Origin of the sequence: Dethiosulfatibacter aminovorans DSM 17477 (genome assembly GCF_900142005.1) — a bacterium.
Lineage (GTDB): Bacteria > Bacillota > Clostridia > Tissierellales > Dethiosulfatibacteraceae > Dethiosulfatibacter > Dethiosulfatibacter aminovorans.
Map to the genome: position 1 here is coordinate 1 of NZ_FQZL01000021.1, position 57671 is coordinate 57671.

Annotated in this window: 51 protein-coding genes, 1 pseudogene and 4 other annotated features (1 of these 56 running past the window's edge); of the genes and pseudogenes, 38 read left to right on the top strand and 14 right to left on the bottom strand. The window is 41.2% G+C overall.

Annotation, left to right across the window (positions count from 1 at the left end):
- Positions 1-262: 262 nt before the first annotated feature.
- Positions 263-1619 (bottom strand): annotated as a pseudogene (locus BUB05_RS12625) (transposase).
- Between the two features lie 168 nt (positions 1620-1787).
- Here BUB05_RS12625 and gatB point away from each other — a divergent pair.
- Positions 1788-3215 (top strand): Asp-tRNA(Asn)/Glu-tRNA(Gln) amidotransferase subunit GatB, encoded by a 1428-nt coding sequence (gatB, locus tag BUB05_RS12630; RefSeq protein WP_073049981.1) that lies wholly within the window; start codon positions 1788-1790, stop codon positions 3213-3215.
- 61 nt (positions 3216-3276) lie between these two features.
- On the opposite strand, the gene BUB05_RS12635 is transcribed toward gatB, so the two are convergent.
- Both BUB05_RS12635 and BUB05_RS12640 read right to left on the bottom strand, forming a co-directional pair.
- Complete coding sequence (locus BUB05_RS12635) at positions 3277-4167, bottom strand: selenium metabolism-associated LysR family transcriptional regulator (RefSeq protein WP_073049982.1); 891 nt, start codon at positions 4165-4167, stop codon at positions 3277-3279.
- Between the two features lie 12 nt (positions 4168-4179).
- Positions 4180-5346 (bottom strand): aminotransferase class V-fold PLP-dependent enzyme, encoded by a 1167-nt coding sequence (locus tag BUB05_RS12640; protein ID WP_073049983.1) that lies wholly within the window; start codon positions 5344-5346, stop codon positions 4180-4182.
- A 215-nt stretch (positions 5347-5561) separates the two neighbouring features.
- Between BUB05_RS12640 and yedE the strand changes: the two genes are divergently transcribed.
- The 3 genes from yedE to BUB05_RS12655 are packed head-to-tail and all read left to right on the top strand — an operon-like array spanning position 5562 to position 7093.
- Positions 5562-6656, top strand: coding sequence for a YedE family putative selenium transporter (gene yedE, locus BUB05_RS12645; RefSeq protein ID WP_073049984.1), 1095 nt, complete (start codon positions 5562-5564; stop codon positions 6654-6656).
- Complete coding sequence (locus BUB05_RS12650) at positions 6649-6855, top strand: sulfurtransferase TusA family protein (RefSeq protein WP_073049985.1); 207 nt, start codon at positions 6649-6651, stop codon at positions 6853-6855. The genes yedE and BUB05_RS12650 overlap by 8 nt, the downstream gene beginning before the upstream one ends.
- 1 nt (position 6856) lies before the next feature.
- Entirely contained in the window at positions 6857-7093 is a 237-nt protein-coding gene (locus BUB05_RS12655) for a putative Se/S carrier protein (protein WP_073049986.1), read from the top strand.
- Between the two features lie 136 nt (positions 7094-7229).
- On the opposite strand, the gene BUB05_RS12660 is transcribed toward BUB05_RS12655, so the two are convergent.
- From BUB05_RS12660 to BUB05_RS12670, 3 genes are all read right to left on the bottom strand, one after another.
- The gene (locus BUB05_RS12660) at positions 7230-8879 is read right to left on the bottom strand and encodes a Na+/H+ antiporter NhaC family protein (RefSeq protein WP_073049987.1); all 1650 of its coding nucleotides are present in this window, start codon (positions 8877-8879) and stop codon (positions 7230-7232) included.
- A gap of 172 nt (positions 8880-9051) precedes the next feature.
- On the bottom strand, positions 9052-9894 hold the full coding sequence (locus BUB05_RS12665; RefSeq protein ID WP_073049988.1) for a DNA-binding domain-containing protein: 843 nt from the start codon (positions 9892-9894) through the stop codon (positions 9052-9054).
- Positions 9891-11138 carry a sensor histidine kinase gene (locus tag BUB05_RS12670; RefSeq protein WP_073049989.1) on the bottom strand — a complete coding sequence of 416 codons (1248 nt, stop codon included), beginning with the start codon at positions 11136-11138 and terminating at the stop codon, positions 9891-9893. Before BUB05_RS12670 ends, BUB05_RS12665 begins: the two co-directional genes overlap by 4 nt.
- Before the next feature lie 164 nt (positions 11139-11302).
- Here BUB05_RS12670 and BUB05_RS12675 point away from each other — a divergent pair, with 164 nt between their 5' ends.
- From BUB05_RS12675 to BUB05_RS12695, 5 genes are all read left to right on the top strand, one after another.
- Positions 11303-12667 carry a sigma-54 interaction domain-containing protein gene (locus BUB05_RS12675; RefSeq protein ID WP_073049990.1) on the top strand — a complete coding sequence of 455 codons (1365 nt, stop codon included), beginning with the start codon at positions 11303-11305 and terminating at the stop codon, positions 12665-12667.
- A gap of 226 nt (positions 12668-12893) precedes the next feature.
- Positions 12894-14012, top strand: a complete 1119-nt coding sequence (locus BUB05_RS12680; RefSeq protein ID WP_073049991.1) for a mandelate racemase/muconate lactonizing enzyme family protein — start codon at positions 12894-12896, stop codon at positions 14010-14012.
- A gap of 18 nt (positions 14013-14030) precedes the next feature.
- Complete coding sequence (locus BUB05_RS12685; protein ID WP_073050038.1) at positions 14031-15554, top strand: BCCT family transporter; 1524 nt, start codon at positions 14031-14033, stop codon at positions 15552-15554.
- Positions 15551-15916, top strand: a complete 366-nt coding sequence (locus BUB05_RS12690; RefSeq protein ID WP_073049992.1) for a UxaA family hydrolase — start codon at positions 15551-15553, stop codon at positions 15914-15916. The genes BUB05_RS12685 and BUB05_RS12690 overlap by 4 nt, the downstream gene beginning before the upstream one ends.
- On the top strand, positions 15897-17078 hold the full coding sequence (locus BUB05_RS12695; RefSeq protein ID WP_073049993.1) for a UxaA family hydrolase: 1182 nt from the start codon (positions 15897-15899) through the stop codon (positions 17076-17078). Before BUB05_RS12690 ends, BUB05_RS12695 begins: the two co-directional genes overlap by 20 nt.
- A gap of 103 nt (positions 17079-17181) precedes the next feature.
- Here BUB05_RS12695 and BUB05_RS12700 read toward each other — a convergent pair whose 3' ends face one another.
- Both BUB05_RS12700 and BUB05_RS12705 read right to left on the bottom strand, forming a co-directional pair.
- A complete protein-coding gene (locus tag BUB05_RS12700) occupies positions 17182-18072 on the bottom strand; it encodes a M23 family metallopeptidase (protein ID WP_073049994.1) in 891 nt (296 codons plus the stop codon).
- Between the two features lie 144 nt (positions 18073-18216).
- Positions 18217-18723, bottom strand: a complete 507-nt coding sequence (locus BUB05_RS12705; RefSeq protein ID WP_073049995.1) for a VanZ family protein — start codon at positions 18721-18723, stop codon at positions 18217-18219.
- 148 nt (positions 18724-18871) lie between these two features.
- Between BUB05_RS12705 and BUB05_RS12710 the strand changes: the two genes are divergently transcribed.
- Positions 18872-20005 (top strand): protein disulfide isomerase family protein, encoded by a 1134-nt coding sequence (locus BUB05_RS12710; protein WP_073049996.1) that lies wholly within the window; start codon positions 18872-18874, stop codon positions 20003-20005.
- Positions 20006-20212: 207 nt separating this feature from the next.
- Here the strand turns inward: BUB05_RS12710 and BUB05_RS12715 are convergent, their stop codons facing one another.
- Positions 20213-21052 (bottom strand): hypothetical protein, encoded by an 840-nt coding sequence (locus BUB05_RS12715; RefSeq protein WP_073049997.1) that lies wholly within the window; start codon positions 21050-21052, stop codon positions 20213-20215.
- A gap of 211 nt (positions 21053-21263) precedes the next feature.
- A complete protein-coding gene (locus tag BUB05_RS12720; RefSeq protein WP_073049998.1) occupies positions 21264-22430 on the bottom strand; it encodes a phosphoglycerate dehydrogenase in 1167 nt (388 codons plus the stop codon).
- A 297-nt stretch (positions 22431-22727) separates the two neighbouring features.
- Here BUB05_RS12720 and BUB05_RS12725 point away from each other — a divergent pair, with 297 nt between their 5' ends.
- From BUB05_RS12725 to BUB05_RS12740, 4 genes are all read left to right on the top strand, one after another.
- Positions 22728-23408, top strand: coding sequence for a TraX family protein (locus tag BUB05_RS12725; RefSeq protein WP_073049999.1), 681 nt, complete (start codon positions 22728-22730; stop codon positions 23406-23408).
- A 9-nt stretch (positions 23409-23417) separates the two neighbouring features.
- Positions 23418-23741 (top strand): LysO family transporter, encoded by a 324-nt coding sequence (locus tag BUB05_RS12730; protein ID WP_073050000.1) that lies wholly within the window; start codon positions 23418-23420, stop codon positions 23739-23741.
- The gene (locus tag BUB05_RS12735; RefSeq protein WP_073050001.1) at positions 23731-24339 is read left to right on the top strand and encodes a LysO family transporter; all 609 of its coding nucleotides are present in this window, start codon (positions 23731-23733) and stop codon (positions 24337-24339) included. Before BUB05_RS12730 ends, BUB05_RS12735 begins: the two co-directional genes overlap by 11 nt.
- 106 nt (positions 24340-24445) lie before the next feature.
- Positions 24446-24656, top strand: a binding site (T-box leader).
- Between the two features lie 184 nt (positions 24657-24840).
- Positions 24841-26079, top strand: a complete 1239-nt coding sequence (locus tag BUB05_RS12740; RefSeq protein WP_073050002.1) for an argininosuccinate synthase — start codon at positions 24841-24843, stop codon at positions 26077-26079.
- A 466-nt stretch (positions 26080-26545) separates the two neighbouring features.
- Here BUB05_RS12740 and BUB05_RS12745 read toward each other — a convergent pair whose 3' ends face one another.
- Positions 26546-27037, bottom strand: a complete 492-nt coding sequence (locus tag BUB05_RS12745; RefSeq protein WP_073050003.1) for a hypothetical protein — start codon at positions 27035-27037, stop codon at positions 26546-26548.
- A 378-nt stretch (positions 27038-27415) separates the two neighbouring features.
- On the opposite strand from BUB05_RS12745, the gene BUB05_RS12750 reads away from it, so the two are divergent.
- The 15 genes from BUB05_RS12750 to BUB05_RS12815 all read left to right on the top strand — a co-directional run bounded on the left by BUB05_RS12750 (position 27416) and on the right by BUB05_RS12815 (position 45264).
- The gene (locus tag BUB05_RS12750) at positions 27416-28207 is read left to right on the top strand and encodes a ribonuclease H family protein (RefSeq protein WP_073050004.1); all 792 of its coding nucleotides are present in this window, start codon (positions 27416-27418) and stop codon (positions 28205-28207) included.
- Positions 28208-28212: 5 nt separating this feature from the next.
- Complete coding sequence (locus BUB05_RS12755) at positions 28213-29454, top strand: competence/damage-inducible protein A (RefSeq protein WP_073050005.1); 1242 nt, start codon at positions 28213-28215, stop codon at positions 29452-29454.
- Positions 29455-29468: 14 nt separating this feature from the next.
- The gene (locus BUB05_RS12760; protein WP_073050006.1) at positions 29469-30194 is read left to right on the top strand and encodes a LytR/AlgR family response regulator transcription factor; all 726 of its coding nucleotides are present in this window, start codon (positions 29469-29471) and stop codon (positions 30192-30194) included.
- Between the two features lie 215 nt (positions 30195-30409).
- A complete protein-coding gene (locus BUB05_RS12765; RefSeq protein ID WP_073050007.1) occupies positions 30410-31021 on the top strand; it encodes an accessory gene regulator ArgB-like protein in 612 nt (203 codons plus the stop codon).
- A gap of 99 nt (positions 31022-31120) precedes the next feature.
- Positions 31121-32419, top strand: coding sequence for a sensor histidine kinase (locus tag BUB05_RS12770; RefSeq protein WP_073050008.1), 1299 nt, complete (start codon positions 31121-31123; stop codon positions 32417-32419).
- Positions 32420-32457: 38 nt separating this feature from the next.
- The gene (locus tag BUB05_RS18570; protein WP_139258015.1) at positions 32458-32586 is read left to right on the top strand and encodes an AgrD family cyclic lactone autoinducer peptide; all 129 of its coding nucleotides are present in this window, start codon (positions 32458-32460) and stop codon (positions 32584-32586) included.
- Between the two features lie 228 nt (positions 32587-32814).
- Positions 32815-34188 (top strand): hypothetical protein, encoded by a 1374-nt coding sequence (locus BUB05_RS12775; protein ID WP_073050009.1) that lies wholly within the window; start codon positions 32815-32817, stop codon positions 34186-34188.
- 6 nt (positions 34189-34194) lie between these two features.
- A complete protein-coding gene (locus BUB05_RS12780) occupies positions 34195-35409 on the top strand; it encodes an ABC transporter permease (protein ID WP_073050010.1) in 1215 nt (404 codons plus the stop codon).
- Positions 35406-36611 (top strand): ABC transporter permease, encoded by a 1206-nt coding sequence (locus tag BUB05_RS12785; RefSeq protein ID WP_073050011.1) that lies wholly within the window; start codon positions 35406-35408, stop codon positions 36609-36611. The genes BUB05_RS12780 and BUB05_RS12785 overlap by 4 nt, the downstream gene beginning before the upstream one ends.
- Positions 36595-37305 carry an ABC transporter ATP-binding protein gene (locus tag BUB05_RS12790; protein ID WP_094762920.1) on the top strand — a complete coding sequence of 237 codons (711 nt, stop codon included), beginning with the start codon at positions 36595-36597 and terminating at the stop codon, positions 37303-37305. Before BUB05_RS12785 ends, BUB05_RS12790 begins: the two co-directional genes overlap by 17 nt.
- Before the next feature lie 107 nt (positions 37306-37412).
- Positions 37413-37654 (top strand) — a binding site (T-box leader).
- Positions 37655-37740: 86 nt separating this feature from the next.
- A complete protein-coding gene (locus tag BUB05_RS12795; RefSeq protein WP_073050012.1) occupies positions 37741-39270 on the top strand; it encodes a 2-isopropylmalate synthase in 1530 nt (509 codons plus the stop codon).
- Positions 39271-39483: 213 nt separating this feature from the next.
- Entirely contained in the window at positions 39484-40539 is a 1056-nt protein-coding gene (leuB, locus tag BUB05_RS12800; protein ID WP_073050013.1) for a 3-isopropylmalate dehydrogenase, read from the top strand.
- A gap of 528 nt (positions 40540-41067) precedes the next feature.
- Positions 41068-41285 (bottom strand) — a binding site (T-box leader).
- 230 nt (positions 41286-41515) lie between these two features.
- Positions 41516-42991 (top strand): sigma-54 interaction domain-containing protein, encoded by a 1476-nt coding sequence (locus tag BUB05_RS12805; protein ID WP_073050014.1) that lies wholly within the window; start codon positions 41516-41518, stop codon positions 42989-42991.
- Positions 42992-43288: 297 nt separating this feature from the next.
- Positions 43289-44944 (top strand): L-glutamate gamma-semialdehyde dehydrogenase, encoded by a 1656-nt coding sequence (gene pruA / locus BUB05_RS12810; RefSeq protein WP_073050015.1) that lies wholly within the window; start codon positions 43289-43291, stop codon positions 44942-44944.
- A gap of 68 nt (positions 44945-45012) precedes the next feature.
- Entirely contained in the window at positions 45013-45264 is a 252-nt protein-coding gene (locus tag BUB05_RS12815) for a CPF_0552 family protein (protein WP_073050016.1), read from the top strand.
- A 48-nt stretch (positions 45265-45312) separates the two neighbouring features.
- Here BUB05_RS12815 and BUB05_RS12820 read toward each other — a convergent pair whose 3' ends face one another.
- From BUB05_RS12820 to BUB05_RS12830, 3 genes are all read right to left on the bottom strand, one after another.
- Positions 45313-46215 carry an SPFH domain-containing protein gene (locus BUB05_RS12820; protein WP_073050017.1) on the bottom strand — a complete coding sequence of 301 codons (903 nt, stop codon included), beginning with the start codon at positions 46213-46215 and terminating at the stop codon, positions 45313-45315.
- Entirely contained in the window at positions 46216-46656 is a 441-nt protein-coding gene (locus tag BUB05_RS12825) for an NfeD family protein (protein WP_073050018.1), read from the bottom strand.
- Between the two features lie 95 nt (positions 46657-46751).
- Complete coding sequence (locus tag BUB05_RS12830) at positions 46752-47570, bottom strand: acyl-[acyl-carrier-protein] thioesterase (RefSeq protein WP_073050019.1); 819 nt, start codon at positions 47568-47570, stop codon at positions 46752-46754.
- A 203-nt stretch (positions 47571-47773) separates the two neighbouring features.
- On the opposite strand from BUB05_RS12830, the gene recD2 reads away from it, so the two are divergent.
- From recD2 to metG, 9 genes are all read left to right on the top strand, one after another.
- Positions 47774-49993, top strand: a complete 2220-nt coding sequence (gene recD2, locus BUB05_RS12835) for an SF1B family DNA helicase RecD2 (protein WP_073050020.1) — start codon at positions 47774-47776, stop codon at positions 49991-49993.
- Between the two features lie 108 nt (positions 49994-50101).
- Entirely contained in the window at positions 50102-50848 is a 747-nt protein-coding gene (locus BUB05_RS12840; protein WP_094762922.1) for a ComFC family protein, read from the top strand.
- A 224-nt stretch (positions 50849-51072) separates the two neighbouring features.
- Positions 51073-51597: a ribosome hibernation-promoting factor, HPF/YfiA family gene (hpf, locus tag BUB05_RS12845; protein ID WP_073050021.1), complete on the top strand. Its 525-nt coding sequence runs from the start codon at positions 51073-51075 to the stop codon at positions 51595-51597.
- A gap of 197 nt (positions 51598-51794) precedes the next feature.
- Positions 51795-52382, top strand: a complete 588-nt coding sequence (locus BUB05_RS12850; protein WP_073050022.1) for a DUF5317 family protein — start codon at positions 51795-51797, stop codon at positions 52380-52382.
- A gap of 21 nt (positions 52383-52403) precedes the next feature.
- Complete coding sequence (locus BUB05_RS12855; protein ID WP_073050023.1) at positions 52404-54011, top strand: putative polysaccharide biosynthesis protein; 1608 nt, start codon at positions 52404-52406, stop codon at positions 54009-54011.
- Positions 54012-54018: 7 nt separating this feature from the next.
- Complete coding sequence (gene mazG / locus BUB05_RS12860) at positions 54019-55434, top strand: nucleoside triphosphate pyrophosphohydrolase (RefSeq protein ID WP_073050024.1); 1416 nt, start codon at positions 54019-54021, stop codon at positions 55432-55434.
- A gap of 47 nt (positions 55435-55481) precedes the next feature.
- Positions 55482-55775: an HU family DNA-binding protein gene (locus BUB05_RS12865; RefSeq protein WP_073050025.1), complete on the top strand. Its 294-nt coding sequence runs from the start codon at positions 55482-55484 to the stop codon at positions 55773-55775.
- A gap of 58 nt (positions 55776-55833) precedes the next feature.
- Positions 55834-56076: an RNA-binding S4 domain-containing protein gene (locus tag BUB05_RS12870; RefSeq protein WP_073050026.1), complete on the top strand. Its 243-nt coding sequence runs from the start codon at positions 55834-55836 to the stop codon at positions 56074-56076.
- A 53-nt stretch (positions 56077-56129) separates the two neighbouring features.
- Positions 56130-56354, top strand: a binding site (T-box leader).
- 372 nt (positions 56355-56726) lie between these two features.
- A protein-coding gene (gene metG / locus BUB05_RS12875; protein ID WP_073050027.1) for a methionine--tRNA ligase crosses the window boundary here: on the top strand, positions 56727-57671 show its 5' portion. It continues 1005 nt past the right edge of the window; the window shows 945 of its 1950 coding nt (coding positions 1-945); its start codon is at positions 56727-56729; its stop codon lies off the right edge, out of view.

Here is a 57671-nt window from a genome sequence, read left to right on the forward strand (position 1 = left end):
TAGGTAATTGCAAAACTATCACCAAAAACTAGAAAAAACGACATAAATCTAGACATACACATAAAACAAGTGACTACAAGTAAAAAAACGCGGAAATATGACAACTTTAATTGAAATAAGACAAAAAAGAGCACACAAAATAATGGTATGACAAAAATGAGAAATACCTAAGCAATCAAAGGTTTCAAGCTCCTGATCAGTTTATGCTGATTGATTTTATCAGCAAGGACCACAGTGATTAGCTGTGTAATACCAGAAAGTATCAGGTCAGCATGAAGGGTTTTAGCATTTTGACTCTTTCGTTTGGCGATGCAGAAGCTGTCCTTGAAATGGTTTATGGATTTTTCTACAGCACCTCTGATCTTGTAGGTGTCAATCCATTCATCAGTTCCACGTATTGTCCCTGGGTAGGCACGAAGATTCTTTTCGGGATAGATGTAGAACATTCTTCCGCTTTTAGAATCGGTACATGGATTTTCGCAGTAGCATTGACGTCGGTACTTTCCATCATCGTGTTTGACGAATTTAACTTTTGGACAAGAGAACTTGAACCTGACTAAGCCGTTAGTTCGTTTAGCAGTACCTTCTGGTTTCATAGGAAGCGATTTGTCTTTTGGACAACAAGGTATGCCATTTGAATTGACAGGACAATCAGGATAGGTAATGCCAGACCTTGAATTCAATGGAATATAGGCTTTTGAAAATTTCAGATCCTGAAGCAGTGATTTGTATATAAGTCCACTGTCAAAAGCGGCATCACCAAGGAATACATCAGGACAAATGCCGGGATGCTTTTCGAAAAAGTCTTCAAGTACTGGAATAAGAGCTTTGGCATCATGAAGGGACTTGTCTTCATTTGGAGAATTTGTTTTCTTCTCAACTTCAATATCAGGATGAGAATCAAGGAAATCCTTGTTGAAGAAGGATATGTCTCTGACAATGCCCAAACCATTGGTAATCATGCCGAACTTGTAGACATAGCAGAAATGTCCATTGATATAAAGTTGTTTGATTTCATCGTTTGAAGCAGCATGTGTAGGCATTAAGGTATAAGCAGCCTTGTAAGGATCGTAGGAATCACTGAACCCCATGACTTTCTTGTATGTTTTAAGTCTACTTACGATTCTGTTTAAGAATTTGGGATTGTTTTCAGTTACGTAAGCCTCAATACCTGAAGTGTCAAAGATTGTCATGGAAGCCTTGGCTTCATCAATTTGATGGCAAATGGGTTCTGTAACATCAACCAGGTTATCGAACAAGGATTTCAGTTCAGGTAAGAAATCCTGCTTGAAGCGGGTGAATTTGGAAGCATCCGGAACCTTTTGAAAACCGCAAAATTCTCTTAGTTCCTTGGAAAAGGTAAGGAATGTAATTAAGAGTGAGTCTTCAGAAATGGAAAAGATGCGTTGTAGGATAAGAGCCCACAGCATAGCCTTAAGTTTGTAAGTACGAGGTCTACCAGTGGGAGCGTAAAACTTGTTCCGGAAATTAATCGGAATGAGCTCATCGAGATTTAGATTGGATTCTAGCAGTTGCAGGAAGTATGGTTTGTCATTTTCATAAATATTACTGCAATCAGAATAAATATCTGCCAAAGAAAGCTGAGTTTGTGTTATCATAGTTGTAATATAACTCCTTTTGGATTTTGGTGATTTTATTTCTCGCAATCTAATTTTACCACAATTCGGTGAGGGGTTATATTTTTTATTGCAAAAAAAGTCCCGCATTTCTGCGGGTTGTGGCGTTTCGCAAACGCCTATTATACCTGAACTTAAGGAGGTGGAGTAATGGCATCATTTGAAACTGTAATTGGACTGGAGATACACGTTGAACTTGCTACAAAATCGAAGATATTCTGCTCATGCTCCACAGAATTCGGAGCGGAGCCGAACAAGAACACATGTCCCGTATGTACGGGAATGCCGGGAGTAATGCCGGTTCTCAACGAAGAGGTAATCAATCTTGCAGTGAAGGCTGGAACGGCCCTTAACTGCGACATAAACCTCATAAACAAGACCGACAGGAAGAACTATTTCTATCCGGACCTTCCAAAGGCCTATCAGATATCACAGTACGATCTGCCTATATGTTCAAACGGCTATGTTGAAATAGAGGTGGATGGAAAGAAATCTCAAAGAGCATTGACCAGAATACATATTGAAGAGGATGCAGGAAAGCTTATCCACCTTGAAGACGAGGAGAACACGCTGATTGACTACAACAGGGGAGGGGTGCCGCTTATAGAGATAGTTTCCGAGCCTGACATGAGGTCTGCGGAAGAGGCGGTTTCATTCCTCAAGAACCTAAGGGCAATACTGGTTTATTCAGGAATATCAGACTGCCGTATGGAGCAGGGTTCCATGAGATGCGACGTCAACATTTCCGTCAGGGAAACAGGTTCCGACGTATTGAACACCAAGGTTGAGATAAAGAACATGAACTCAATAAAGGAAGTGTTCAAGGCCATCAAGAAGGAAGAAAAACGTCAGATAGAGCTTTACAGCTATGGCGAGGGACACAAGATCAAGCAGGAAACAAGAAGATGGGATGCAGCCAAGGGAAGGACGATAACAATGAGGACCAAGGAAGATGCCCACGATTACAGGTACTTTCCCGAGCCTGACCTACCACCGGTTATCATACCTGCAGAGAAGGTGGAAAGCATCCGCAATACCCTTCCGGAGCTGCCCAAGCAGAAGAAGGAAAGAATGGTGTCAGAGTATGGAATATCTGAAAAGGATACTGAAATACTCATAGAGGAAAAGGAGATTGCAGACTTCTACGAGAAGACTGTGGAGCTTTCAAAGGAGCCGAAGGAGGCTGCAAACTGGATAATCACTGAAGTGTTGAGGGTTTTAAAGACTCAGGATGAGATACCGGTGACGGAAGTTCAGCTTTCGGATCTCATTGCAGAGGTTAAGAAAGGGACTGTAAGCAGAACTGCAGCAAAGGAAGTTTTTGATGAGATTTGCAACAGCAGCAAGTCCGTAGGCGAAGTGATAGAAGAAAAAGGTCTTAGGCAGATAAGCTCAAGCGACGAGCTTGAAAGTATAGTGAAGAAGATACTTGAAGAGAATCCTCAGGCAATTGCTGATTTCAAGGAAGGAAAGCAAAAGTCCTTCGGATTCCTCATGGGCCAGTGCATGAAGGCCACAAAAGGAAAGGGTAACCCAGGTACGATCAAAGGAATACTTGAAGAAGCCCTTAACAGCTGATGAAACAATAATACAAAAAAAGGAAGCACTCTCCATGTGATGATCAGGAGGGTGCTTTTTTTCAGGATATGAGGAATTTCTTGAATTTTTCTGCAAGGGGAGACAGGTATCTGTTCTTGCTGTATACGAAATAGAATTGTCTTCTTATATCAAGTCCCTTCACCAGGAGGGGTTTGATAAGGTTGAGTTTTATTTCGTTTTTTATTGCTATTTCAGACATGAAGGTAATTCCCATGTCCAGTTCCACCATTTTCTTTATTGTTTCATTGCTTTCCACTGATGACACTATATCCATTGAGGATATGCTCAAGCCTGAATCTGCAAAGGCTTTTTCAAGAATCTTTCTTGTCCCTGAGCCTTCTTCTCTCATTATGAGTTTTTCAGTACTTAATAGCTTGAAATCAATTTCTTCATAATCATCAAATTGGAACCTGTGGCAGTGTGGCACGGCAAGTACTATTCTGTCTTCATAAAAAGGGATGTATTCAAGCTGTTTTGACTCGTAGACTGCTCCAGTTATTCCATAGTTGGTATACCCCTTTATGACATCGTCAACTACGTTTTTCGAATCCTTTTGGTTGATTGTAAAGGTCATGTCAGGATACATTACAGAGAATTCCTTCAGATATCTGGGCAATATATATTCTTGGGGAATGGTGCTGGAGCTCAATTCAAGATTGCCGCAGATCCTTCCCTTCAGTTTTCCGATTTCACTAGAGGCTCGGTCCCTCATGTTGAGCATGTTTACCGCATAGCTGTAGAGCAGTTCGCCTTCTGCGGTAACTGTGATTCTTTTGTTGTTCCTGTTTATAAGCACCGTTCCAAGTTCTTTTTCAAGACTTTGAACATTGTTTGAAACGGTCGGTTGTGTGAGAAAAAGCTTTTCTGCAGCCTTGGAGAAGCTTTTCAAATTTACTACATTTATGAAACTTTCCAGTTGATTGAATTCCAAATTTTACCGCCTTTATTTTTGATACTGTACTTCCTTGAGAATCCTGTTGATGCTGTCTACGACGTATTTCACCTCGTCCATGGTGTTGAAATGACTGAAACCGAACCTTACGGTACCCTGGGGAAAGGTTCCGAGGGTTTTATGTGCAGACGGAGCGCAGTGAAGACCGCATCTTGTCATGATGCCGTAATCCTCATTGAGACTGTGGGCAACCAGAGCATTGTCGTTTTCAAGGAAATCTATTGATACGATGGCTGTCCTTCCTTCTGTTGATGGAAGACCAACGGGTCGTATTCCATCTATATTATATATGTCTTTTAGGAAACCATCAAGAAGATAGAGCTCTTTTTCTCTGATTTCTTTTATTTTCCCATTGGAAAGATACTTGAGGGCTGCGTTCAGACCGTATATGCCAGGTATGTTCATGGTTCCGGCCTCGAATTTGTCGGGCATGTAGCTTGGATGTATTTCCATGTCAGAGGTGCTTCCGGTACCTCCTTCAATGAAGGTGGACATGTGTTGAAGTATTCCGTCATCCACTATGAATCCTCCCGTTCCCTGTGGTCCAAGGAGGCTTTTGTGACCGGTGAAGGCTATGATGTCGGCATTTGACTTTTGGAAGTCTATGTCTGCAAAACCGGCGGTCTGAGCCGTATCCACAATGAAATAGAGGTTCTTTTCTTTGCAGATTTTTCCCACTTTTTCAATATCCATCATTGTTCCGCTTACATTGGACCCGTGGGTAAGTACTACGGCCCTGGTGTTCGGTTTTATGAAATCCCTTATGTCATCGGGATTCAGCTCTCCTGTTATGCTGCAGGGTACCCTTGAAAATTCGACACCTCTTTCAGCAAGGGCGTTGAGTGGCCTCATTACAGCATTGTGTTCCATTGAAGATACTATTACATGATCCCCTCTCTTAAGGAGACTTTTAAGTATTACATTCATGCTTTCCGTGATGTTTTTGGTGAAGACTGCATTTTCCGGCTTATGAAAGTTGAATAGTTCGCATAGAAGCTCCCTTGTTTCGTATACTGTGTTTTCAGCTTCGAGAGAGGAGTCGTATGCGCCTCGGTTAACGTTGCAGCCTATGTCCAATAGATAGTGGGACATGCTTTCTGCGACGCCTGGTGCCTTTGGAAATGAGGTTGCTCCGTTGTCCAAGTATATGTTTTTCATTGTTTATCCACCTTTATAGTATAGTATCTGATAGTTAAAAATATTATGCTTATTATTCTAAACACGATTATATTCTTTTATGGGTAAAAATTCAAATGATATAAGTATTCTGAATACTGTGAAAATCACTATATATTATTCCTATTTCACATGGAGGAAAAGTGCTGTTAAACTGAAAACTGCAATTGAACTTTTATAAAATTTGGAGGTTTTATATGAATAACAAGAAAGGAATTATAATTACCGGTGGTATCATCGGTCTGGTGTCTGTGGCACTAGTGTATTTTGGGAATCCTGCAAACATGGGTTTCTGTATTGCATGCTTCATAAGGGATATAGCTGGAGGAATCGGCCTGCACAGAGCTGGTGTAGTGCAGTATATAAGACCTGAAATCATAGGCCTTGTACTGGGAGCCTTTATTCTGTCAGTCAAAAATGGCGAATTTGAATCACGAGGAGGCTCTGCTCCATTTACAAGGTTTGTTCTTGGAATGATGGTAATGATAGGAGCGCTTATGTTCCTTGGTTGTCCAATGAGGATGGTTCTCAGAATCGGCGGAGGAGATATTAATGCAGTATTCGGCCTTGTAGGATTCATAGTGGGAATATTTGCAGGTGTGTTTTTCCTCAACAGGGGATTCAATCTTAAGAGAAACTACAAGATGACAAATGCGGAAGGATATATGTTCCCTATAGTTAATATTGGATTATTTATTCTTTTGGCTGCTGCACCTTCTTTTGTATTTTTCAGCGAAAGCGGACCGGGAGCAATGTATGCACCAATGGCAATTTCACTGGCTGCAGGACTTTTGGTTGGAGCGCTGTCACAAAAGACAAGGCTTTGCATGGTTGGTGGAACAAGGGACATGATTCTTTTCAGGGACAGCTATCTTCTTGCCGGATTCATATCCATAATTGTATTTGCAGCAATTGGAAACATTGCCCTTGGTTATTTCAACCTGGGACTTGAAGGTCAGCCTGTTGCACATACGGACGGATTGTGGAACATGCTTGGAATGGTACTTGTGGGATGGGCTTCCGTGCTTCTTGGAGGATGTCCGCTGAGACAGTTGATTCTTGCAGGAGAGGGTAATACAGACTCTGCAGTGACTGTAATGGGTCTTTTGTTTGGAGCGGCACTTTGCCACAACTTCGGTTTGGCGGCAAGTCCAAAGGGACCAAGTGTAAATGGGCAGATCGCAGTAGTTTTATGTCTTGTAGTTGTTGCGGCAGTATCATATGTCAATTCGGAACTGGCTGCAAAATCCAGCAGTAAAGAAAATGTGAAGGGAGATGTAAATCATGGTTAGAATAGATACATGTGGAATGAGTTGTCCTCAGCCTGTACTGATGACAAAGAAGGCTCTGGACAAAAACCCTGAGGGTGCGGAAATAGTAGTGGACAACAATACGGCAAAAATCAATGTAAAAAGATATCTTGAGAAATTCAAATACAGTGTTGAAATATCTGAAGAAGGGGAACTGTACATATTGAGTGCGAGGAAATAGCATGGAGTACAATGTACTGTTTTTTACCCATTCAGGGGCTATGAAGTTCAGCAGGAAGGTAAAATCCATGGATATTCCATGTAAGCTCATGCCCGTACCAAGGGCACTAAGCTCAAACTGCAGCATAAGCGCCAGAATCAGATACGATGGAGAAATTGAGAATCTTATTGATGACGAAATAGAAAAGATTTTCCTTTCGGAAAACTCCGAAAACCGACTTCTCTATGAAGCGGAATAGGCATAAAAAAACTTTTTGTTTTTTATATATGCTGAAAGGGGATTAAATAAAAACGGACTGTAGATAATCTACGGTCCGTTTTTCTGTTGCTGCTGCCATGCCTCTTAAGTATTTTTGATATAGTATGAATATTACCTTAAGCTTGTTTGTGCATTTTTTCAGGAAGTACATAATCTTCCGGACGTTGTCCCTTGACTCTGAGTATGGCGTAACATACAGCCCATCCAAGTATTACTGATATGAATGGATTGATGCCGAGAACTGCTGCCGGAAGATATCCTACTACAACGGCTACTACCGCTGCTGTCACTGAATAAGGCATTTGGGTTTTAACGTGGTCAATATGGTCTGATGCTGCAGCCATTGAACTCATGATTGTAGTATCAGATATTGGAGAACAGTGGTCTCCGAAAACCGCACCTGTGAATACCGCACCTATTGTAGCGTAAAGCAATACTCCTGTGTCTCCTCCGCTTAGCTCGTATACAAGAGGTACTGCTATAGGCATCATAAGAGCTGTAGTTCCCCATGAAGTTCCTGTAGAGAATGCTATGAGACATCCTAGAAGGAATACCGCCATAGGTATTACATTTGGAGAAATCTTTCCTGCCAGTAGCTGTATAAGGAATTTTGCTGTTCCAAGATCCTTTGCAACGCCGCCTATTCCCCATGCAAGTACAAGTACGAAAACTGCGATTACCAGGGATTTTGCACCGTCAACCCAAGCGTCCATTGTTTCCCTGAAAGTAAGGATCTTTTGTGATAGTACCAATGCGAAAGCCACTATTGTTCCTGCAAATGAAGCCCACATCATCGCTACAGATGCGTTTGAATATCCAAGGGCATCTCTTACTACTGTGAATGCAAACGGGGTATCCTTTATCTGCTGGATGAGAGCAGCATTGTCGCTTGCAAGTATTGCGTTTCTTCCGTTTACGTAGAGTCCGATTATTACAAAAGCGATAACTGTAACGATAGGAATTATAGCGTTTCTCATTCTCAGAGGTATCTCGTCGCTAATTTCCATTTCAGTAAGCTCTTTTGAGGCCAGTGGAATGGCGCCGTCAGCCAATAGTTTGCCGGTCTGCCTTGCTCTTGCCTCTGCCTTAAGCATTGGTCCGAAGTCCTTGCCTGTGAAGCAGATCATAAGTACGAATCCAACCATAATCAAGCTGTAGAACCTGAAAGGAATGGATTGAAGGAATGCTCCATAGATATTAGTTTCAACCCCTATTGATGCGAAAGCGTCTCTCAGAAGACCCATTTCATAAGCGGTCCAGGTTGCTATGAAAGCCATACTGGCTACAGGAGCTGCAGTTGCATCGGTTATGAATGAAAGTTTTTCCCTTGATATCTTGAGCTTGTCCGTAAGAGGTCTCATGGTTGTTCCAACAAGAAGTGTGTTCGAGTAGTCGTCGAAGAAGATCAGAAGACCCATGGCCCATGTTGCCACCATACCGCTCTTTGCACTTTTTGCCTTGTTTGCAAGCCAGTTGGCTATTGCTTTTGCACCGCCGGATTTGGCTACGATTCCGATGGTTCCGCCCAGAGCCATGTCGAATACGATGATTCCTGCATTCCATGAGCTTGCCACTGAACCTGCAATGTATTTTTCGATAGTCATTGCAAATCCTGCAAGGGGATTACCGCCTGACAGTATTATTGCTCCGCCCCAGATTGCTGCGAACAATGCAGGTATAACCTGCTTGGTAGTAAATGCCAATACGATTGCGATAAGCGGCGGCAGTAAAGATAAAATACCATAATGCTCAACTACATTTTCCATAAAAATCCTCCTAAAAATCATTTATTTATTAATACATATAAATAATATCGGAAGGTTTCATCAGACTTCAAAATATTTCATAAAACTTCAACAAAAGAATAAAACGTTTTCACAAACCGAGAAAGCAACTTTCCCAAACAGAAAGAAAGCAGCCTTGCTGTGAGCAAAGCTGCTAATAATCCTTGGACAGGTCAACAAGGTTTGTAAGAAAGTTTTTCACGTTGATCTTTCCGCCGTCACTCCTCAGACCTCTTATATGATCCATCTCATATTTGACGGTTTCAAAGCCAAAGAGGGAGTTTGAATATTTCTGGAAATATTCGCTTAAATTGTCTTCCAGCCCCAGGTTTGCTATGTTTCGCAGTGCGTGGGAAGCACAACGCCGGATACGCTGAACGGAAGACTTGTAGTCAAGATCCGTTTTTTTGAAGATATCCTTGAGATCCGAGTCGTATATGTCTATATTCTCTTTGAGCACATAAGTGCAAATTTTTACTATGTCGCTGTATCCCGATTTTCCAGATACTCCAAGTATCCTCAGTATGGCCCTTGCATTTTCAGTATAGTCTTCCTGGGCTGAATCTGTCTGCGAGTTGTCCATGTTGAATATCTGATGGATCTGTTTCAGCTTTTCCTGAAGCTGTACCTTTTCATACAGATTTTTCAGGATGTGTGAAACCTCAACTATGTTTATGGGTTTGTTTATATAGTATTCGATTCCTTTGGAATATGCTTCAGCAATCATTCCCTTGTCGCTTACTTTTGAAAGCATTATGAAGTTGGCATCGGTCAGGACTTTCTCAAGCTTTTCTATAAGGGAAGGTCCGTCGATGCAGGGCATCATGTAGTCGACTATTACAACCTGCGGCTTCAGGATTTCAATGTCCTTGATTGACTCAAGGGGCTTGGTGGTATACCCGACGACCGTTCCGAGGTCGTTTTCTTCAATGAGGAATTTCAGGCTTTTAAGAACGGCCTGGTCGTCGTCTATAAGATAAATTTTCTGGTTTCTCATATGTCACCTCTCAAGTTTGCTATTGGGATTTCTATTTTCATTTCAGTGCCTGTGCCGACTTTCGAGTCTATGGCCAGCCTTCCGTTGAAATGGGTTTCTATAAGGTCCTTGACTATGGATAGTCCAAGACCCCTGAATATATCACCAGTCTCCATATTGAACTTGGTTGAGAAGCCGGGGAAGAATACATCGTCAATATATTCGGGCTTTATGCCGCAGCCGTTGTCCCTGATGGTGAAAATGCAGGCATCGTCCTGCCTTTCCGTTTCGATGTCTATTCTAGGATACTTTGTCTTGCCAAAGGCTTCCAGGGAGTTGTTGATCATATTCCTCAATATGGAGGTCAGATAATAGTGTTCCTTTATCTTTTCGTTGAAGTTGATGGCTATTCGCAGATTCACTTCGCTCTTGTCTATTGAGGCTGTTATTATCTTTACTATGTCGGCTATGTCCATTGGAACGGATTCCATCTTGTCGTCCTCGAGTATATCGAGTCCCTTTACAACCTGCTGGTAGTCCTTTTTGACCTCGTGAATGTCCTTTGCAAATTCAAGGGTCATTTTTTCAAGCCCTTCGTTGTTTTCGCCTTCCGCTACTGCCTTGTGTATTTCAAAGCCTTTTTTCATAAGTGATTCGATCTGGTCCATGTTCTTCTTTATATAGTAGCTTTCGCTCTTGAAAAATGAAGTGAGCATATAGAGTTTCTCATATCTTTTGAGGTGGTCTCTCTTGTCCATTATTGACTTGTAGGTTTCCAGAAGGAGGATAAGTGCAAACACTATTATGGCTCTTACTACAGCTACTCCAATTATGAGAAGAATCATGGAGTCTTCCATTTCCGTGACTCTTGTCCTTACGCCAAGCTCAACAAGGTTGGACAGGAAATCGCACATGAGGATTGCCAGGATGAAGTCCGAAAGCTGGTGCCGTTTCTTTCTTGTATACAGCAGGTAGAAAAAGAAGGCATAGGCTACATAGAAGAATATGTCGGGATAGACCATGACGGCTGCTTCAGACAATGTGTATCCTCTGAATATCTCGATTAGGTATCTGAAGCAGGGTGACATTACGGCCACAATCAATACGGTCTTGAAGGCGGAAAGATAGTCGTAGATGTACAACAAGATTGGAAGAATTATTATGGATGATGTAATAAGAAATCCTTCCGAGAAGAATTTCAGATGAAACTGTGATCCGACCGATACGAAGAGGCCTATGAGAATCATTTGCTTTAAGTCTTTCATATATACTCCATGCCAGTATTATGCATTATGATTCAACAGTGAATCCTTGCACATATAGACCATTATACTACTCTTCCATGCAATAAGTCCATATGGTAAAATTGACTGAGGTGTATTCATTTCATGTGATATGGTATAATGAATACCAATGAGGGAGGATTGTCATGAAGATGAATCAGATGGAATACAGTGAATTCGTCAAGTTGGTTGATGAGCTTTTTGACGAGATAATCATTTACGACAACAACTATAATATCGTTTATGTCAATAAAGCCTGCGAAAGACATTATGGAATGACCAAGGACGAGATGATGAACAGGTCCTTTTATGATTTTGCCGGAAAGTACTGGGATGCATCCATACTTCCATATGTATACGAAACGAAAAAGGCAGCGAGACAGCACCAGGGCACAAAGCTTGGTGCCAGCATACTGACTATAGCGGTTCCCGTATTCAGTGATGACGGTGAACTCACCCATGTAGTCATGAATGTGAGGGATTGCATAGAAGACGACAAAAGCCAGAATATTTTCAATCTTGAAGCTGTCAATGTGGATATAGAGATGCAGGGGACATCTGAAATCGTATATTCAAGCAAGTCAATGGATGAAGTTCTAAACCTATCAAGAACTATTGCGCAGATTGACTCACCCTGCCTCATAACAGGAGAATCTGGAGTGGGAAAGAGCCTCATAGGTAAATACATATATGAAAACGGCAGCAGGAAGGATGGTCCATTCGTACACATCAACTGCGCCGCCATCAACAAGGAACTTCTTGAATCCGAGCTTTACGGTTATGTCAAGGGTTCCTTCACCGGAGCCAGAAAGGAAGGAAAGATCGGACTGGTGAAGGAGGCCGACGGAGGAGTTCTTTTCCTTGACGAGATAACGGAGATTCCCTACAAGATACAGGCCAAGCTTCTTCAATTTATTCAGGAAAAGAAGTTTTATCCGGTGGGGGGAACCAAGCCGGAATTTGTTGATGTCAAGATAATAGCGGCCACCAACAAGGATATCAAGAAAATTGTGGATACGGGAGGATTCAGGGAGGACCTGTACTACAGGATAAACGTATTTGAGATATTCATACCGCCTCTCAGAGAGAGAAGGGAGGACATACTTCTGCTGTGCAATTTCTATCTGAACAAATATAATGAAAAATACAAAAAAATGCACAGGTTTTCCAAGGAGGTCAAGGATATCTTCGTGAACTACTCATGGAGAGGAAATACAAGGGAGCTGTCTCATATAATAGAGAGACTTGTTGTTGTCAGCAAGGATGTTGAAATCATGCCATGGCATCTTCCGAAGCATTTTTATGAAATATCCGGTGATTATAGTGATTTCAATCTATCCGTTGACGGGAATTTTGATGACATGATGATGAAATATGAAGGAGATATAGTAAGAAGAGCTTATGAAGAGGCGAATTCAACCAGAAAACTGGCTAAAAAACTTGGAATAACTCAGACGAGGGCTGCCAAGCTGTGCAGGAAATACATATGTGAATCGAAAGCGACACAGTGAATTGCTTTCGATTCGCTTGAGATAAAGACTTTGAAAACAGTAATGTTCAAATAATATGACGAAAAATCGAGGCGAAAACGACTCGGTTTTTCGTTTTTTTGGAAGTTTTTTCATCAGAAAAAATGATTCATATCTGGAAGCGTTGAAATTCCAACGTTGAAAAAAGTTGGCACGGATATTGCTTTATAGATAGGCAGTTGTCGACAATAAATTTAGGAGGAATCATATGTATATTACAGATGTGGAAGTTATTTGCCTGAGGGTTCCGCCCAGGGGAAAGATATGCGTCTGGGGAGAAGATGCGGTTGTAGTAAGGATACATACTGACGAAGGTATAACTGGAGTAGGAGAATCCGATACATCGCCACTAGTGGTGAAGAGCATCATAGAGACACCCAATTCCAATCTTGCATGCTTCGGCTTAAAGGAAGTGCTGCTGGGGAAGAATCCACTGGAGATAGAAAAACTGTGGAAGGAAATGTATGAAAAATCAAATTATCTTGGAAGAAGGGGAGCGGGAATTCATGCCATCAGTGCTGTTGACATAGCGTTATGGGACATCGCAGGGAAGTATAACAACAAACCCGTATATGAGCTTCTTGGAGGAAAGCACAGGGATGAAATAAGGGCCTATGGAACCTTCATACCTGCAGACACGCCTGAAGAGAACAGGGCGATTGTAAGAAAGCTTAAGGACAAGGGATTCACAAGCCTCAAGTTCGGAGGAGGAATACTTGGAGACGATCCTGATACCGACTATGATATAATAAAGGCAGTAAGAGAAGAGGCGGGAGAGGGATTTGAACTTCAGATTGATCTGGCTGCAAAGTGGAAGACTCCGGAGCATACGCTCATGATGGCAAGAAGACTGGAGGAGTTCAACCTTAACTGGATAGAGGAACCTGTCGGGTCGGACGATTTGAGAGGCTACAGGGACCTGGGCGATTCAATAAAGCCCATGATAGCGGGAGGAGAGACACTTACTACTGCATACGAGTTTGAATCTTTTCTTTCAATAGGAAAGCCTGACCTCATACAGCCTGACATCACAAGGTGCGGAGGGATCACTGAAGCCAGAAAGATATATGACCTGTCAAGGGAATACAATGTCAAACTGGTGCCTCATGGATTCAGTACCGGAATACTCATAGCAGCAACGGCACATTTCCTTGCATCATGCGAGACTACTGATCTGATCGAGTATTCTCAGAGCACAAGTCCTCTCTTTAAACATCTGGTGAAAAACCAGATACCATTTGAAAACGGTGTCATAAAGGTTCCTGAGGCGCCCGGTCTTGGGGTAGAGTTGGATGAGGATATAATTGAAAAATATAGGATGATATAAAGGAAAGGAATGATAATAATGGATAAAAGAATTGATAAACTTTTAATTTCTGTGAGCGTTTCTGTCGTACTTCTTGTAGTAGGGCTGCTGTACAGTTTTCCTGAAAGGTCCCAGGCGGTGGCCAACAGGATTTTTGGAGCCATGACAAATATATTCGGCTCGGTGACTTTACTGTTCACATTTTTAGGATTTTTGCTGCTGGTGGGAGTTGCTGTCAGCAAGTATGGAAAGATAAGGCTTGGGGACGAGGATCCTCAGTATTCAACCTTCAAGTGGGTTGCAATGATGATCAGCTGCGGTTTGGGATCGGCAACTGTTTACTGGGCATTTATTGAATGGGCATATTATATCGGAACACCGGGTCTTGGAATCGAGGCGGGTACACAGAGAGCCTTCGAGATGGCGCTTCCGTACAACATGTTCCATTGGGGCTTTTCAGCATGGACACTCTATGCACTGGTTGGACTGCCAATGTGCTACCACTTCTATGTGAGGAAAAACCAAGGCCTTAGCCTTAGCGCAATGATAAGCGCATCAACAGGAATCAAGCAGAACGGATTCATAGGAAGACTTGTAGATGTAATGTTCATTTTCATTTGCTTCGGTGGTCTGAGCATCACTTTGGGTGTATCAGTGCCTTTGGTTTCAAGGGTTTTGTCAAGTGTAATAGGAATTGAACCTTCATTTGCCATGAATGTAGTACTGATACTTGTCATATCGGTTGTATATTCACTGAGTTCATACATAGGCATACAGAAGGGAATGTCCAGAATATCGAATTGGAATACAAAGCTTGCCATAGTTTTTTGTATCTTCATAATAATCCTTGGACCCGGAATGTTCATAATCAACAATATTGTCAATTCACTTGGTCTTATGCTTCAGAACTTCGTACAGATGAGCCTTTATACGGATTCAATAGGCCAGTCCGGATTCCCTCAGTCATGGACAATATTCTACTGGCTGTATTGGATTACATATGCTCCATTCACAGGCATATTCATTGCCAAGGTTTCCAAGGGAAGGACACTGAGGTCTGTAATAGTAAATACCATAGTAAGTGGAAGTATAGGATGTTTCTTCTTCTTCGGCGTAATTTCAAGCCTTTCGATGGAAAGACAGCTGAGTGGTGCTGTTGACATGGTTGGTATGCTGGCCAACGGACAGGACACCCTGGCAATAATTGAAGTCATGAACACATTGCCTTTCAGTGAAATATTCATGATCGTGTTCTGCATAGTATCAGTGTTGTTCCTTTCAACGACCCTTGACGGAGCGGCGTTCACAATGGCGTCTACAGCTACGCCTGGACTCAAGGAAAACGAGGAGCCACATCCCATGCACAGGCTGTTCTGGTGTATAGCGCTGGCGCTGGTACCTTTGACTATGATATTCATTGGAGCCAATCTCAATACGATCAAGACAGCTGCAATACTTACAGGAGTTCCAATCATCTTCATCATGATCGTCATGGTGAAAGGATGGATGGGTTGGATGACTGAAGACGGTAAAGCGGAAGACAAAAAAGAGGCGACAATATGAAAAGATTTGTAAGGATGAACCATAAGGATACGGTTGCTACGGCTCTTGACGATTTCAAGGCAGGGGACCTTGCTCAGGTTTATTCAGAAGAGAATGAACATATTCTTGACTGCCGGTGCATAGACGACATACCCTTCGGAAACAAGATAGCCCTTGTGGATATCGAAGAAGGTGAAAATGTTATAAAGTACGGAGCTGTCATAGGGGAATGCACAAGGGGTATTGGAAAAGGTGGACTGGTTCATGTCCACAATGTTAAAAGCCTTGTGGTAGACATCCCGGAAACCTTCAAGAAAGAAATTATGAGACAGATGAATATAGATCAGGTGGGAGGTGAAATTCATGAAATTCATGGGATATGAAAGGCCTGACGGAACAGTAGGAATCAGGAACAAGCTCCTAATAATAGCAGTGGATGAATGCTGCGAGGGAATAGCCAGGGGCATAGAAAAAGAATTTGAAGAAGCAGTGGTTTTGACAAACTGGTACACATGCATGCTGGGAGGAAACGAAGAGACCTTCAATCAGATGGTGGCAGTTGGGAAAAATCCCAATGTTGCAGGAGTATTGGTTATTGCAATGGGGTGCGGAAGCATACTTCCTGAGCAGATTGCTGACAGGATTGCCGAATCGGGAAAGATGACGGACACACTGACATGCCAAAAGGAAGGCGGAACTAGAAAGGCAGTTGAAGCCGGAATAGGGAAGATGAAGAAAATCCGGGATTATGCACTTTCCTTTGAAAGGAAGGAAATACCTGTGTCCAGACTTATTGTTGGAGTCAAATGCGGAGGATCCGATACCAGCTCGGGAATAGCATCCAACCCAAGTGTGGGAGATGCCGTGGACAAGATGGTGGACCTGGGCGCCACATGCATCGCCGGCGAGCTTTTCGAATTGCAGGGATGTCAGGAAGTTCTTGACGGAAGGGCTTCATCGCCTGAAGTTGCAGAAAAGATAAATCATCTCATAGAGAACGAGAGATTAAGGTGGAGTGTCGAAGGCACCGATGTTGAAACCATGAGCATAGGTAACAGTGTAGGCGGACTTACAACAATAGAGGAGAAGTCCCTGGGGTCCCTTCACAAGACGGGAACAAAAGAGATTGTTGACATACTTCAGATAAACAAGGATTTCATAGATGTACCCAAGGATCCAGGCTTCTACCTATCGGAGGCCACCATGCTTTGCGGAGGAGCAGGCGTGAATTTCGCATCCCACGGCGCCCACATCATATTGTGGACCAGCGGCGCGGCAGGATTCAACAACTCCATAGTGCCCGTAATAAGGGTAAGCGGCAACCAGGACCTTTTCAACGACGACATGGATGTTGATGCAAGGGGTATAATGACTGGCGAGGAATCCATTGGACAGGTGTCGGACAGGATAGTCGAGAAAATAATTGAAACGGCTGACGGGCAGAAGACAAGCATAGAAGGCATTGGAGAGTCTACCCTTACCCTCTACCAGAAGGACCAGAGGCTTGACAAACTGCTGAACCTCAGGTGTGCAAACAGACTATAGAAAATTTGAATCACTGAAGGAATGAAGCAAAGTTTAAAAGGCTGCATCAAGAAGTTGAATCTATCTTGATGCAGCCTTTGTTTAACTTTCTCGATTAGCAATGCTACTGACTCTTGAAGAGTTCCCCGTCAAGGACCTGATGGGTGTTAACATAGGTGTTGTATATGGATATGGACCAATGGAGGTGGGGGCCTGTCGAAAATCCTGTTGATCCCACAGTTCCAACATAGTCGCCCTTTTCAAGGAAGTCTCCTTTTTCGACATCTATGGTGTCCATGTGGTAATAGCTTGTGAAGAGTCCCATTCCGTGGTCGATCACCAGAGTGTTGCCTGTAAGGGTGACATATTCGGCCAGAGCTACCCTTCCGTTGTTGCAGGCATGGATCTCAGTACCTGTGGGGGCGGCAAGGTCCAGTCCCGAATGTCTTGTAGACGTTAGCTGGTCGTTGACAAATCTCTTCTCGCCGAAATCCGTAGTCAGTGTGAAATCATCAAAGGGGAGGATAAATTTTCCTTCCCAGTATTTTTCCTTGTCTGAATTGCCTCTTGCCGTCTGTACCCTTTCCCTGAACTCCCTATAGGCATCGTCGTTGTTTGTCGATTCATATACTTCATCTGATACGTAGAGATACTGTATCTTGAAATCCCAGTCTGTCAGCATTATTTCACTGGAAAGGTCATAGTGCCTGCCGAGATTCAGGTCATCTACAGATACATCCACAGAGTAGGCGCCGGCCTCCTCCCAGATATCTATGGGTATGAAGAAATAGTATGCTCCATCAATGAGGCCTTCCGAGAGAAGACCGTGTGAAATATCTGTAGCCATTGTTATTTCACTGTTGACCGGAGGATTTTCTACGCTGAGGACAAGAATATTTCCCGGGCAATTATATTCGGATTCGAGTACAAGCTCAGGTGGCTGTAAAGCTTCTTCCATCATGGGAACTGCAGTTGTAGAAATAAGTATCATAATATAAATGATGAAACTTTTCATAGCATTCCTCCAAATTTATTTAAAGCTACCGCAACGTAGTTGCTTCATCTGACCTCCAGAAAGCTTTTGTCTTTAAAACTCCCTGAAGCGTTGGAGTTTTGGTATTATGTAAGCTTTCTACGGTGATGATATCCGCTTAAGCGTCTACCGCAACGTAGTTGCTTCATCTGACCTAAAGAGTTTGCTGTAGTATCGTGATGAGAGGAGGTAGATTCCGTACCCAAGGAGTCCTCCGAGGGTGTTGAGAATTATGTCATCCACATCGAAGGAGCCTACCCTCAATAGCATTTGCATGGTTTCGATGAAAAGACTGAACAGGAAGCTGTGCAACATTGCATTGCCAATCCCCTTGAATCCAAGTGCCAGGGGAAGGAAAATACCGAAGGGAATAAAAGCTGCAATATTGCCAAGAATATTTGTTACTATGATGTAGGCTGGCAGGTTTCCTATATTGTCGATGTAGTTCATTATTGTCTTGAACGGCCTGAAATTTGCCGAATGTTTCAGGTAGTGTTCCAGGGGCAGCATTTCGTCTATGGATGTTATGCTTGCCCTGAACCTGAAGAATACAAGGTCGAAAAGGTATGCAAGGTATGCTGCAAATAGTATATATATGATCAATTTGAAAAATGTTTTTAGAATTTTGTTCATTAAATGCAATCTCCCGTGTTGATATGAAGTTTCTTTGTTGTATCTATTTATAACATTGATTGGTGAAAATTTCAATAGTGTAGTATAATATTGTTTAGTTTAACAATAATTGGGTAAAAATCAATATAGCAATATTTGGAGGAGACCTATGAAGAAAACATATTTGATATTAGTTTTGATATTGGCAATGGTGCTTGCTGCCTGCTCGCCTCAGGAAACTACGGAGGAACCGGCGGAGTCTGAAGAGCCAGCTGAAGATATACAGGAAGAACCTGGTGAAACAGGAGACGAAGTGGTTGAACAGTCCGAAGCAGATACGGAAGAATCTTCAGAGGAACCTGAAGAAGCGGCTGAAGAACCTGCAGAGGAAGAAAACGACTACAGTGGAGAGCTTAAGGAAGCCTATGAATACGGAAAGGTGCTTTACGACCTTGGTCTTTTCAATGGAGTCTCCACAGAAAAGTATGAGCCCAACCTTGAAGGAGACATGAACAGGGAACAGGCCATGAAGATGATAGTATCGGCTCTTGGATGGGAGCCGTCATCGGAAGAGCAATGTCCTTTTAGTGATGTAAGCGACTGGGCCAAGCCTTATGTGGGAAGAGCCTACCTGAAGGGGATAGCCCTTGGAACGGTTCCTGAGAACAATATCTTCGGAGCGAAGGATTCAGTTACCATGCAGCAGCTTTTGACTTTCTACCTGAGGGCACTTGGATACGAGACATCATATGCATATGAAAACGCCCTGAAGCTAGGAGAAATAACAGGGCTTACTGATAATATCGAGCCTACAGAGGACAATTTGAAAAGATATCATCTTGTAATTGCTACATATAATGCTCTGGGAGCATCAAGACTTGAAAGCGCAAGAACACTGGCAGAGGACCTTATTTCCGAAGGGTTGATCGAATCTTCAATGGCTGAGGAATTCGGACTGATACAGAACTACAAGTACCAGTCACAGAGGGAATACGGACCTGTCGAACTCGATGCTGAAAACTTTGCAGATATGATTACAGGAGAAGAAAAGGCTCTGGTACTTTTCTTCCAGAACGGCAACGAGCTGTGTGAAGAAATGGAACTGCCATTCTACAACACTGCAGTGGCACTTGCAGATGTAGCAAGGGTTGGAGTGCTCAATGAGAAGGAAGCTGGGGATCTACTGACGGAATACAATATCACTTCATTCCCGAGCTTAAAGCTTTTCAAGGCTGGAGAGGATACTACCCTTCCGGCAGTGCCGGATATGGATACCCTCGTTCAGTGGGTTAAGAACAACTGATTATTATGAAACCGTCTCAAAAAACAAAAGGGACGGTTCTTTTTGTTTTTTGAAATGAAATTTTTGCAATCAAAAAACGGGCAAATAATTGCCCGTTCTTAATGACCTGATCCCCGTCAATAAAAGTGTTTATATAGCCTCTAATTATTTAACATTATTTTTGGTGAAAAATGATGTTACTTTGTAGCTAATCCAGCGCTGGCAGGGCTATAGGTCTCCATCACCTAAACTTACATCGGTTTCAATTGGGTAGAAGCGAACCTGCAGATGCTTGAGGCCGTTGTTGTCATATTCCCAGTATTCGTTTTCAAGTATTTCATCAAATATCGGTACGCGGACATAGATTGTTTCAACTAACTCGTCTTCTACAAATATTCCAACTTTGAGTACTATAGTAGTCAATTCAGCTGTTACATTTGTGAATTGAGTCTTGCCTTTGGTTCTGTATGTAACAAGATTTTCTACAAGGCTACCCACTTGCTCTATTGAAGCGTAACCGCCTAAATCAGCTGCATCATTCAGCACTTTGATATTAGATTTGCTGAGGAAGTCTTTTAAACCATTTTCACCATCTTCTATAATGTCAGCACATGTTGTAATGGTTGCTGAACCTAATGGTTTTCCCAATGGTCTTACATAAATGGAGTAGGCTGACAAAACGTCTACACCGGTCATATCTTGTCCAATAACATATGGATCTAGACCAGGAGCGGGAAGCATAAATATCGCTTCACCAATCCGTTCAGTTCCAACAGGGAAAGCATTGCCGTCGATTACTTGAAGATCCTTTTTAATATCGATATTATCGGGATCGGCTTGGTTGTTTTCCATTAGAGAAATTTTAGATTTTCCTTCAAGTGGCACAAATATTGTGTTCCTGTTGCTGCCTGTCATGTCAGCTGTTTTGGGATTGGTTACGCCTATTATGTTGAGCGTATAGTGTTCACCTGATAGTTTTGTTCCATCTGCATCTTCTAAAGCCATCGCTGTAGTGAGAGTTATGCCAAGAATTAATGTCACTATTAACAGTATACTTAATTTTTTCACAAAAAAACCCTCCTTATATTTTAGATATCAACACTTTTAGTTCCCAGAGGCATGAGCCACCATATATTATTTACCCAATGAATAGTGAATCAACAATAATTGTGTTATTTTTTGTTAATTTTTGCGAGAAGATTTTATAGGGCATCAAAAAAACGGGAACGCTATGTTCCCGCCTGTGATTGCTAATTATTCATTTCAGTATCGGCTGAGACTAGTCTACAAGTCTTACCTTGATGATGCCATCTATGCTCTTAAGCTCTTCGATTTTCTCTTCATTTACTTCAGTTCCTGCGATGTCGATGATGTTGTAAGCATAGTCACCCTTGCTCTTGTTCACCATTTCTATGATATTTGCATTGTACTTAGAGAATACTGCAGTAAGTGAACCTATCATGTTTGGAACGTTTTTGTTGAGAACCACAATCCTGTGTGTTCCTTCAGTTCTTTCAAGTGAACAGTTTGGGAAGTTTACAGAGTTTGTAATGTTACCATTCTCAAGATAGTCTATAAGCTGGTTAACAACCATTCTTGCACAGTTTTCCTCTGATTCGGGAGTTGAAGCTCCAAGGTGAGGGATGCATACCACTCCATTCTTGTTGATAAGGTCGTCAGTTGGGAAATCAGTTACGAATGAACTCACTCTTCCTTCATCTATAGCTTTAAGGATTGCCGCATCATTTACAAGTCCGCCTCTTGACATGTTTATGAGTCTTGCACCTTTTTTCATTTTTGAGATGTTTTCTTCGTCCATGAATCCTTTTGTCTTGTCTACTAATGGTATGTGAAGAGATACATAGTCAGCCTGTCCGAAGAGCTCGTCAAGTGAAGAAGAGTACTTTACATCCCATGAAAGGCCGATTGCCTTTTGTACAGAGATATACGGATCATATCCTATTACCTTCATTCCAAGCTTGATTCCCATGTTTGCAACCAGTACACCTATGGCTCCAAGTCCTACGACGCCTAGAGTCTTACCCATGATTTCAGGACCTGCAAACTGGCTCTTGCCTTTTTCAACCTGTTTTTCAACGTCACCGTCAAGGTTGTTCACCCATTTGATTCCGTCGTTTACCTTTCTTGAAGAAGCCAAAAGTGCAAGAAGAGTCATTTCCTTAACCCCATTTGCATTTGCTCCGGGAGCGTTGAATACTACTATTCCCTTTTCGGAACATTTTTCAACAGGAACATTGTTTGTACCTGCACCTGCCCTTGCGATTGCTTTCAGCGTATCGGGAAGTACAGTGTCGTGCATTTTATAACTTCTAAGAACCACTCCGTCAGCATTGGATATATCATCAGGAGTAAGGCTATATGAATCCTTGTCAAAGTGTTTCAGGCCTTCGTTTGATATTTTGTTGAAAGTTGTAATATTAAACATTTTTGCACCTCTTTATATTAATTATTAAAAAATCTTATGAACAATATTAACAAATATTAATAAATAGTTCAAGCTAAATTATGATAAAAAAGCAATTTTTGTCAAGAAATTAACGACAATCGTTTGTACCGAAGCTACAAATGTGCAGACGCGGTTTGCTTCCTACGGTATTGAAAAAGTTATTCTTAAAAGGAAAGAAATCCGTTATTAATAATATATTGTAAGGAAGGCCTCTATATGATATTGTAGTTAGGTCAAACCGATAATATAAATATATATACGAGCGGAGAAATTACGATGAATATAAATGAAATGATTCAAACTGAAAGAAGAAGTGACTGGCTCAAGATAATTGCAATGGTTACAATGCTTATTGATCATGTGGGATACTATCTTGTACCCAGCGGCACTTCAATTTATATGGCTATGAGGGTAATAGGAAGGATTGCCTTTCCGATCTTCGCCTATTATGTGGCTATGGGATATAAAAGGACGAGGGATATAAACAAGTATATGATAAGAATGTTCGTCTTTGCCCTCATAACCCAGGTGCCCTTCTATTTCTTTTCCCATGGCCAGTTCTACCTCAATGTCATGTTTACATTTTTTATGGCACTTCTGATGTTGAGGCTTTATGAGAGGAAGAATCTTTTGTGGGTTGTTATGCTCTTCATATCGGATATATTAAATATGGACTATGGCGCATACGGACTTTTGATAGTGCTCATATTTTATCTGTTCGGTGAAAACAGAAAAAAGGTATTTTTCCTGCTGCTGGCATTGTCACTTGTTTACGATTCTCTTAAAGTGTTGGAGTATGGACATTTTCACTGGACATTTTACATCCAGTCACTCTGTGTAATGGCAGTGCCGGTAATTTATTGCAACTTCAAACAAATAAGGATAAACAAGTATATTTCATATCTGTTTTATCCGGTACATATAGCCATAATAGTATTGATAGAAAAATTCTTATAGGGGTGTATCATGTTTAGTGGTGTATTGATATATTTTGTCCTTCTTGGTATAGGAGGAGTGCTGAGCTACAAGGGAATAGTCCATGACAAGCTTTTGAAAAGGGCAGGCCAGATGCAAATGGTCTTTTTATACATGCTCATATTTGTAATGGGCATAAGGCTTGGAATGAACAGGGAGGTCATTGAAACCATAGGCACAATAGGATTCAAGTCAGGTGTCTTTGCTGTATTGACAGCATTGGGCGGCGTACTTGGTGTCTTTGTTCTTGACAAGACTCTGATAAAAGGCGGAAACAACACAAGGAATGAAGGGAGGAACAGCCATGACAATTAAAATTCTGCTTGTACTTGCAGCTGGAATACTTTCAGGGTTATACATAATGGATCCTTCCTTTTACGGGGCAACTGATATCCTACTGGATATCGGACTATCCCTCTTGTTGTTCTTCGTAGGGATTGATATAGGAAGCAACAAAAAAGTATTCGACCATTTAAGGGAAATGGGATTCAAGATAATTCTGGTGCCTTTTTCGGCAGCCGTTGGATGCGTGGCAGGAGGAATTGCCGTAGCATTCATATTTGGAATGCCTCTACTGGAAGGAGCAGCAGTGGCTGCAGGTTTTGGCTGGTATAGTCTTGCGCCTGTACTCATAGCTCCATATTCTGCTGAACTTAGTGCAATAGCATTCCTTACAAATGTATTCAGGGAGATACTGGCAATAGTGTTCATATCCTATACTGCCAGTTATATAGGCTTTTTTGAAACTGTTGGACTGGGAGGTGCTACTTCTATGGACACAACTCTTCCAATAATAACAAGAAATACAAATGCAGAGACTGCAGTTGTAGCTTTTGTCAGCGGCATGGTAATGTCCCTTCTGGTACCTGTACTGGTGCCTCTTATTGTATCTATTCTGCAGCTGCAGATGTAAAAGAAAGAAGCAATGTTTTCTGGGGAAAACTAAAAAAAATACAAAAAAGTGCATAAAAAGTGTTGACATGGTAATTAACATGTATTATAATTCATATAAATTCAAATTAAATCTATTGATTGAGAAAAGTAAGCGAGAAGGGAAGCTTAAGCGAGTCGGAGTTGGTGGAAGTCCGATAGTGAAACTGCGCTGAACAGAACTCATGAAGAGGTTCCCGGAAATTATAGTATGGAAGCCCGGTTAAATACCGTTATAATGAAAGAGATGAAGCGATAGCTTTAAATAGAGTGGTAACGTGGATAGATTCCGCCTCTTGTGTGAGAGGGCGGTTTTTTTATACAATTTCTATTTATTGATGCATGCATATTTATGCATCGTTTCGAGAAGAGTGGTACCGCGAATACACGCCTCTTCATAAGGGTGTGTTTTTTTATACCCAATTTTAGAAACAAGCCAATAAAGGCTAAAAAAATGAAGGCAATTTACTGGAGGTAAAGAAAAATGAGTAAAGAAAAAGTAGTACTGGCATATTCAGGTGGACTGGATACATCGATTATTATTCCTTGGTTGAAGGAAAACTATGATTTTGAAATTATAGCATGCTGTGTGAATGTAGGTCAGGAAGATGACATGACTGAAGTCAAGAAAAAGGCTATGCTGGCTGGAGCAAGCAAGATATACACAGAAGATGTTACTGACAATTTTGTAGATGAATTTGTATTTGATGCCTTGAAGGCAAATGCCGTTTACGAAGGCAAGTACCTTCTTGGAACTGCAATAGCAAGACCCATAATAGCAAAGACCCTTGTTGAGGTTGCTCACAAGGAAGGAGCAAAATATATTGCTCACGGATGTACAGGAAAAGGAAACGATCAGGTAAGAATTGAAACTGTCATTGCTTCAATCGACCCTACTATACAAATAATTGCACCTTGGAGAATATGGGACATCAAGTCAAGGGAAGATGCAATTCAATATGCGGAGGAAAGGAATATTCCTCTTACAGTAACAAGGGAAAAGATCTATTCAAGGGACCAGAACCTTCTTCATATAAGCCACGAGGGTGGACATGTTGAAGATCCAAAGAACCAACCCAACATGAAAGAGCTTCTCATGATGACAAAGACTCTTCAGGAAGCCAAGGACGAGCCTGAAATAGTTGAGATAGAATTTTTCAAGGGTAAACCTATCAAGGTGAACGGCAAGGAAATGTCTGGAAAGGAAATACTTTCCACTCTAAATAAAATAGGCGGAGACCATGGAGTTGGAGTAATTGATTTACTCGAAAACAGAATGGTAGGAATGAAATCAAGGGGAGTGTATGAAACTCCAGGTGGAACAATCCTTTGGTATGCACACTCAGAACTTGAAAGACTTGTTCTTGAAAAAGACGTGCAGCACTATAAGGCTCAAATTGCAAACAAGTATGCAGAGCTGGTATACAACGGCATGTGGTACAGCGGTTTGAAAATGGCTTTTGACGGGTTTATAGATAAAACTCAGGAAACTGTATCCGGTAAGGTTAAGGTTCAGTTGTACAAAGGCAACATTCTTTCAGCAGGTATGGAATCACCATACGCAATCTACAATGATGAAATATCATCATTCGGATTCAGTGAACTGTTTGATCATCACGATGCTGAAGGATTCATTAAATTAGTCAGTCTTCCTTTTAAAATAAAAGCTCACTGTCTTGGAAAGGAATATCTGGACAAGACATTTAAGAGCAAAGAGGCTTAGATAAATAGCCCGGCTGCCCCCAGTGGGCAGCCTTCTTTTTTTATGTCTGCGAAGACCGGATTCAAATATAGGCTTTGAAAGGACGAAATAGTATTATTTTCAACTCCCTTATACAAAACACCTTGAAACGGTGGTGTTTTGCCACCGGTACAACAACTTTTATATCTGTAAGTGTAATTGTTGGTACCTATTAGTCGAGACCTCGTTGAGAAATAATACTATTTCTACGTAGTCGAATGTAACTGCTAATTAAGCTTAGTGTATTCCAAACATAAAAATTATTGTTAGAGTTTATTATATAATGACAGTATAGTGAAATTTAGACAACTAAAAAAGCATAATAAATTTTACCGAGGTCTCGACTTGGAGGTGCGACCAATCATCCTTTAATAAATTAGTGATTGTCGTACCGACGGAGTAGGGAGGTAAAGTTTATTATGCTTTTACTGTGCTGGATTTAGCTTGTTCACTGTTCAAGCGTCTTGTAAAAAAGCACTGCACTGAAGGATATGACGGCAACACCGACTATCCTCACTATGTTGACCACTGCAGCTCTTCCCTTGAACATAAGTATTATTCCTGCTATGAGGCTGAGGCAGGATATTACAAGTTCATACTTGTTTGAATAGTCATGCTCCCTGATTATGAAGAACATCTTGTAGATACCGAAGGACAGCAGTCCCAGGCCTGATATTATCATTACAAGCTCCGGAAATACCAGAACAAGTATTCCTATAAGCACTCCCACCAGGAAGAAGGACCTGTCCCTTCCCCAGATTGTGCCTTCAGTATAATATATTCCAAAACCGCAGAATATGGACAGCATTACTCCTACTACCCTTATGAGTCCTATCCCTATGAAAGATGGAAAACTTATTAGAAGAAGTCCTACGAGAAAAAGCGACAAACTCACCGTTCTCAGAACTTTTGAACTCGAATTTATTTCAAACCTTATCATTATACCTCCTAGTTTTATATCACAACACTAGTTGAGTTGATTCATGCGTTATTGTATATATAAACGGTTCAATTGTATATCCAATGTTGGATGAATCAGAACGAAACTTGTTGTGGGATAAAACATCATTATTTTAAATATCACAACACTAGTTGAGTTGATTCATGCGTTATTGTATATATAAACGGTTCAATTGTATATCCAATGTTGGATGAATCAGAACGAAACTTGTTGTGGGATAAAACATCATTATTTTAAATATCACAACATATATACCCAATACCATTATATAATAATTTTTACGAAAATGAACGATATTTCGGTTAAAATCAAATTAAATATGCTATAATGTTAAGATAATTTGATGGTTGTGATCTTATGAAAAGAAATATTGTAAAATTGAAGATGGAAATATTGTCTGGAAACAATAATTATTATACTATAAAAATCAGTGATTGTGAAAACAATATTGAAATTGGCTTTGATACGGGTGAAAAGAAACTGGATATGGAGGCTCTGGAGGGCAATTCGGTTTACGATCTGCTGAAAAGGAATCTTTACCAGTTCAAGAAACTTCTTCACAATAAAAGGCCAAAGACCTATTATCCCGGTTTTATACTTGAATTTTCCATTTGGGATGGAAAGGATACTGCAGCTTTCAACGACAGAAGCAATATCATAGTCGTTGACAAGAGAGACGGCAGGGATCATATTTATGTTGCCGAAAAATTCAAGGAAGATATTTGTTCCATATATATTGACGGAAGCTTCAATGAAGAAAAGAACAAGGGTGCCTATTGTGTAATAATAAACCACAGGGACGGCAGTTATGAACAGATTTACGAAAAGTCGGATGTGACAGGCAGCAGTCAGATGGAACTGGCCGGAGCCATAGCCGGGCTCAAGAAGGTCGTGGATGAGCGGGAAGTAAGGATAATCACTGATTCACAGTATGTGAGGAAGGGTCTTACGGAGTGGATAGTAAACTGGAGGCTCAACGACTGGCATACGGCAAACGGCACAAAGGTCAAGAATATTGAGCTTTGGAAGGAGTTTGCCAGCCTGACGGACAATAGATACATAGAATTTGAATGGGTAAAGGGGCATTCCAACCAGTTTGAAAATACCTTGTGCGACCTTTATGCCAAGGACAAGATGAGGGAGATGTAAATAATATGAATGCAGAAATCTTATGCTTTGGAACAGAAATATTGCACGGAGATATAGCAAATACCAATGCACAGCATATATCGAAGAAGCTTGCTGAAATAGGAATAAACGTGTTCTACCATTCGGTGGTAGGAGACAATCACAGCAGGATGAGAGAGGCTTTCGAGCTTGCCTTCAGCCGTGCGGACCTAGTTGTGTGTACGGGAGGGCTTGGACCTACCCAGGACGATATAACGAAGGAAATACTTGCAGCCCACAACAAGGTTGAAATGGTCTACGACGAGGACAGCTTCAATCATGTGAAGGCTCTTTATGGAAGGCTCAACAGGGAAATGCCCGAAAGCAACATAAGACAGGCCTATTTCCCAAAAGGGTCGAAGATATTGAAAAACAACAACGGTACTGCAAATGGCTGCCTCATGGATATTGACGGTAAGGTTGCGGTTTTGATGCCGGGGCCGCCAAGAGAGATGTATCCGATGCTTGAGGAACAGGTTATTCCCTATCTTATGAAATATTCCGACGGAGTAATATTTGGAAAGAAATTTGTAGTTACCGGACTTGGCGAATCCACTGCAGAAACAATGATCATGGACCTTATAGAGAACCAGACCAATCCTACAATAGCAACTTTTGCCGGAAAAGGAAGGGTGGTGTTGAGAGTCACTGCGAAGGCGCCTACAAAGGAAGAGGCGGAGGAGCTCATTAAGCCCATTGAAGATGAGATACTGAAAAGAATGGGTGAAAATGTGTATTCCAATGGATCGGACAATATAGCAGAACATTCTGCCCAACTGCTTCTCGAAAACAATCTGACCGTTGCAGTGGCAGAATCCTGTACAGGAGGAGAAGTTTCTTCCAAGCTTATTGACTTCCCCGGGATTTCCTCGGCATTCCTTGAAGGCTTTGTAACATACAGCAATGAAGCCAAGATGAGGACTCTCGGAGTGATGGAGCAGACATTGATCGACCATGGTGCAGTTAGTGCTGAAACTGCGGAGGAAATGGCCAGAGGAGCCGCCCTTAAGGCTGGTGCAGATATTGGACTTTCCACCACGGGTGTTGCAGGTCCCACAGGAGGAACCGCGGAAAAGCCTGTAGGCCTGGTTTACATCGGTGTATACTATAATGGCAAGACAGAGGTAAGGAAGTTGAACTATCCCGGACTGAGGGCCACTGTGAGGGAAAGGTCTGCAAATTCGGTACTTGACCTCATGAACAGGGTAATAAGGAAAAGCTTCAAATAGGCAAGAGGTGTGTTATGGAAATTAAGATTCTGGTTGTGGATGACAGTCTCCAGCAGGTGAGAAAGATAATTGAATCAATAGAACAATATTTCAAGAATCTTGACGATATATCATATACGGCGGACAGGGCAAGAAAGAGTTCCGATGCCCTGGATTTACTTGCCGGTAATGAATATGACATTGTATTTCTTGATGTGGATATAGATGAATTGAACGGAGTGGATATTGCAAAAAGGATAAGAATGAAGAACGATAACACTGAAATAATCTTTGTCACTGCATATCCTGACTTTTCCATCAAGGCCTATGAGGTATTTGCCCTCAATTATCTGTTGAAGCCCATAGACAATGCGGTCTTTAACAAGACGATGAACAAGGCTGTTGAAAACATAAGGAATAAGGCTATTGCAAGCAAGTTGAAATTCATAGAGGTCGTAATGAGGTCGGAAAGCAGAAGGCTTTACTATGACGACATACTGTGTTTTGAAAAGAATGGCAAGTGTGTGAAAATCCACCTTGTTGATGGAACGACCGTCGAGCCCAGGGCAACACTGAATGAATTCGAAGAAAAAACAGGGAGCAAATATTTCCTGAGATGCCACAGGGGATTTCTGGTGAACACAATGAAGATTGAAAAATATGCATATGATGAACTTCACCTTAGGAACAGCGATATTATAATTCCTGTAGGGAGGAAGTTCAAGGATAGGGTTGACAGGACCATTAAAAACATGATTTAGTGAAAAAACCAGAATAAAAAATAGTCATTTTCCGTTGTTTAGGCCGTTTAAACTGTCGTTTAGGCCAAGACCCTTGCCAAGGTATTTGTTTGATGATATAGTCTAGACAAGCATAAATGCGGTACAGAAAAATGCTAAAGGGATGCTGTGCCGTTGATTCAGGGATAAAAAAACACCTCAAAAAATGTATTGAAGTGTTTTTTTATGGAGGATTAGTGAATGTTGATTTATTAAGAGATGAGGGGGATGAAATGAGGAAAACAAGCTACAGGATAGCGGATTATTTCATAGAAAATGATTTTGCCGACAAAGGTGACTACAGCAGGATTGTATTTGGCATGGAAGTGCTAAAGACTGCCGTAGTACAGCTTACAGTTGTTTCCATTGCGGGGTTGGTCTTTGGAGACATACTACTGGCATTGTTATTCTTCATAGGATTCGGATTCACAAGGACATTTGCAGGGGGATTCCACATGGATACCTTGCTTAAATGTACGACAATTACCTTGGGGTTCCTTCTTGTTTCCATGTTCGTTTCCGAATACACATATTATTTCGGAGAAGTGCATGTTATCAATACATTGCTGATAATGGTTTCACTGGCCGTATATTCAAGGTTTGCTCCTGTGGAGAACCATAACAGAAGCTTGAGCAGTGATGAGAAAAGCAAGTTCAAGGGACAGACCATGATGATAGTGATCATTATGTATGTACTTATCGTCGGCGAACTCCTGTTTGTTGCAGAATATGACAACTATGCAACTGCGGTCAACATGGGGATGACATTTGAGGCTTTTACTCTTCTCCCCCTTAATATTGGGAAATAGAATGAAGATGCGGTCGTTTCACATGCTATTCATGTTGATATGCCCGCTTTTTTGATATATAATGCTTGTTGATTGATTAATTTTTGGAGGTATTTATTAATGTCAATTGGCGAGTTCATACTGGAGTTTTCAACCAGTTTATTTGATTTGGCGGTAATTTTCTTTCTGGCCACGAGGGGTCTGGAAAAGAGGAACAAAAACAGCCTGGTGGATATATCAGGAGTGGTGTTGTTCACCTTGCTTATGGTTATGATGAATCATTATCTTGGACATACAAGTTTGATGGCGACAGTGGTACCTGTCTTCGGAATATTCATTGTTGCAAGATATTCGTACTGCGTCAGGGTTTTGAGGTTTTTGGGATCATTTGTATTGTTTGTTGCCTTTATCGCGATAGGCGAATTTATTGTAATTGCATTCCTGACAAATTATTTTAGCCTGGAACCCAGTGTGTTGATGGATTACAACATATACAGGATATACTACGGCATACTTAGCAAGACCTATCTGATCATACCGGTTTACTTTACAGGAAAATTCCTGACCAGGGAAAAGATTGATTTTTCCCCTTCTGTAATGATGGCTGTAGCAATACTTTCTATAAATTTCATAGTAGGAATGCTGGGATTGAAGCTTTACAACGAGAACCTGAACCTGACAGGAAGCGGTACAAACTACCTGATGACAATGCTATTGTGCATGGCCCTTCTGAGTGCCTTTCTTATCTTTTACACGAGGCATGTCCTAAGTGTCGAAAGAAAGACTCTTGTCATGGAGGCTTCAGAGAAGGAATATAAAAACATGGCGGAATATATGGGCGAGATTGAGAATCTCTACAATGATCTGAGGTCCCAGAGGCACGACTATGTCAACCATGTGGAAACCATAAAGGGACTCATAGACAACGATGATGTGGACAAGGCAGGAAACTATGCAGGAGACATAATAAATGCGGAAGCGGTGGAGAGTAAAAGGCTCAGCATAAGCAACAGTCTGGTCAATTCCATAATCGGTTATAAGAAAAGAAAAGCCGAGGAGATGGATATACAGTTGGACTATGATGTCAAGTTGCCTGCAAGCCTTGAAATAAAGGACATAGATATGACCATCATGCTCAGCAATGCCATCGACAATGCTATAGAAGCTTGCGAAAAGATAGAAGACAACAGATATATAGACATATATATGAACTATGCTCTTGGAAAGGTCAAGATGAATATCAAGAACTCCTTCGGCGGCAAGGTGGTAAGAGAAGGGGAAAAACTTGCCACCAGAAAGATGGACAAGAAAAGTCACGGCCTGGGACTTGCCAACATAAGAAGGGTCGTGGACAAATACGAAGGCATCATGGAAATCAAGCAGGAAGGGAATGTATTTGATTTGGAGATTATGATATAAACGCCAAGTTTATATAAATATGATTCGGGAGGATTGCCATGAAAGTATTTAAAAAGATCAAAAGGAACATGAATCTGGGGGTTTTGATGCTGATTCTAGTGGTAGCTGAAAGGGCCGCAAGCAGCTGTAGTGTTTTGGGGATTTATCAGCCTAAACTGGAAGACTAGTAATGAATTGAATCAAGAAGATAAAAAAGTGCTTTGTACGGAACTTTCGCAAGGCATTTTTTGTTTTTTGAATAATGCATAATAGCTGACAGAGATGTTTGTTAACCAATTTTAATAATTATGAATGAGTTTTTGCTTTAATGGGTACATAAATTAAGGTACAATATAATTAGTCGGGAATAAGGAGGTAGAGCAGACGTGAGTCTGCGAGACAATATGAGTAATACGATGAAAATAATAATAGCAGTGGTGGCCGTAGTGGTCATTGGCGGGGGAATCTTTTTCTTTGCAGGACAGAACCCAATGGCGGACATGACAACCTTTGAGAAGATTGAAACTTCAATGAAGAAGCAGGTGGAGATCAAGAAGGCTGATGTGGACATGAATATAGACCTGGAATTTGAAATTGACGAAACGGCACAAAATCCAAATTTGGATATCCTAAAACTCGTTAACGATATAGAGTTTAGCTATGACATAAAGCAGGATATCTCTGATATGGAGAATTTCTTCATGGAAGGACTTTTTTCTGTCGTTTATCAGGGAGAATCGGCATTTGACGTAGATTTCTTCATGGACGGAGAAAAGATGGTTTTTGGAATGCCTACATTGATTGACCAGCCTTTCTTCATGACATATGAAGGATATGCAAGGCTTTTGGACCAAGCTATGAGTATGAACGGTACTACGGAAGCTCCTCAGTTCGACTTCGACATGAAAAGGATAATGAAGGACTCCGTAGAGTTTTCTGAGGATTTCTACTCCATCGAAGGAATTGAGGGAGCCGAAAATTTCGATGAGGAAAAGTACAGGACCATGATAGAGACAGGTCTTGAAGGGCTTCTTGTGGAGACTGAAGCCTTTGATGTGGAAGTTGACAGGGATGGAGAAAAATCAACAGTGAAATGCGACGGATATCTGCTTTCATTCAACGAGACACAGTTCATAGATTTCGCTCTTCCCCTGCTTGAAGAGGCAAAGACGGATCCTGCTCTAAAGGCCATAATAATTGCAAAGACGCAGGAATATCTTGACTTCACCATGAATATTTATGGTGAGGACTTCTTCAATCAGCCGGGCATGGAAGACCCATATGAAGAATTCAATCAGATTGTAGAGGACCTGAGAACCAACTATGAAAGCGGAATTGAGGAGATGATTGGACAGTTGACTGCCCAGAGGGAAAGATCCGACAAGGAGACCTTCATGGTTGTCAACAAGATGGGAATAGACAAGGACGGAAATATGATATACTGGGACATGTCACTGGACCTATTCATGGATGCGCTGAAGGAACTTGAAGAATCTGAAATTGCGTCTGAGTATTCATCAACTGATGATATTGAAGGTGTAACCAAGTTCAATGTATCCATAGAATATGTCATCAACTCAATAAACGAGGACCTGACATTCACGGATTACTCCACTATCGAGGAAACCGGTATAGATATCGTGGCTCTGGCGGAAAATCCTGAATCGGCTGAAACACAGCAGGTTGGAATGCAGATAATGGGTGCATTCATGCAGGAAATGGGAACAAATCCACTTTTCCAGGCATTGTCACAGATGATGATGCAGGCTACGCCTGAACCAATGTATTAACGGTATATGAAAGGCTGTGTATTTCTACTACGTTTCAATCTAAGGACCATAGTCACCGACTACAGGAAGATTGCAGTAATCTTTCTTCTTCCTTTATTGATATTGGCAGGTTCAGGTCTGGTGTTCGACAGTGGAGACAGTATAGATAACCCGACAGAAAAGATAAGACTAGGAATTGTCGACCTTGAGAGATCACCTGACAGTACAATGCTGCTCGGAACCATAACCGGAGAAGAGACAATTTCCAATATGATGGAGTTTGAATCAATGGAGGAGGAGAAGGCAGCTGAGAAGCTGAAACACAATGAAATAACGGCATATATTGTAATCCCGGAGAATTTTTCTACGGGATTACTTAATATGGAAAATCCGCCCCTGAAGCTCTACAGCAATGGAGAGAACTTATTCGAATTCCTTATAGTCAAGAAGACTGTAGAAGGATTTGCCAAGTACGTGAATCAAGTGGAAATATGCACTTCGGCAGAATACATGTCCCTTAGAGATATGGGATATTCCATGAAAGAGGCGACGGAGATTAATGATAGAATATCATACAGCTTGATTTTCAAGACACTGGGAAGAAAATCCATGTTCGAAACTTCTCCGGTATACAATTTTCCGTCTGTTTCATCCTTCATATATCATGGAGTGTCCATATTGATACTTCTGCTTTTCTTTACTACAACCTTTTCGGCACTGGACTCCATGGAGGACAGGGATTCGGGAATAACGACGAAAACCAGGATGGCAGGAGTACCCATGTATTCATGCATGTTTTCGAAATCTTTGGCCTATGGGATTTTCAATACATTTTCTACAGTTGCCATACTTTTTGCATTTGCAAATTTTTCGGGAATGGAACCGGCATGGCTTGAATTGACTTTTTTCATTCTGGGAGCATCGTTCATGTTGAACTCCTTCTGGATGGCAGCGGGATTTGCAGTTGGGGACAAGGACAGCTTTACAAGCATATCATCAGTATTCAATGTAGTTATAGCCTTTGCGGGAGGAACCTTCTTCCCGGTAGTGCTGCTTCCCTATGAAACCAGCCGGATAGCCCTATATTCTCCAAATCTGATAATATCGAAAAATGTTGTGAATATAATGTACGGCAATGCTTCATTTCATGGAGTCTTGACTGCCTTCGCAGGGTGCGCAATATTGGGGATGCTGTTTCTCAAGATTGCAGAACTTCTTGCTGGAAGGAGGGATGCATCTTGATTGAGATAATGAAAATGAGGATAAGGCTTTTCTTTTCAAGAAAGGTCCTTGTATCGCTGTTTGTAATGTTTCCCCTGGTTCTAGCCATGGTATCCACAGGATATCTGGGCAGCAACGAGGTTGAAATGAGAAGCAGGATTGGAGTTGTAGACCTTGACGGTTCAGAGCTTTCAAGCAATTTGGTAGAAAGGTTGAAGGGTGACAAGACCCTTTCTATATTTGTCTATGACATGGAGGAAGGAAAAGAAAGACTCAAAGATGAAACGGTCACAGGCCTCTATACGATAAAAAAGGGCTTCGGTGAGTCAGTCGAGGCTGGAAAGTCTGAAGATCTCATTTTAATAGAATACCTGTCGGACAATTATATGGCATCAGGAGTCACAGACATTATAACACCCTATTTCATGCTTGATGTGCTCAGGAATGCCGTTCTTAATGAAATGGAAGTGATTCTTGAAGATGAGAAGGAACTGGAGGAATTCTCCTTGATCTTTGAGAATAAAGCCTTGCATTATGGTGAAATGGAAGATCTGAAGCTTGACGTCAATACGGAAACCGTTGCAGGGGAATTCGACATGCCTCTCTACACAGTTACAAAGGAAATGTTCATAAGGTATCTTCTCGGCATGATACTCATGTTCCATCTCGTATCCTCCTTCTACCAGAGCATGGGCCTGTATGAAGATGGAGAAAGCAGGATAATGGACAGGATAAGGATGTCGGGGAAAAACGAGATTGAATATATTGGAGGAAACATATTTGGAATAGGGTTAATGATATTTTTGGTTTCTATTATTCAATCTTTAATCCTTAAGGGATTGTTTTTCTCACATCTAAAGATGGCTGCAGTTGCAGTTGACCTTTTTTCATATTCAGTCTCTGTATCATCGCTGGCAGTATTTCTTTCCAGGTTATTCGTTAGAAGGACTGACTATATGACAGCGGTTCCCTTTCTCGTAACAGGGATGTGGATACTTGGCAACATGACATATGCAACGGAGTTTTTCGGCCTGGATATACCTTCAATACTTTTATTCGTTCCGGGAATGGCATCAAGGGAACATATAATCAAGTTGTTCACTGTTGAATCGACGGATATTGACATGGGTGTTGTTTTGAAGGAAATATCTGCAGCAGCAGTGATGGCTGCATTGGCATCAATAAAGAAAGGGGGAAGAAAAGCAGGTGGAAATAGAGCTTAGGGGCATAAAAAAGAGATACAAAAATGAAGAGATTCTTAAAGGGTTGGAAATGAAGATAGACAGTGGCGAATTTGCAGGTATAATTGGTCCAAACGGTACTGGAAAGACTACGGTTCTGAATATTATATGCGGCCTCTTGAAGGCGGATTCGGGCAGTGCGACAATAGGAGGAAGACCTGCGGTTTTGATGAAGGAAAAAATGGGTTATGTACCTCAGGAGATAGCTTTATACGGCGACTTATCCGTGACTGCCAACATGAAATTCTTTGCCGGCCTGTACGAATTGGACAGGCATTATGCATCTTCCATGTCTGAAGAAATTCTCAACACTCTTGGACTTTATGGAGCGAGAAATAAAAAGGTCAGGAGCCTTTCCGGAGGCATGAAGAGGAGGCTTAACATAGGGACAGAGCTTCTTAAGAACCCGGAGGTACTGATACTTGACGAGCCTGCTGCAGGTGTTGACATCAAGGGGATTTCCGAGCTTTCATCTATATTGAAGGAATTGAGTGGAAAAGGAATGACCATAGTAATGGCAAGTCACCAGATGAGGTTCGTTGAAGAACTCTGCACCAGCCTGTATTTTCTTTCGGATGGAAGAATAGAACTTCATGGCAGGACTGAAGAGCTTCTTTCAAAAGAAGGGGAAAGGGTCATGCTTGAAGAGTTGTACTACAGCATATTCAAAGGATGAAACGTATGTAAATAAATTGTGAAGATGTAAAAAATGACAAAAAAGTAAAATACTTATTGACATGTCTGTAACATTTATGCTAAAATCACTTCAATGAATATATCGTAATAAATGCAATGATGGAGAAAAAAGTTTTCTAGAGACAAGTTTCAGAGAGTCGATGGTGGTGAAAATCGATACTGTCATGAAAATACACTCACTCCAGAGCAGATTTTCCGAAAACAGTAGGAAAATACGGAAGCCACGTTACAGGCTGAGAGTTTGATTGAACTCGAATGAGAGATTTGGATATCTTATGATATTCGGATAAACAGAGTGGTACCGCGGGTAAATACATCCCGTCTCTGACAATAGTCAGAGGCGGGATTTTTTGTTGTATATGTTGTACATGACGTTGCAGAAAACAACCAAGATGATAAAAAGAGGAGAAATATCATGAGTAAACTAATTAAAATTTTTGACACTACCTTAAGAGATGGAGAGCAGTCACCGGGCTGCTCAATGAACCTGAAAGAAAAGCTTCAACTTGCAAGGCAGCTTGAAAGGCTAAATGTTGACATAATAGAGGCCGGATTTGCTGCTGCATCGCCAGGAGATCTGCTGGCTATAAAGGAAGTGGCTGGAGTCATAGAAAACACTACTGTTGCCAGTCTTGCAAGGACGCACAAGGATGACATAGACAAGGCGTGGGAAGCCGTAAAGGATGCAGTAAGCCCTAGAATCCATACTTTCATAGCCACTTCGCCAATACATATGGAGTACAAGCTTAAGATGTCTCCGGAAGCCGTCATGGACAGGGCTGAGGAAATGGTCAAGTATGCTAAAAAATACCTTTCAAATATTGAGTTTTCTGCAGAGGATGCCACAAGAAGTGATGTTGATTTTCTTGCTAAGATATTTACAAGGGTAATCAATGCAGGAGCAACAACCATAAACATACCGGATACTGTAGGATACACTACTCCTGAAGAATACTATGACTTCATTTCAAAGATAAGAAGCAAGTGTCCCGCCCTTGACAAGGTGGATATTTCAGTCCACTGCCACAACGACCTTGGTCTTGGCGTGGCAAACTCCCTTGCAGCAATAAGAGCTGGAGCTACTCAGATAGAATGTACAATCAACGGTATTGGAGAAAGAGCCGGCAATGCATCTCTTGAAGAGATTGCAATGGTCCTCAATACAAGAAAGGACATCTATCCATATACGGTGAATATAGACACTAAGCAAATCATGAGATCAAGCGAACTGCTGTCAAGCATAACTGGAGTGAAGGTTCAACCGAACAAGGCTATAGTCGGAGCAAATGCATTTGCTCATGAGTCGGGAATTCACCAGCACGGTGTACTCAACAACAAGGAAACTTATGAAATAATGACACCTGAATCCATAGGGCTTCATGAGAACAAACTTGTCCTCGGAAAGCACTCGGGAAAACATGCCTTCAACGACAAGCTTGTTGCTATGGGATACAACCTTGACAAGGAAGAGCTTGCAGCTGCATTTACCAGGTTTAAGGAAGTTGCAGACAAGAAGAAGGAAGTGCATGAAAGGGATATCGATGCAATAGTATCAAGACAGAACATTGCAGTACCAAAGGAATTCGAGCTTGAAAGATTTGTTATCAACAGCGGAAATACCATAACTTCAACAGCCATAGTAAATATAAGGACAAACAACAGAACTGTAGAGAAGGTTGCGACTGGAGACGGACCTATAGATGCCGCCTTCAAGGCAATTGAGAAGATCGTCGGCAGGAAGCTGAAGCTGGAAGACTGGTCAATGGATGCAGTAACTGAAGGAAAGGATGCTCTCGGTGATGCAACTGTAAAGCTTAGGGATAACGGGCATGTGTATATTGGAAGAGGACTTTCCACAGACATAGTCGAGGCAAGTGTGAAGGCATATGTGAATGCAGTAAACAAAATGAAATTTGAAGAAAAGCAGGAACAGGAAATAAGCTAGATTTGATTTGTGTTTTAGACATAACATGAAATTACTCAACTAAAGTTATAATATAAATATTATTGTTTAAGTAATAAAAAATTAATGATGTTTTATCTCACGTCAAGTTTCGTTTTGATTTTATAACATTTGATATACAATTGAAGCGTTTATATATCAAATAACAAAAAATCAACTCAGCTAATGACGTGATATAAGAACTAGGAGGAAAAAGTGGAGTACAAGATAGCGCTAATAAAAGGTGATGGAATAGGACCTGAGATAATCGATCAGGCAGTAAGGGTATTGAAGGCAGTAGAAGAGAAATGTGGCCACAGCTTCAAGTTTGAAGAGGTCTTGGCAGGTGGAGCGGCAATAGATGCGGAGGGAGTAAATCTTCCGGACAGGACTCTCGAAGTTTGCAAGGAAAGTGATGCCGTTATGCTTGGTGCCGTTGGCGGACCAAAGTGGGATGATCTCAAGGGAGAATTGAGACCTGAAAAGGCACTTCTTACATTGAGAAGAGAGCTTGGACTGTATGCAAACATAAGGCCTGCTGTAATGTTTGAAGAGCTTGCAGATGCATGTCCTCTCAAGGATGAAATTGTTGAAGGCGGTCTTGACATAGTTATCGTAAGAGAGCTTACAGGTGGAATATACTTTGGAAAGAGAGCCACTGAAGGAAGCCACGCATACGACTGCATGGAATACTGGGAATATGAGGTTGCAAGAATTGCAGAGAGAGCCTTTGAAATAGCAATGAAGAGAAACAAAAAGGTTACAAGCGTTGACAAGGCCAATGTTCTTGATTCGTCAAGACTTTGGAGAAAGACTGTGGAAAAGACCGCAAAGAAATATCCTGAGGTTGAAGTTGAGCACCTCTATGTTGACAATGCTGCAATGCAGCTGGTTGTAAATCCGAAGCAGTTTGACGTAATCCTTACAGGAAACATGTTCGGGGATATACTTTCAGATGAAGCCAGCATGATAACAGGATCAATAGGACTTCTTCCCTCGGCTTCCATAGGAGAGCAAAACTATGGAATGTTCGAGCCTATACACGGATCCGCACCTGATATAGCTGGCCAAAACAAGGCTAATCCTATTGCGACAATACTTTCTGCTGCCATGATGCTCAAGTATTCATTCGGGCTTGAAGCCGAATCTGCCATGATCGAGAATGCAGTGAAGAAGGCCTTGAAGGGCGGACATAGAACTGCAGACATAAGCAAGGAAGAAAGCTATCTTTCAACTGTTGAAATCACAGACAGAATAATAGCGGCGTTATAGAGTTAAAGCATAAATAATAAAAATCGAGACAACAAAAAAGAATCTATTGGATTACAATCTCAATAGATTCTTTTTATGTTTCATTTACGTCAATGAGGTTAATGTCAATATCACTTTCCATCACGTCCTCCTTATTTGATTAAAGATTATTTTTCGTTTCCAGCAAACTGTCCCGTTCCGAAATGGTTCATTGTTTCAACTGATTCCCACAGTTCAGCCAATTCCTTTTCTTCTGCAGTCAAAGGTCTTTCGTTATACATAATATTCTCCTTTCATCATTTTTTCTTATAACTGATGCTTATTATCCGGATATTATTTGTCTTCCGAATATTGACCTGTTCCGAAATGGTTCATATTTTCGGCCATTCCCCAAACTTCCGCCAATTCTCTTTCTTCCTGCATCAACATTTCTTTTTTACCCATCTTAAATCTCCTTTTTATTTTCTATTTCTTATATTTTCATTTCAATATGTCAGAATAATTTTATCCTCACATTAATGAAATAAAAAAGCCCTCGAAGAATAAATCTTCAAGGACGAAATAATCCGCGGTACCACCTTGGTTGCACTGAGTGCCTCTCTATCGGTTCTAACAAACCTAGACCTATAACAGGGTCAATCGTTTTCGGCTGACTATTCACCGAAACAGCTCCAGAGTGATATCTTCCTTTCCTTGCCGCCGGGTTCCAGCATCACCGGCTCTCTATAAGCAATTGTGAAAAGTCGACTCTCTTTCAAAGCTTTAATGTAGATAATTGTAACAGAAATGAAACAATTTGTCAAGGGGATTGTACTGAAAAAACGCAATATTGTATTTTGTATCCAAAAAACCGTTTTAGTGCATTTGTCGTATGGCATAGTGCACAAACGTTGAAATAAGTTCATTTTAACTGATGGCACCTTTCATTATTGACAATCGACTGTAATGGGATTAATATATTCAGTAATTGATAGTTAATCCGGTGGAAGGTGATTGAATGTTTGACGAACCATTTGAATTCAAGTTTGATATATTGAAAAAAATCATGTCCGATGTAAAAGAAGAAGTGGTGGTTGTGGATGAAAATCTGAGGATAATATATGCCAATCATTGTGAGAAACAGTTTGGCATGAAGGAAAGCCAGGTGATAAACAAGTCCATATACGATGCTTTTTTACATCTTCAAAGAAATAAAAGTTCAATTCAAAATGTATTCAGGAACAAAAAGTCTCTTGAAAATAATATATGTTCCTACGTGACGAGAAGGGGAGAAAAGAAGACAAAGCTAACATCCACATATCCGATTTTTGACGGGGAAAGGGTGAGGGCGGTTTATGAAATCGGCGAGGATGTTCCGGAGCTTCACTTGAATAAACTTGTTCCTGGGAGCAGGAGAAAGGCTGCAGATTCATCAAAAGGCTTCAAGGATGAGTTGAGCGGGAAAGGTGACAGATTGTTGTATTATACCGTAGATTCCATAGCCGGCAGCAGCAATGCAGTTGTAAAGCTCAGGGAAAAAATCAAAAATATTGCCAACAGCCCTTCAAGTATTCTCATATACGGGGAGACGGGAACCGGAAAGGAACTTGCGGCCCAGGCAGTGTACACTTCCATGAACAACTGGCAGTCCAGACCCTTTGTAGTGCAAAACTGTGCGGCAATACCCGAGACGCTTTTGGAAAGCATACTTTTTGGAACTGTAAAGGGAAGCTTTACAGGAGCGGAAAACAGACCCGGTCTTTTCGAGGAAAGCAGTGGAGGAATACTCTTTCTTGACGAGCTTAATTCAATGCCCTTGAGCCTTCAGGCAAAGATACTGAGAGTTCTCCAGGAAGGAAAGGTTAGAAGGGTTGGTGGAGAAAAGGAAATTGATGTTGATTTCAGGCTTATAGCCACTACCAATGTAAGACCTGAAATACTGGTTAAATCGGGAGAACTGAGGGAGGATTTGTATTACAGGATAAGTGTCCTGAACCTCGATCTTGTGCCATTGCGGGAAAGAAAGAATGACATTCCCAAACTTGTCGACGGATTCATCGCCGAATTCAATTCCATACTGGGAAAGAATATCGAAAGAGTGGACCGCAGGACAATGGAGTTTTTTATGAATTACTCCTGGCCCGGGAATATCAGGGAACTTAAGAACATAGTCGAAAGGCTTTCAAACTATACCAACTGCAGTGTAATAACATATGCGGAAAGTGAAATAGAAGGACTTCTCATGAGAAGGGAATCCATTCCCGAGATTGAAGCCGGGGAAAAGAAAGAAACACAAAGCAAGGACAGGATAAGACTGAGGGAAGCAATGGCTGAATACGAGAAGGAACTCCTTGCAATGGCCATTGAGGAAGCCGGCGGCAACGTTTCAAGGGCTGCCCGGGATCTTGACATACCGCAGCAAACCATGAACAACAAGGTAATCAAATATGATTTGAAAAAGATGATAGAAGAAACAAAACTCAAAAAAGGGTAAATAAACGGGTAGTATACTGGGTAAAAAGATGGGTTGTGTATGCCTGTCTTTTTTATTTTTTAGTATCTTGTGTTTTGGCTCCAACCTGGTTGTTGCTGGTGTTTTTGATTGATTAAGGAGGCGGATCCATTGATTATCAAGGGCTTAAGGACTGGTTTCAGGATTTGCATGAAGGCAGATACATGGATTTCTGTGCGTTTCAAAGAATTTTTTTAAATCTGGCACGGTTGTTGCAAATATGAATTTTAAAATTGATTGATATGCATCAGCAGATGTAAAATGGAAAAGGAGATTTTTATGAAAGGCAATTTTAACATGGCAAGACCGGTAAATGAAAAGATACTTGAGTATCTTCCAGGCAGCAGGGAAAGAAGGGAACTGGGGAGGAAACTGAATGAACTAAAGAACGAGGTCATTGAAATACCACTCATCATAGGGGGGAGGGAAATAAGGACAGGAAATTTGAAGGATGTAAGGATTCCCCACAACAAGGAACATGTAATAGCAAGATATCACATGGCGGGAGAAGAGGAATTAATGATGGCCGTGGAAGCTGCTGTCGAGGCCGGTGAAAAATGGAGAAACATGCCGTGGCAGCACAGGGCTTCGGTTTTTCTTAAAGCTGCAGACCTTCTTTCAAGTTCGTGGAGACAACTTCTCAATGCATCCACAATGCTTGGACAGAGCAAGACGGTAATCCAGGCTGAAATAGATTCTGCCTGCGAGCTTACAGACTTTTTAAGGTACAATGCATATTTCATGCAGGAAATCTACAAGGACCAGCCTGAATCCAGTCTTAAGGAATGGAACAGGACGGAGTACAGGCCTCTCGAAGGATTTGTACTTGCAATATCACCTTTCAATTTCACAGCAATAGGAGGAAACCTGTCTTCAGCTCCTGCAATTATGGGGAATACAGTAGTCTGGAAACCTTCGGGAACTGCAATATACTCCAACTATTTTGTAATGAGGCTCTTGATGGAAGCAGGAATGCCTGCAGGAGTAATAAACTTTGTTCCTTCAAGGGGATCGGACATTGAAAAGCATGTTATTTCTAGCGAGCATCTGGCAGGAGTTCACTTCACAGGTTCAACTAAGGTATTCAACAACATATGGAAAAATGTAGGGATGAATCTGGACAGATACAGGAATTATCCAAGGCTTGTAGGGGAAACAGGAGGGAAAGACTTTATCTTCGCCCACAACTCGGCCGATATAAAGCAGCTTGCCACAGCCATGGTGAGGGGGGCTTTTGAATATCAGGGGCAGAAATGTTCTGCAGCATCAAGAGCCTATATACCAGCGAGCATCTGGGAGGCCCTTAGGGACCGGATGGAATATGAGTTGGGAAAGATTCAGATTGGAGAGACAGAGGATTTTGACAATTTCATGGGAGCTGTAATAGACCGGAATTCATATGACAATATCGAGAGGTATATAAAATTTGCAAAAAATTCAGAAGATGCGGAAATAATTTTCGGAGGTCATGTGGATGACAGTGTGGGATATTTTGTTGAGCCTACAGTAGTTGTTACTGATGATCCGGAATTCAAGCTTTTGAAAGAGGAAATATTCGGGCCCGTACTTACCATATACGTATATGAAGACGAGAATCTTATGGAGACACTCGAAATATGCGACACTACATCGCCTTATGCCCTTACAGGAGCAATTTTTGCTTCCGACAGAGATGTAATAAGAGACATGGAGAAGGCTCTGTTATACAGTGCAGGTAACTTCTATATCAACGACAAGCCTACAGGAGCAGTAGTGGGGGCCCAGCCTTTTGGCGGAGGCAGAAAGTCGGGAACAAACGACAAGGCGGGAAGCAGGCTTAATCTTCTGAGATGGACAAGCGCAAGGACGATAAAGGAAAATTACAACCCTCCCAAAAACATATTATATCCCTACATGGAAGAGAAAACTCCCGTTTCTGTGAAAGCTGAAGTATGATATAATATTAAGTAGGGCAGTGCATATATCATACGAGACATTGTTCACAATAAAACTGGAGGGTGTTTATGGAAAAGATAGTTATCGGATTACGAATTGATGTAAGAAGTGAAACTGCTGAGGCTGTTCAGAAGTTGCTGTCTGAATATGGATGCTATATAAAGACGAGACTTGGAATGCATCAGCATGCAGATGAGAGTTGTACAGAGAAGGGACTTGTGATCCTGGAAATGATAGACAACTGCAGTGAAAAAGCGGTAGAGCTCAAAGAGAAGCTTGATGCCATCGAAGGTGTTGTGGCAAAGGATATGAAATTCTAGAGAAATACAAAAATCCACAGGATTTAATCTGTGGATTTTTTGATTACGTTATGCTTTTTTTTCATCCTTGGATATTTCCGTAAGGGATGATACAAGTCCTGCGATTCCCTGTATTTCCGAAGGGATGATGATCTTGTTGGCAGGGCCGTTGGCTGCTTCCTTGAATGCTTCCAGACTCTTGAGGGATAGAACTTCCTTGGTTGGAGAGGCTTCGATTATTTTCTTGATACCTTCAGCAGTTGCAGTCTGTACTTTTACTATGGCTTCAGATTCACCTTCAGCCCTTCTAATCGCAGCTTCCTTATCGGCTTCTGCCTCAAGGATGAGAGACTGTTTCTTACCTTCGGCAACAAGGATTGCGGATTTCTTTTCACCTTCTGCCCTAAGGATGGCTTCCCTTCTCTGTCTCTCGGCTTTCATCTGCTTCTCCATTGCATCCTGGATCTCTGCAGGAGGCATGATGTTCTTGAGTTCCACCCTGTTAACCTTGATTCCCCAAGGGTCTGTGGCTTCATCCAGTATGCTTCTCATCTTTGTATTTATGATTTCCCTTGAAGTCAGGGATTCGTCCAGTTCCAGATCACCGATGATATTCCTCAGAGTGGTTGCAGTAAGGTTCTCTATTGCTGCTATGGGTCGTTCAACTCCATAGGTGAATGCCTTTGGATCCGTTATCTGGAAGAATACTACGGTGTCTATCTGCATAGTAACATTATCCTTTGTGATTACGGTCTGGGGAGGAAAATCCACAACCTGTTCCTTCAGGGACACCTTTCTTGCAATTCTGTCAAGGAAGGGCATTTTTACGTGAAGACCCGTATTCCATGTTGAGCTGTAGGCGCCAAGTCTTTCAAGGACGAAGGCATTTGCCTGAGGTACGATTTTGATGTTTGCGATGACGGTAATGATAACTACCAGCATCAATACTATTAAACCAACTATTTGACCCATTTACTTATCCTCCAATTCACTTACTATTAATTTTACTCCATCGATATTTTCTACCTTTACCAAGGTGTCGACGGGAATCACCTTGTTTCCCAATGATCTTGATGTCCAGATTTGACCGGATATCTTAACGAGACCCTTGGCATTAAGATTGTCAATTTCCTCTGTAACCTTGCCTGTTTCTCCAACAAGTTTGTCGGCATTTGTCTTTGTCCTTCCAACCTTGAAATACTTAAGCGCTATTGGACGGGTGTAATACAGCAATATGGCCGAAACTACCAGAAATACGGCAATTTGTCCAAGAGGGGGTACTCCTATGACCTGAGCCAGCCATGCTGCTATTGCTGCAAAAGCAAACCAGATTGTGGCCAGACCCATCGTTGCAGCTTCTATTATTACAAAAATTATTGCTGCTGCTATCCAAATGAAATCTAACGGGTTCATATTTACCTCCTTTATAGTGATGATATCACTTCATAATATATTTTATCATTAAATCAAGTGGAAATGTATTAACAAAATATAAAAATTAACATTAATTAACTTTTATGTCCTGCCTCATTCATTTCATCACCTTCGTTGCATTCACTATCGTTGCTTCCATTCTTCCTTGACCAGACGGTTTTCAGCTGACAGAGCAGGTCGCCATCTTCACTGTTTACCATATGGATAATTTCCACCTTGTCCTCGAAGTCGTTTATCTTGCTCTTTATATTCACCATGTTTCCGTATTGTATTTCCTTCCGGTAGATTACATCCATATGGGAAAGATTGCATTCCGTTGCTATGTCAAATGGTATGGACTCTATAGCCCATGCAATGTATTTCGTATTGTTAACGTGTAGATTGTGGTCGATGTCAAGGTATCTTATCTGAAAGTTCTTTTCTATGTCTGCTTCCTTTATCTTTTCGATATTGTTGAAGGATATCTTTTCAAAGAATCTGTCCTTGGTTGTGAATCCGTAGGCTTTTATGAGGTCGTGAGTGATTCTGCAGAGCTTCTTTGTTTCCACATTGACTATTGTCCAGGTGGAGTAGGCATAGGATATGAGATTTTCATTTTCGTCGTAGACCTCGAACTTTCGGTAGACATAAAACCTTTCATAATACATGGGATAGGTTATTATCTTGATCTTCTCCCTGAATTTTGGCATCCTGTTTATGACGATATTGTACTTAAGAAGGACCCAGATAAGGTTGTGGGCCTGCATATAGTCGTATCCAACACCCAGGAAATTGGACTGGTTTGATGCTGCATCCTGAAAGAGGCCAACAAGGGCCTGGGGCGAAAGCTTGTCCTTGTAGTCCGTATAGAAACACAGGATTTCGTAGTTTTTTGTCGTTTTCATTAATGGCATATATACCCCCTGAGAAAAGTTGAGTTTATTCATACTTCTTACTTATACCCTGATTCTGGCAAAATTAAACCTAAACAAGAAAGGAAAGTTTTCCTTTACCATCATATGCATAAATCATATAATATATTTAATCGTCCCGGACAGGGCGAGTTTGAGATGATGAAGAACCAAGCATCACTATGCATGATTGAGGACGTGGACCAATGGAAAAACATACAGGAACAATTGAAGAGATAATATACCACAATGAGGAAAACGGATATACTGTTGGAATAATGGAAACTGATGATGATGTCGTAACTTTTACCGGAACCTTTGCAAATCTAAGCGAAGGAGAAACCATGTGCCTCACAGGAGAGTGGGGATATCACAAGAGATACGGGAAGCAGTTCCATGTGGATAGTTTTGAGATAATACTGCCGGATTCCCTCATGGGTATTGAGAAATACCTTTCATCGGGACTTATAAAGGGCGTAGGGAAGTCTACGGCCAAAAGGCTTGTGGAACATTTCGGTGAAAAGACTCTTGAAATAATGCAGTACAATCCCGGTCTTATAACAGAAGTTGATGGAATAGGCGAGAAGAAGGCTGCAATAATAACCGAAAGCTTCAGGGAGCAGATTGAAATCAAGGAGATAATGATGTATCTCCAGAAATATGGAATAACGCCATCCTATGGGATCAGGATATACAGGAAATACGGGAAGGAGACAGTTGATAAGGTCAGTGACAATCCATATAGACTGGCCGAGGAAATCGACGGCATAGGTTTCAAACTTGCAGACAAGGTTGCGGGAACCATGGGAGTTGACAGGAACTCTGAATTCAGGATAGAGGCGGGAATAAGATTTGTTCTCATAGAATCCGCTTCGGAAGGTCATACTTACGTTACAAAATCTTTCTTGAAGGAACGGGCTGAATTGGTTCTGGGAGTTAGGATAGAGTACATAGATGCAGTAATATCGAATATGGCCTTCAGGGGACAGATTTTTGTGGAGAACATAAATGATGTTGAATGCATATACTATACACCGTATTACTATGCCGAATCCGGTACTGCCAACAAACTGGTGAACCTTTACACCAATTATCAGCCTGAAAAAAAGAAGAACATACTAAAGATAATCGAAAACATAGAAAAGGAAAATGTAAACAAGCTCACTGAAAAACAGAAGGAAGGCATAGTCAAGGCACTTGAAAACGGAGTATCGATTATAACAGGAGGACCCGGTACAGGGAAGACTACCGTAATCAACACCCTTATAAGGGTCTATGAAGAACTGGGCAGGGAGCCGGCCCTTTGTGCTCCGACGGGAAGGGCTGCAAAGAGGATAACTGAAACTTCCGGAAGGGATGCAAAGACAATCCACAGGCTTCTTGAATATACATTCAGCGAGGATACAAATTCCCTTTTCTTCAACAGAAACGACGAATCTCCCCTGGAGTATGATGCAATAATTGTAGACGAAATGTCAATGGTGGACATCCTCCTTATGAATTCAATGCTTAAGGCTGTAGAACCGGGAACAAGCCTTGTCCTCGTTGGAGATGTCGACCAGCTTCCATCTGTCGGACCGGGAAACGTTCTGAAGGACATAATAGAATCGGGAGTAATTCCTTTCACAAAGCTTGACAAGATATTCAGGCAGTCGGAAACAAGTCTCATAAAAGTCAATGCCCACAAGATAAATAAAGGGGAAGCTCCCGCGTATAATATTAAGGATGGAGACTTTTTTTTCATAAGAGCGGAAGAAGGAAAGATTGGTGAAACAATAGTATCCCTTTGTTCCGACAGACTTTCGTCACACTATGGCCTTAACAGTCTTGAAGACATACAGGTCCTGTCCCCCATGAAGAAGGGGGCATCGGGTACCATAGAGCTAAACAGGATGCTCCAGGCTGCCTTGAATCCCGAATCCGACAGGAAAACTGAAAGAAAACATGGCGACTACATTTTCAGGGTAGGCGATAAGGTCATGCAGATAAAGAACAACTACCAGCTGAAGTGGACAATAGAAAAGTCTGACGGGGAAGACGACAAGGGAGAGGGGGTTTTTAACGGCGACATAGGCTATATAAGGTATATTGATCTTAAGGATGAAAAGTTGTGGGTTGAATTCGACGACAGAAAGGAAGTGGAATACAATTTCGGACAGCTTGATGAATTGATTCCAGCCTATGCAGTTACAGTTCATAAAAGCCAGGGTAGTGAATTCCCTGCGGTAGTAATTCCGGTAACATGGGCACCTCCCATGCTGCTGAACAGGAACCTCTTCTACACTGCAGTTACAAGAGCGCAAAGGCTGGTGGTTCTTGTGGGATACGAGAAATACATAAAGATGATGATCAGGAACAACAAAATAATGGAAAGATACTCCGGACTCGACTACAGGCTTGCCCACATAAGGGATTTTTTGGTCTAGATACAGCGACTATGTCGCGATAGCTGCGAAGCGGATAGTATCAGCGTAGCAAAATCGCTTAAGTCTAGACACAGCAACTAAAGTATAAATTAATATGAATGATATAATATGGACATGACAGAAGGTGAAGATGGATTGAAGATATTTGATGATATAAAAATACTGGATGAAATTGCTGAAATACTTGTACCGGAGAAAAACCTTTGCTATATCTGCAACTACAGGGATGAATATATTGGAGATTCCCATATATGCAAGTCATGCAGTGCAGATGTTGACAAGCTTGAAGGACTCCTGTGCAGGAAGTGCTCGAAGCCCTTGGACCATGACGCAGACCTTTGCGACGAATGTCTCTCAAAAGTGAAGTGCTTTGAAAGAGCCGTCGCACCTCTTGAATATAAGGGACTGTCAAAAAAACTTGTCAGGGACTACAAGTACGGTGGCAAATCCTACCTGTACAAGCTTTTCGGACAAATGTTAGTTGAAAGGCTGGAGAAAGAGGAAATTCGTGGATTTGATGCAATAGTTCCAGTCCCTCTCCATACTTTGAAGATGAGAACAAGAGGATACAATCAATCTGAATTAATTGCAAAGTATATCTCTTTAAAAATCGGACCACCTGTGTTAAAATTAATTATAAGAACAAAGAAGACGGTTCCCCAAAGCAGTCTGACAGGTGAAGAAAGGTGGACAAACGTAAAAGACGCCTTTGAGTATTCTGGAAAACCGGGAATGATTTCAAACATTTTGCTGGTCGATGATATTTATACTACGGGAGCAACCCTCAATGCATGTGCGTCAATATTGCGGGAAAACGGTGCCAGTAAAATATGGTGTGCCACAATAGCAAGATAACAGCATCAAAGATTGAATAATTATTAACAATGTTATAAAGTTTTGGAAGTTATCCACAGAATGATGGTTGAAAACAAGGGTTGTTAACAGAGTTGTACACAATTTGTATAATCACCTTTATGAATAAATATTTTTGCTTAGCTTGATAATGTAACATAAATCTTGTTTAAAATACCCTCCAAATGGGTATATTAAAAATACAAACATAGAAAGGGGACAGACATATGAAAACTAAAATATTTGGAAAGAACATCAACGTAACACCTAGCTTGAAAGACACTGTTGAAAAAAAGGTAAGCAGACTGGAAAAATATTTTTATAAGGATGTGGAGGTAAAGGTAATACTCAGTGTCGAAAAGCTAAGACAGATTATTGAAATCACAGTTCCTTTTGCTGGTGTAGTTCTAAGAGCTGAAGAAGTGACAGACGACATGTATCACTCAATTGACAATGCAGTGGATACTCTGGAAAGACAGATCAGAAAACACAAGACCAAGCTACAGAACAAGAAACACATGCCGGAGACTATAAGATTCGACAATATCGAACCCCTTGAATATGAAGATGAATCTAAAATAGTCAAGACAAAGAGATTTGCAATGAAACCAATGAATGTTGAAGAAGCAGTGCTTCAGATGGATCTTGTTAATCACAATTTCTTTGTTTTCCTAAATGCCGACACAGAGGAAGTTAACGTTGTATACAAGAGAAGGGATGAAAACTACGGATTGATTGAACCCGAGTTTTAAAAATTGTAATAGAGAGGCTGTTTGGAATGATTTCCAGACAGCCTTTTTGAATAAATTCGCTATGATAGTCATTGGAGAATTCAAAGAATACTTAAAGTTCAGAAAAGATTGACTATTGTCTTGTAAATGAAAATACTATAAAGTATAATTGTTTCTAGTCGATGAATTACAATATGATTTTCAAGGGAGGATTAGAGTTGTTCATATATGCAGTTGCCATAGGATTGATAATAGGCAAGGTGGGAAGAGGCAAGTTTGAAAGGATAGGATATGTAAACATAAGACTGCCGTTTTTGATTATTCTGAGTTTTTTGATTCAGGTTTCTATTTTCATGCTCAATGTCGGACTGGTAACCATAAATGACAGGCTTCTTGACATACTCCTTGTTTCATCATATATATCCATAATAATTGCAATGCTTGCAAATCTTAGGATAAGATATATGGTAATTGTATTGACAGGAGCTGTTTTTAATTTTATAATGGTGATTCTCAACGGGTTGAGGATAGGCCTGACCCTTGAAAATGCACAGAAAGTCTACAGCAGTGAGATAGTACAGCTACTGAAGGCGGACAGTGTAAGGTTTTTCAAACTGATTCCCCAGGAGAAGAGCATAATGGGAGGAATAATTCCATTCAACAAGTTCTTTGTATACCCGTCAGTTGCAACATTGGGAGATCTACTCATATTTGCGGGAATCATACTGATAATACAGCAGATAATGACAGACAAAAATATAAGAAAAGGACGAAACTTTGGCTATTCAAAAGGACTTTTCAGATAAGACGTGGAGGTCGAAACATAAATGTCCGGTAAAAACTTTTTAAAGGGAGCTGCCGTTTTGGGAATGGCAGGGCTCATAGTTAAAATAATTGGTGCGATATACCGCATACCATTGACGAATTTAATAGGCACTGAAGGAATAGGATACTATCAGCCGGCATATCAGGTTTACAACCTTCTTCTGGTAATATCGCTGGCTGGATTCCCAACGGCAATCGCAAGGCTTGTATCTGAAAAGAGAGCCCTTGACAATCCTGAAGGAGCCCATCAGATATTTAAAATTTCAATGAAGGTAATTCTTGTCATCAGCATATTGTCTTCACTTGTGATTTTTATTTTTGCCCAAAATATTGCAAATTCCATAGGATATCCGGGTACATACTACTCACTTCTGGCATTGGTGCCTGCGCTTTTCATAGTACCTGTCATGAGTGTATACAGGGGATATTTCCAGGGAATGCAGAATATGGTTCCCACAGCGATGTCGCAGGTCATCGAACAACTGGTTAGATTTGCAACAGGACTTTCCCTGGCATATATTCTAGTGGATAAAGGACTGCCAGAAGCGGCAGGAGGAGCGTCATTTGGAGCTTCGGCAGGAGGAATTGCAGGATTTCTCCTTATCTTTTTCATATATTTCAGAAACAGGAAGACCATCAAGGGAAACATTGCATCGGCAGGAAGCAACAGCACAGATGAAAGCAAAAGAGTTGTTAAGAGGCTTCTTACCATAGCTGTTCCAATAACACTGGGTGCTTCCATAGTGCCCCTCATGGGACTAATAGATGCAAAGCTTGTTTCAATGAGGCTTTTGCAGATAGGATATACGGTGACGGAAGCTACCGACTTGTACGGACAGCTAAGCGGTACGGCACAGACCTTTATCAATTTCCCACAGGTCTTCTCAATTGCAATAGCAATGAGCCTTGTACCAAGCATATCCGAAGCATTTACAGTAAATGATATGGAAAACCTGAATCACACGGCAAGTCTAGGAACAAGGACAGCCCTTATTATAGGACTGCCTTCAGCCGTTGGTCTGTATATATTGTCTGAGCCTATAATAGCCCTTTTTTATCCGGCCCTTGGTCCGGACAAGCATGTAAGTGTAGGGCAGCTCCTTGCAATACTTGCAGTGAGCGTAGTGTTCCTGACCCTTGTACAGTCGCTCACGGCAATACTGCAGGCTGTTGAAAAGCAGAGAATACCTGTGAAAAACCTTGCAATAGGAGCAGTGGTAAAGATAGTACTTACATATATACTGGTAGGAATTCCTGCTCTCAATGTAAAGGGTGCAGCTATCAGTACTATAGCTGCTTATCTGACTGCAGCGTTGCTTAATTATTTTGATCTTAATAAATATACCGATATACATGTGAATATACTCAAGGTAACAGTTAGACCTTTCATTGCATCGGCAATAATGGGTGCAATGGTTTATGGAGTATATACTTTGGCATTTGGAGTCCTTGGCATGAAAATGGCTGCGCTGGCTTCGATAGCTGTTGGTATAGCCGTATATGCAGTAGCTCTGCCTGTAACTGGAACCATTACAGGCAAGGATATGGACCTTCTTCCCAAGGGAGAAAAAATTTATAGCATAATGAAGAAAATAAAACTTATGAAGTAGGTATAAAATGGGTAAGATAAGTATAATGGGTCTTGGAACGGGAACCATGGATGAAATGTCGGTCAAATCATACAATGTGTTGAAGGGCAATCTTCCAAAGTTTTCAAGAACTGAAAGACATCCGATATTCGATGAAAACAAATTCGACAATTTGATTCACTTCGATTCCATATTTGAAGAGAAGGGAAATATTGAAGATGTATATGATGAAATAGAAAAGACACTTATAGCTGAAATGGAAGAAAACGGACATATTCTCTACATTGTTCCCGGATCCCCCTTGAATGGTGACATAATAACCGAAAGGTTAAGGGACAATGACGTGATAGATACTGAAATATTGGACAATATGAGTTTTCTTGACAAGGCAGTGAAAATGGCATCGACCCAGGGCAGCATAAAAGCAATGAATGGGAGCGATGAAAATCATGATTTTGACATCCATTCAGGCAACATTGTGTGCAATGTTGAAAGTCTTAGCATGGCAACCAAGCTAAAGCTTGAAATGACTGAAGTGTACCCGCCGGACTGTAAAATCCGAATATTTGACGTATTAGCGAATAAAAATGAAGAAATTTCATTATTCGAGCTGGATAGACAAAAAAATTATGATTATTCGACATATATTTTCATTGAAAGTATTGAAAAATCAATGTTAGGGTTGTATAATATTATTGATTTGAAAAAGACAATGTCCTTTTTAAGGGGACCGGACGGTTGCCCATGGGACAGAAAGCAAACTCACATGTCATTAAGAGAATGTGCCATCGAGGAAGCATATGAAGTTGTAGAGGCTATAGAAAACGACGACATAGAAAACATGGTTGAAGAGCTGGGTGATTTGCTTCTCCAGGTTGTATTCCATTCACAGATTGCTGATGAAGAGGGATACTTTAATTTTGAGGACGTTACAAAGCATATTTGTGAGAAACTTATTAGAAGACATCCTCATGTTTTCAAGGACAAGGTTGCTATAGATGCAGACCAGGTTGTTCAGACATGGGAAGAAATAAAGAATCTTGAAAAACAGGTTGAATCCTATACTGGAAAATTGCATAAGATACCAAAGGCAATGTCCCCTCTGTCCAGAGGATACAAGATACAGAAGGTGGCTGCTGAAATAGGATTTGACTGGCCTGATATTAAAGGGGCCGTTGACAAGGTAAATGAAGAACTTCAGGAGCTTATGGAAGCATATGAATCTATGGAAAAGGATAAAATAGAGGAAGAACTCGGTGATCTGTTCTTTTCTCTCATAAACTTTTCGAGATTTCTTAAGATCAATCCTGATATTGCACTCAGCAGAACCAATGCCAAATTCATAAAGCGATTTGGATTTATTGAGAAGAATGCTGAAAAAGACTTGAAACAGATGACGCTTGAAGAAATGGACAACTTGTGGGAAACATCAAAAAGGCATTAATTCCTTAAGGAATTTGCAATATTAAATTTATATAGGAGGGTTTTATTGTGAATAAAGCTGAATTAGTAGCTAACATGGCAGAAATGGCTAAGAGTGCTGGAAAAGAAGGAACTAAGAAAGAGGCAGAAATGTACCTTAACGCGTTCATGGACACAGTTAAGGATGAACTGGTTAAAGGTGAGAAAGTACAATTAGTTGGATTCGGAACATTTGAAGTAAGAGAGAGAAAAGCAAGAAAAGGTAGAAATCCAAGAAACCCAGAGCAAGAAATCGAAATACCAGAATCAAAAGCACCTGTATTCAAAGCAGGAAAATCTTTAAAAGAAGCAGTTAACGAATAATAAGAAATGACTAAATCAGACCACCTTAATGGGTCTGATTTTTCATTAGGAGTAGAATATGAGAATAGACAAGTTTTTAAAAAATTCAAGGATAATAAAGAGAAGGACCGTTGCCAAGGAAGCCTGTGAAAAGGGTAGGATATTGGTGAATGGGAAGACTGCAAAGCCGGGGACGGAAGTTCAGGTTGACGATGTAATTGAGATAGTTTTTGGAGACAAGACTATGAAAGTGGCAGTTGAACAGCTTACCGAGCATGTGAAGAAGGATGATGCCCAGGCCATGTACAGGATACTGACATAGTCCTGATATCAATCTTGACAACAGTCATAAAATAATATATATTTTATATATTGTAAAAGACTTTGAAGGGAAGAGTAGGTTTTGAAAAGCAGTTTAGAGAGCCGGAGATGGTGAAAACCGGTCTGTAATAGAAGCTGAAGATGGCCCCCGAGTTGCAGGATTGAAACCAAGTAGGTCCTGTCGCAGTCCAGCGTTACGGGCAGGTTTATAACCCCTGAGGTGTATTTCGCGAGGAATTCACGAAAAAGAGTGGTAGCACGGATATATTCGTCTCTTATTTTTATAAGAGGCGTTTTTTATTTCTACACACATGCCGCTTGCTGGATTCGAAATAATATAATTTTTGCCTCCCTACTCAATTCAACACAACAATCTTTGTTTATATAAGGTTGATTGTCGTGTTTCAATTCGAGACCTCGATAAAAATTATATTATTTCTAAGTAGTAGAAAAGGGTAGTTGTTTAATGGTAAAAGGTTGGAGATCAGTTAAATTATTCGGATATTGGTGAGGTCTCGAATTCGAGGTTCGTCAATTTTCCTTATTGATTTGAATTGACGTTCCGAGTGAGTAGGGAACCAATATCTGAATAATTTGCGACCCTATGGAAAAGAAAAAAATAAGATACGAATAAAACTAAAAGGAGCAATTATGAACAAGGAAAAATATTATATCACCACGGCTATTGCCTATACTTCGGGCAAGCCGCATATTGGAAACACTTATGAAATAGTACTGGCGGACAGCATTGCAAGGTTCAAGAGGCTTGCGGGTTACGACGTGTTCTTCCAAACTGGAACAGACGAGCATGGGCAGAAGATCGAGCTTAAGGCTGAAGAGGCGGGAGTTGAGCCACAGCAGTTTGTCGACGGTGTTGCAGCTGAGATCAAAAGAATATGGGACATAATGAATACTTCTTACGACAAGTTCATAAGAACTACTGATGCAGACCATAAGGAAGTGGTACAGAAGATATTCAAGAAGCTTTACGACCAGGGAGACATATACAAGGATGAGTACGAAGGATGGTACTGTACACCCGACGAGTCCTTCTACACTGAGGGACAGCTTGTAGACGGCAAATGTCCCGATTGTGGAAGGGAAGTGTACAAGACAAAGGAAGAGGCTTACTTCTTCAAATTGAGCAAGTATGCGGACAGGTTGATGAAGCATATAGAGGACAATCCTCATTTTATCCAGCCTGAATCAAGAAAGAACGAAATGATAAACAACTTCCTTAAGCCTGGACTTCAGGACCTTTGTGTTTCAAGGACTTCATTCAAGTGGGGAGTGCCTGTTACCTTTGACGAAAACCATGTGATCTATGTATGGATCGATGCTTTGTCAAACTATATCACCGGTCTAGGATATACTCCTGACGGCGAGTGTGGAGAGCTGTTCAAGAAGTACTGGCCTGCAGATGTCCATCTGATTGGAAAGGATATCTTGAGGTTCCATACGCTTTACTGGCCTATTATGCTTATGGCTCTTGACGTTGAGCTTCCAAAGCAGGTGTTTGGACATCCTTGGCTTCTTGTGGGTGACGGAAAGATGAGCAAGTCCAGAGGGAATGTAATATATGCGGATTTCCTGGTT

What these genes read in the sequence shown, in the direction of transcription:
- BUB05_RS12665 (WP_073049988.1), bottom strand. Translation starts at nt 9,894, where the DNA reads ATGAGAAACCAGAAAATTTATCTTATAGACGACGACCAGGCCGTTCTT.
- BUB05_RS12685 (WP_073050038.1), top strand. Translation starts at nt 14,031, where the DNA reads ATGGATAAAAGAATTGATAAACTTTTAATTTCTGTGAGCGTTTCTGTC.
- BUB05_RS12735 (WP_073050001.1), top strand. Translation starts at nt 23,731, where the DNA reads ATGACAATTAAAATTCTGCTTGTACTTGCAGCTGGAATACTTTCAGGG.
- BUB05_RS12690 (WP_073049992.1), top strand. Translation starts at nt 15,551, where the DNA reads ATGAAAAGATTTGTAAGGATGAACCATAAGGATACGGTTGCTACGGCT.
- BUB05_RS12870 (WP_073050026.1), top strand. Translation starts at nt 55,834, where the DNA reads ATGAGAATAGACAAGTTTTTAAAAAATTCAAGGATAATAAAGAGAAGG.
- BUB05_RS12755 (WP_073050005.1), top strand. Translation starts at nt 28,213, where the DNA reads ATGAATGCAGAAATCTTATGCTTTGGAACAGAAATATTGCACGGAGAT.
- BUB05_RS12655 (WP_073049986.1), top strand. Translation starts at nt 6,857, where the DNA reads ATGGAGTACAATGTACTGTTTTTTACCCATTCAGGGGCTATGAAGTTC.
- BUB05_RS12670 (WP_073049989.1), bottom strand. Translation starts at nt 11,138, where the DNA reads ATGAAAGACTTAAAGCAAATGATTCTCATAGGCCTCTTCGTATCGGTC.
- BUB05_RS12815 (WP_073050016.1), top strand. Translation starts at nt 45,013, where the DNA reads ATGGAAAAGATAGTTATCGGATTACGAATTGATGTAAGAAGTGAAACT.
- BUB05_RS12720 (WP_073049998.1), bottom strand. Translation starts at nt 22,430, where the DNA reads ATGTTTAATATTACAACTTTCAACAAAATATCAAACGAAGGCCTGAAA.
- BUB05_RS12700 (WP_073049994.1), bottom strand. Translation starts at nt 18,072, where the DNA reads ATGAAAAGTTTCATCATTTATATTATGATACTTATTTCTACAACTGCA.
- BUB05_RS12750 (WP_073050004.1), top strand. Translation starts at nt 27,416, where the DNA reads ATGAAAAGAAATATTGTAAAATTGAAGATGGAAATATTGTCTGGAAAC.
- BUB05_RS12650 (WP_073049985.1), top strand. Translation starts at nt 6,649, where the DNA reads ATGGTTAGAATAGATACATGTGGAATGAGTTGTCCTCAGCCTGTACTG.
- BUB05_RS12675 (WP_073049990.1), top strand. Translation starts at nt 11,303, where the DNA reads ATGAAGATGAATCAGATGGAATACAGTGAATTCGTCAAGTTGGTTGAT.
- BUB05_RS12820 (WP_073050017.1), bottom strand. Translation starts at nt 46,215, where the DNA reads ATGGGTCAAATAGTTGGTTTAATAGTATTGATGCTGGTAGTTATCATT.
- gatB (WP_073049981.1), top strand. Translation starts at nt 1,788, where the DNA reads ATGGCATCATTTGAAACTGTAATTGGACTGGAGATACACGTTGAACTT.
- BUB05_RS12840 (WP_094762922.1), top strand. Translation starts at nt 50,102, where the DNA reads ATGGACATGACAGAAGGTGAAGATGGATTGAAGATATTTGATGATATA.
- mazG (WP_073050024.1), top strand. Translation starts at nt 54,019, where the DNA reads ATGGGTAAGATAAGTATAATGGGTCTTGGAACGGGAACCATGGATGAA.
- BUB05_RS12795 (WP_073050012.1), top strand. Translation starts at nt 37,741, where the DNA reads ATGAGTAAACTAATTAAAATTTTTGACACTACCTTAAGAGATGGAGAG.
- BUB05_RS12830 (WP_073050019.1), bottom strand. Translation starts at nt 47,570, where the DNA reads ATGCCATTAATGAAAACGACAAAAAACTACGAAATCCTGTGTTTCTAT.
- BUB05_RS12855 (WP_073050023.1), top strand. Translation starts at nt 52,404, where the DNA reads ATGTCCGGTAAAAACTTTTTAAAGGGAGCTGCCGTTTTGGGAATGGCA.
- BUB05_RS12680 (WP_073049991.1), top strand. Translation starts at nt 12,894, where the DNA reads ATGTATATTACAGATGTGGAAGTTATTTGCCTGAGGGTTCCGCCCAGG.
- BUB05_RS18570 (WP_139258015.1), top strand. Translation starts at nt 32,458, where the DNA reads ATGAAAGTATTTAAAAAGATCAAAAGGAACATGAATCTGGGGGTTTTG.
- BUB05_RS12725 (WP_073049999.1), top strand. Translation starts at nt 22,728, where the DNA reads ATGAATATAAATGAAATGATTCAAACTGAAAGAAGAAGTGACTGGCTC.
- pruA (WP_073050015.1), top strand. Translation starts at nt 43,289, where the DNA reads ATGAAAGGCAATTTTAACATGGCAAGACCGGTAAATGAAAAGATACTT.
- yedE (WP_073049984.1), top strand. Translation starts at nt 5,562, where the DNA reads ATGAATAACAAGAAAGGAATTATAATTACCGGTGGTATCATCGGTCTG.
- BUB05_RS12780 (WP_073050010.1), top strand. Translation starts at nt 34,195, where the DNA reads ATGAAAGGCTGTGTATTTCTACTACGTTTCAATCTAAGGACCATAGTC.
- BUB05_RS12760 (WP_073050006.1), top strand. Translation starts at nt 29,469, where the DNA reads ATGGAAATTAAGATTCTGGTTGTGGATGACAGTCTCCAGCAGGTGAGA.
- BUB05_RS12740 (WP_073050002.1), top strand. Translation starts at nt 24,841, where the DNA reads ATGAGTAAAGAAAAAGTAGTACTGGCATATTCAGGTGGACTGGATACA.
- BUB05_RS12710 (WP_073049996.1), top strand. Translation starts at nt 18,872, where the DNA reads ATGAAGAAAACATATTTGATATTAGTTTTGATATTGGCAATGGTGCTT.
- BUB05_RS12660 (WP_073049987.1), bottom strand. Translation starts at nt 8,879, where the DNA reads ATGGAAAATGTAGTTGAGCATTATGGTATTTTATCTTTACTGCCGCCG.
- hpf (WP_073050021.1), top strand. Translation starts at nt 51,073, where the DNA reads ATGAAAACTAAAATATTTGGAAAGAACATCAACGTAACACCTAGCTTG.
- BUB05_RS12695 (WP_073049993.1), top strand. Translation starts at nt 15,897, where the DNA reads ATGAAATTCATGGGATATGAAAGGCCTGACGGAACAGTAGGAATCAGG.
- BUB05_RS12770 (WP_073050008.1), top strand. Translation starts at nt 31,121, where the DNA reads ATGTCAATTGGCGAGTTCATACTGGAGTTTTCAACCAGTTTATTTGAT.
- BUB05_RS12805 (WP_073050014.1), top strand. Translation starts at nt 41,516, where the DNA reads ATGTTTGACGAACCATTTGAATTCAAGTTTGATATATTGAAAAAAATC.
- BUB05_RS12825 (WP_073050018.1), bottom strand. Translation starts at nt 46,656, where the DNA reads ATGAACCCGTTAGATTTCATTTGGATAGCAGCAGCAATAATTTTTGTA.
- BUB05_RS12640 (WP_073049983.1), bottom strand. Translation starts at nt 5,346, where the DNA reads ATGAAAAACATATACTTGGACAACGGAGCAACCTCATTTCCAAAGGCA.
- BUB05_RS12775 (WP_073050009.1), top strand. Translation starts at nt 32,815, where the DNA reads ATGAAAATAATAATAGCAGTGGTGGCCGTAGTGGTCATTGGCGGGGGA.
- BUB05_RS12730 (WP_073050000.1), top strand. Translation starts at nt 23,418, where the DNA reads ATGTTTAGTGGTGTATTGATATATTTTGTCCTTCTTGGTATAGGAGGA.
- recD2 (WP_073050020.1), top strand. Translation starts at nt 47,774, where the DNA reads ATGGAAAAACATACAGGAACAATTGAAGAGATAATATACCACAATGAG.
- BUB05_RS12745 (WP_073050003.1), bottom strand. Translation starts at nt 27,037, where the DNA reads ATGATAAGGTTTGAAATAAATTCGAGTTCAAAAGTTCTGAGAACGGTG.
- BUB05_RS12705 (WP_073049995.1), bottom strand. Translation starts at nt 18,723, where the DNA reads ATGAACAAAATTCTAAAAACATTTTTCAAATTGATCATATATATACTA.